Raw genomic sequence first — 57,671 nt, 5'->3', positions numbered from 1 at the left:
CCATTTTTTCCGCCGACAAATGAGTCAGCGTATCCGGCTTTTTTGCCACCGGCTGGCGACACAGTTCGCAGCACGCCTGCGGATGTTCATCGCTACTGGTCAGCCCGTGAACGGGCTGCGGCTGCTGCTGTTCATCGTCAACAAACAGGCAGCCCTGCTCGTCAATAAACTTGATGCGCAGATGGCGGCTTTCCAGTAACTCCCGGGCAGAGGGCGTCAGGCGACTGTCCGCAGGGAGATGGATCTCTGCGCCTTCGCTGAGCGTATGGTTCGCTCTTAGCCATGCTTCGGTGATGAAATCTTTCATAGGGATTGCCAGTTAGCCGGCCAGGCGACATACAGGAATTTCACGCTGGATGTCGTACCAAATTCGATGCTGGATCCTTTCGGGATAAACATCACGTCGCCCGCTTTGGCGATCATGGTTTCGCCTTCGTGGCGAACATGCAGCTCCCCTTCCAGCACCATGTCGATTTCGTCGTAGTTCAGGGTCCACGGGAAGAAGGCGTTGTCCCACTGCATGAAACCAGCGGCCATACTGCTGCCGTCGTCTCCGGTCACAAGATCAGTTAAGCCCACGCAGTGCGGTTCAGCGCCATCGAAACGACCAAACTTGACGCTGCTGCCATCAATCACTTTGATGCCGCCTTTGCCGGTCACCGATTTGAAGCTCGGCTGCATTGCCCCCTGCTCCAGCGACTGCTTTTCCTTCATCACTTTTTCCATCAGCTGCGCGACCAGGCTTTCGGTAAACTGGCCTTCCGGCAGCTGGGCAATGATGGTTTCGCGGATGCGCTGGCTTTCGGTTTTATCGGCTGACGCACTGGCGGGAACGGATGCCGTTACAGGCGTCGATTCATCGCACTCGGTGATGGTAAAACCCAGTAGATCCGCCACTTCGCGCGCTTCAGGGGTAATAATGCTGGCGCGCAGAACCACGGACATTGCCTGTTCGCCGCGCGCGTGTGCTTCACGAATATCATTCGCTGTGATGAGTTTTTTCACCTGCTTCCTCCTGTTCGGTGAGAGATGCCAGATAATCCACCAGTTGCTGCACGCTTTGCGGGTCATGGGTGTTTAGCGCGAAAATTGGCTCTTCAAAGCCAGTCTCAAGCAATAACTGTCGCGTTGCGGTGACGTCAGCATCCGGCATGTCCGTTTTACTGATGACGGCGATTTGCCGTTTACTGGCGCCAATATCCAGCAGCCCGGCCGGTAATCGGCTTTCTGGATCATTTGCGCCGTGGACATATATCAGCATGTCCACATCCTGTAGCGTGGTTATTAAGGCGTGATACCAACGGGGATGGCTAAAATATTCACCCGGAGTATCAATATCGCCATTATCATTAAATTCCACGGCCTGTGTTTTTCTGGCGAGGGTATAATCTCCCTGCAACGCATTAAATAACGTTGTTTTTCCTGCCCCGACGCTACCCACAAACGCAATTCGCTTCATGAATGCCTCGTATTAACTTTTGGTCATTTCACACAGCGTATAATTTAATAAACGCCCTAAACCGCTGACGGTTTGTGATAACGCTTCTTCGACTGCGCCCACAGAGCCATAAATCACCAATGCGCCGCTGAAGCGGTCGAGAAAACCGATGTGTACATCGGCAGCTTTTAATGCTAAATCACCGGCAATCATCGCTGTTTCGCCGGGAGTTAGCGTCATAATGCCAATTGCGCCAGCATCCGGAACGCCGATTTTCTTCGCCAGTTCTTCACCCGGATGCGCAATCAGATGCGCCAGCGTGACCTGTTTCCCGGGTACAAATTCCTGAATGATGCGTTCTTTGTCCATGAGTCGCCGCCTGTAAAAAACGTGCGTGTATCGTGACAATTTTTCGTCAGAGTAAATAACAAAATTCGGCAAACGCGTTTAAAAGGTGAGGTAGATCACTAAGAATGGAGAGATATTTACCGTGATAGATAAACTTTCATATGCAGAGTATGAATAAATATAAAGATATTACTTTATTTTTATGTCGGGTAATTTATTTGCTATTAGTAAAAGCAGTAAGACGTATTGATAATATAAAAATCGCTTACCCCGAATTACTCAGGGTAAGCGTGATAGTTAAGGAAGAATTACAGCGGTTGGGTTTGCGCTTCAACCACAGCGAGCGCCACCATGTTGACGATACGACGTACTGACGCGATCGGCGTTAACACGTGAACCGGTTTCGCTACGCCCATCAGCACCGGGCCGACGGTGACACCTTCCGAGCTGGAAACGCGCAGTAAGTTGTAACTAATACGAGCAGCTTCCATGTTCGGCATCACCAGAATATTAGCGGAACCTTTCAGGGTACTGTCCGGCATACGGTCGTTGCGAATCGCTTCTACCAGCGCCGCATCACCGTGCATTTCACCATCAATCATCAGCTCAGGCGCACGTTCCCTGACCAGCTCCAGCGCTTTACGCATTTTGCTCGACGACGGGCAGTCAGAAGAACCGAAGTTAGAGTGCGACAGTAAGGCAACGCGCGGCTCAATACCGAAACGACGGACAGTTTCTGCCGCCATCAGCGTGATCTCCGCCAGCTCTTCTGCGTCTGGGTCATCATTAACATAGGTATCAGCAATAAAGGTGTTACCACTCGGCAGCAACAGCGCGTTCATTGCGCCTGCGGTGTGAACGCCATCGCGATAACCAAAGACATTTTTCACTACGCTAAAGTGTTCGTGATAATCGCCCACCGTTCCGCAGATCATCGCATCGGCTTCACCACGCTGAACCATGATCGCACCGATCACCGTCGGGTTGCTGATCAGCGCACGTTGTGCCTGTTCCTGAGTGACGCCACGACGCTTCATGATCTGGAAGTATTCGCTCCAGTACTCTTTAAAGCGTGGATCGGATTCGTTATTGACGATCTCAAAATCAACGCCCGCTTTGATCTGCAAGCCCAGTTTCTGAATACGCATTTCGATCACGTTCGGACGGCCAATCAGGATCGGTTTTGCCAGTCCCAGGGTTACCAGTTCCTGCGTCGCATGCAGAACGCGCGCCTCTTCCCCTTCCGGCAGAACAACGCGCTTCGGCGCTTTGCGAGCCTGGGAGAATATCGGCTTCATAAACAGGTTGGTTTTGTAAACGAACTCGGTCAGCTTGTCGATGTAGACGTCAAAATCGGCAATCGGACGCGTCGCCACGCCGGACTCCATTGCCGCTTTGGCGACCGCAGGGGCGATCTTGACGATCAGACGCGGATCAAACGGTTTTGGAATGATGTATTCAGGGCCAAAGCTCAGATCCTGATCACCATACGCAGAAGCCACCACTTCGCTCTGTTCGGCATGGGCCAGTTCCGCAATCGCGCGGACTGCCGCCAGTTTCATCTCTTCATTGATAGCCGTTGCGCCAACATCCAGCGCGCCTCGGAAGATGAACGGGAAGCAAAGCACGTTGTTAACCTGGTTCGGATAGTCGGAACGACCGGTACAGATGATGGCATCCGGACGCACTTCTTTCGCCAGCGGCGGCAGAATTTCCGGTTCCGGGTTCGCCAACGCCAGGATCATCGGCGCGCGGGCCATTTTCTTCACCATTTCCTGAGTCAGCACTTTCGGGCCGGAACAACCAAGGAAAATATCCGCGCCTTCAATCACATCGTCGAGGGTACGTTTGCCGTCATCCACCACCGCGTAAGCCGCTTTGGTTTCCGCCATGTTCGGCTCACGACCCTGATAAATAACGCCTTTTGAGTCGCACACCACGATGTTATGTTTTTGCAGACCCAGCGCCACCAGCAGGTTCATACAGGCAATTGCCGCTGCGCCCGCACCAGAAACCACCATCCGTACGTCGGAGATATTTTTCTCTACTACGCGTAAGCCGTTGAGAATGGCGGCGGTGCTAATGATTGCCGTCCCGTGTTGGTCGTCATGGAATACCGGAATGTTCATCCGCTGGCGCAGTTTCTGTTCAATATAGAAACATTCTGGCGCTTTAATATCTTCGAGGTTGATACCGCCGAAGGTCGGTTCAAGTGCGGCGACCACTTCGATAAATTTGTCCGGGTCGAGTTCATCAACTTCGATGTCAAACACATCTATCCCGGCGAATTTCTTAAACAGAACGCCCTTACCTTCCATCACCGGTTTACCTGCCAGCGCGCCAATATTACCCAACCCCAGCACGGCAGTACCGTTAGAGATAACTGCCACCAGGTTACCGCGCGCGGTATATTTGTAGGCGTTTAACGGATCTTTTTCGATTTCAAGACAAGGCGCGGCGACACCCGGTGAATAGGCCAGCGCCAGATCGCGCTGCGTTGCCAGAGGTTTGGTCGGAGAAACCTGGATTTTTCCTGGTACAGGAAATTCATGGAAATCAAGTGCACTTTGTTTTAACTGCTCATCCATTTGGTTGTTCCTTTCACGTAACGTTCACAAAAATAGGTGTGGGCAACTGCCTCAGCCCACCACGTGGCGCACATTATTACCTTGCCGGAGCGTCGAGACTCTGAGCAAGCCCAAACTCTCCCCCATCAAATAATGTTTTGGTAATAATCCCATAACACCGATGTTACCTGCTTCATCCAGCAATACCATGCCTGTCTGCTATGCTTTTTTGATGCGTTTAGCGAAATTTCTCAGAAGTGTGAATTAACGCACTCATCTAACACTTTACTTTTCAAGGAGTATTTCCATGAACGAGTTAGACGGCATCAAACAGTTCACCACTGTCGTGGCAGACAGCGGTGATATTGAGTCCATTCGCCACTACCACCCCCAGGATGCCACCACCAATCCTTCGCTGTTACTCAAGGCTGCCGGTTTATCACAATATGAACATTTAATAGACGATGCTATTGCCTGGGGTAAAAAAAATGGCAAGACCCAGGAACAACAAGTCGTCGCGGCCTGCGACAAACTGGCAGTTAATTTCGGTACAGAAATTCTCAAAATCGTACCCGGTCGCGTGTCGACAGAAGTTGACGCACGCCTCTCTTTTGACAAAGAAAAGAGTATCGAAAAAGCGCGCCACCTGGTGGACTTGTACCAACAACAAGGCGTTGATAAATCACGAATTCTGATAAAACTAGCCTCAACCTGGGAAGGAATTCGCGCAGCAGAAGAACTGGAAAAAGAAGGCATTAACTGCAACCTGACGCTGCTGTTTTCCTTTGCTCAGGCACGGGCCTGTGCAGAAGCTGGCGTTTTTCTGATTTCACCGTTTGTAGGTCGTATTTATGACTGGTATCAGGCGCGCAAACCGATGGATCCGTATGTGGTAGAGGAAGATCCGGGTGTGAAATCTGTGCGCAACATCTACGACTACTATAAGCAGCATCACTACGAAACCATTGTGATGGGTGCCAGCTTCCGTCGTACCGAACAAATCCTCGCGTTAACCGGATGTGACCGTCTGACCATCGCGCCGAATTTGCTGAAAGAGTTGCAGGAAAAGGTTTCGCCAGTTGGTTCGCAAACTGATCCCGGCATCGCAATCCTTCCCTCGCCCCTCCCCGATGAGCGAAGCGGAGTTTCGTTGGGAGCACAATCAGGATCCGATGGCGGTAGAAAAACTGTCTGAAGGCATCCGCCTGTTCGCCGTTGATCAACGCAAACTGGAAGATCTTCTTGCCGCCAAATTCTAAAACCAGCCACGGAGTGTTTTATGTCCCGAAAAGACCTTGCCAATGCGATTCGCGCGCTCAGTATGGATGCGGTGCAAAAAGCCAATTCTGGTCATCCCGGCGCGCCGATGGGCATGGCCGATATTGCCGAAGTGCTGTGGAACGACTTTCTTAAACATAACCCCACCGATCCGACCTGGTATGACCGCGACCGCTTTATTCTTTCCAACGGTCACGCCTCGATGTTGCTCTACAGTTTGCTACATCTGACTGGTTATGACCTGCCGCTGGAAGAGCTGAAGAACTTCCGTCAGTTGCATTCGAAAACCCCAGGTCACCCGGAGATTGGCTATACGCCAGGTGTTGAAACCACCACCGGTCCACTTGGACAAGGTTTGGCGAACGCGGTTGGACTGGCGATAGCGGAGCGCACGCTGGCAGCGCAGTTTAACCAGCCAGATCATGAGATTGTCGATCACTTCACCTACGTGTTTATGGGCGACGGCTGTCTGATGGAAGGCATCTCTCATGAAGTCTGTTCGCTGGCAGGAACGCTGGGACTCGGCAAGCTGATCGGCTTTTACGATCACAACGGTATTTCGATTGATGGTGAAACCGAAGGCTGGTTTACCGACGATACGGCAAAACGGTTTGAAGCCTACCACTGGCATGTTGTCCACGAGATCGACGGCCACGATCCGCTGGCGGTTAAGGAAGCGATCCTTGAAGCACAAAGCGTGAAAGATAAACCATCGCTGATTATCTGCCGCACGGTGATTGGCTTTGGTTCGCCTAATAAAGCGGGTAAGGAAGAGGCGCATGGCGCTCCGCTGGGCGAAGAAGAAGTAGCGCTGGCACGGCAAAAACTGGGCTGGCATCATCCACCCTTTGAGATCCCCAAAGAGATTTATCACGCCTGGGATGCCCGCGAAAAAGGTGAAAAAGCCCAGCAGAGCTGGAATGAGAAGTTTGCCGCTTATAAAAAGGCCCATCCACAACTGGCTGAAGAGTTTACTCGCCGAATGAGCGGTGGTCTGCCGAAGGACTGGGAGAAAACGACTCAGAAATATATCAATGAGTTGCAGGCGAATCCGGCGAAAATCGCTACCCGTAAAGCGTCGCAAAATACGCTTAACGCCTACGGCCCTATGCTGCCGGAGCTGCTCGGTGGTTCGGCGGATCTGGCCCCAAGTAACCTGACCATCTGGAAAGGGTCTGTGTCGCTGAAGGAAGATCCCGCAGGGAATTATATTCACTACGGGGTACGCGAATTTGGTATGACTGCTATTGCCAACGGCATTGCACACCACGGTGGCTTTGTGCCGTATACCGCAACGTTTCTGATGTTTGTTGAATACGCCCGTAATGCCGCGCGGATGGCTGCACTGATGAAAGCGCGGCAGATTATGGTTTACACCCACGACTCGATTGGCCTGGGCGAAGATGGTCCGACGCACCAGGCGGTGGAGCAGCTGGCCAGTCTGCGCTTAACGCCGAATTTCAGCACCTGGCGACCGTGCGATCAGGTGGAAGCAGCGGTGGGCTGGAAGCTGGCGGTTGAGCGCCACAACGGGCCGACGGCGCTGATCCTCTCAAGGCAGAATCTGGCCCAAGTGGAACGTACACCGGATCAGGTAAAAGAGATTGCTCGTGGTGGTTATGTGTTGAAAGACAGCGGCGGCAAGCCAGATATCATTTTGATTGCCACAGGATCAGAGATGGAAATTACCCTGCAAGCGGCAGAGAAACTGGCGGGAGAAGGTCGCAATGTTCGCGTGGTTTCCCTGCCCTCAACCGATATTTTCGACGCCCAGGATGAGGAATATCGCGAGTCGGTGTTGCCTTCTAACGTTGCGGCCCGCGTGGCGGTAGAAGCGGGTATAGCCGATTACTGGTACAAATATGTTGGTTTGAAAGGGGCGATTGTCGGGATGACGGGTTACGGGGAGTCTGCTCCGGCGGATAAGCTGTTCCCGTTCTTTGGCTTTACCGCCGAGAATATTGTGGCAAAAGCCCATAAGGTGCTGGGAGTGAAAGGTGCCTGATGTTGATCGCCGGATGCGACGCTGACGCGTCTTATCCGGCCTACATGTCCACGCCATGATGTTTAACGGGTGATCCACAACGTGGGCCAGGCGTCTGGCCCATGCCAGTTATCGCAGGTCGGTTCTGCGGCGTAACGCACCAGGCGAAAACGCTGGCCATCAAAACGCCAGCGCGCCTGAATGCCACAATCGCTTAATCCGCGACCTTTCGCTAAGGTCACCAGTTCACGCGTTTTTTCATCGAATGTCGCGTTCATCAACTCCAGTTCATTCGTCTCCTGACCGTTGTTGAACGGCAAACGTAACCGTACCGGGCGCGAGGCCAGCGGCTTTTTACGCGACACAATCCATGCCAAATCAATGGTGTTATAAGCACCTGCCTCACAGCTAATCATCATCAGCGCTTTATCATCGGTCAGTGCTGTAACGCTCACCTCACGCCGCAATGGATCAAGCGAGCAGCGCAGACCATTCATCCGCCAGTTACCGTAATCCAGCAAATCGTTACGTTCTTCGAGTGAGAGTGGCGTCGGCGTTGGGTTAACCACCGCGACCTCTTTCAACGCAGGCGCGGGCGGTACGCTGAGCGGCGGCTCGTCCCCTTTCTTTATCCACGCGGTTTCACTGCCAACGCGCTTTTGCTGGGCATCAATAAACAACAACGCCGCTTTTAAGCCATTCAAAGAAATGGTCTGATCGCCATCGCGTAAGGTGATTGCCTTCCCTTCCTGAATCATCTGCAAAAACGCGGTGATGGTTGCCGTATCATCGGTTACTAATAACCATGGTGAAATCCGCCATTTGTCACCACTTAACGCCAACGGCTCACCATCTAACAGCAGCCGTGGCGCTATTTCCCCTTCCGACACATCCGGTGATTTCAACCCGCCGCGCTCAATACGTAAAACGGCGTCGGTATGCGCCCCGGCGCTGCGGCTCAGGGTCATCACCAGTCCATTATGATCGCCAGTATTGCGCGCCACGCAGAAGTTTTGGTTATTACAGGTGACCTGCCAGTCGGAAAACGCCCGTTGCGCTGGTGCCGCCCACGCCAAAGACGTCGGCAACAAAGCGAAAAAAAAGAGAAGGAAAATGCGATAGCGCATGGACGGTACGACCCCAGAAGTTCAAACAAACAGCACAAGTCGTATCTTCGTTGCGCAGGTAGCGCGGCTCAATCGGATTTATCGGATTGAGCCAATAATAAACTACGAAATATTATTGTTATTTTTCAGTCCATTAAATGTGACGTTTGCAAATAGTTAAGCAATAACACCGTCTTACCGTCTCGTATCTCACCGGTTTTGATCATCTCCAGCGCCTGGCTGAACGGCAGCTCGAGCACTTCAATATCTTCATCTTCGACACCGCCACCGGCGTTAGCGCGCTGATTGTCACTGTATTCGGCGATAAAAAAGTGGATTAGCTCAGTCACACCGCCTGGCGACATATACAGTTCAAATAATTTGCGCACTTCGCCCACTTCATAACCCGTCTCTTCAATCGCTTCTTTGCGAATGCACACTTCCGGTTCGTCGTTATCCAGCAACCCGGCGCAGGTTTCAATCAGCTGCCCGCTTTCATTGCCATTAACCCAGGTAGCGACGCGGAACTGACGAATCAGAACTACAGTCTTTTTCTTCGCGTTGTACAGGAGGATCGTCGCACCATTACCGCGATCGTACACTTCACGTTTATGGCGGATAACTTCGCCATCTTTGCGGGTAAGATCGTAGGTAATGTTGTGCAGGGTGAAATAGTTATCGGAGAGAATTTTGTCTTTAACGAGGGTGATTTGTTGCGTCATACCGACTCCACAGCGCGAAATGAACAATTATCTTACGCTGTGAAGTCGGGTTTGTCTGCGCAGGCTATCAGTGAGATTTGACTGATTTTACGCCCAGCCAGTCAATGATCCCCTGTGCCGCATGACGTCCTTCTGCCATTGCGGTAACCACCAGATCCGCACCACGCACGGCATCGCCACCGGCGAAGATTTTCGGATTGGTGGTCTGGTAACGGTACTGGCTTTCAACGTCCGCCACGATGCGGCCCCATTTATCCACCGTTACACCGTGCGACTCCAGCCACGGCATCCCGTGCGGGTTGAAGCCAAACGCCATGATCACCGCGTCGGCCGGCATCACAAATTCACTGCCCTCAATCGGTACAGGTCGCCGACGCCCTTGTGCATCCGCTTCGCCAAGACGCGTGCGCAGGAAACGAATCCCGCAGACATGACCTTGTTCATTCAGCTCAATCGCCACTGGCTGAACATTAAACTCGAAGTTCGCCCCCTCTTCGCGGGCGTTCTTCACCTCTTTCTTCGAGCCTGGCATGTTGGCTTCATCACGACGGTAGGCACAGGTGACGTTGCTCGCGCCGTGGCGCAGCGCAGTACGCACACAATCCATCGCGGTATCCCCACCGCCCAGTACTACCACATTCATCCCTGCGGTATTAATAAATGGCTCTTCCGGTAGCTCTTCAAGTCCCATCACCTGTTTAGTGTTGGCAATGAGGAACGGCAGCGCATCATAAACGCCCGGCGCATCTTCATTGGGTAAACCCGCTTTCATGGAACGGTAAGTGCCTACGCCAACGAAGACCGCGTCGTATTGTTCCAAAAGCGAATCCAAAGAGACATCTTTACCCACTTCACAATTGAGTTCGAAGTGAATCCCCATCGCGCTGAAGATTTCCCGACGGCGTGCCAGCAGGGATTTATCCAGTTTGAAAGAAGGAATGCCGAAAGTGAGCAAGCCACCGATTTCGGGATGGCGATCGTACACCGTCACCGCCACGCCATTGCGGGTCAGAACATCCGCACAGGCCAGTCCTGCCGGACCCGCACCGATAATCGCCACCCGCTTGTCCACTTTGGTGACATGGCTTAAGTCAGGACGCCAACCTTTCGCCAGCGCCTGATCTGAAATATAGCGTTCAATGTTGCCGATAGTTACTGCACCGTGCTCATCGCGAATAGTACAGGCACCTTCGCACAAGCGGTCTTGCGGACAAACACGCCCGGTAATTTCCGGCAGGGTGTTGGTCTGGTGAGAAAGCTCGACGGCAGCATCAATGTTTCCGGTTTTCACCAGTTCAATCCACTGCGGAATATGGTTATGCAGCGGGCAGGTCCATTCACAAACGCTGTGCTCGCCGCACTTAAGGCAGCGCGAGGCTTCCCGTTGTGCCTGGTCGGCACGGAATGGCAGATAAATTTCATCAAAACCGGTTTTGCGCGCTTCAATCGCCAGTTTATCCGGCTCACCACGCGCGGGCGTTGTCTGCATTTGCTCGACTTTACTCATTACCGGCATTTCTTGTGCCGCGGTACTGGCATGCCACGGTTGATGTTCCTGCCGCGCGGTGCGCAGGCGGCGGGATTTCGCCATGCCGGAGAGTGCAGCGTCAGTGACCAGTTGCAGCGCGTCCGCCGGGCAATTCTCTACACAGGCAGGACCGTTTTCGCGCCCTGCACACAGGTCGCATTTATGCGCGGTGGCTTTAACTTTGCCCGCCGCGACGGGCGTCAGGACGATTTGCATCGTACCAAATGGACAGGCCACCACGCAGGATTTACAGCCAATACACTTTTGCTGATTGACCTGAATGCTGTCATCAACGTGGCTGATCGCGCCATTAGGGCAGCTACGGGCGCAGGGCGCATCTTCACAATGGTGACAGGTCACTGCGCTACGTTGCTGCTGATGTTTAATAACCGTAATTCGGGGGTGAAAATGGTGCTGACTCAACACGTGTTGCTCATCATTGTGAGCCATCACACAGGCCACTTCACAAGCATGGCACCCCAGGCATTGCTGACTGTTGGCCATAATAAAACGATTCATAACGACCTTCTTTTTTGGTTGTAAAAACCTTATTCTTTATATGAGTGTTGTTATTACCCGACTTACAGGGGAATCGGCAATGTTCATGTGCCCAGAAAAAGTAACTATTTCGCTATAAACTGTGGCAGATCAAATAATCCCATTGCTTATCAAATTGAGTTTCAGCGTTCTGGAACATTAATTATTTTATGTGGAGAAGACGCGTGTGATTGTTAAACGACCCGTCTCGGCCAGTCTGGCCCGGGCCTTTTTTTACATTGTGCTGCTGTCGATTCTTTCCACGGGTATCGCTCTGCTAACTCTGGCGAGCAGTTTGCGCGACGCTGAGGCTATCAATATTGCCGGCTCGCTGCGTATGCAGAGTTACCGCCTGGGCTACGACTTGCAAAGTGGCAGTCCACAACTCAATGCACATCGCCAGCTGTTCCAGCAGGCACTGCATTCACCGGTATTAACCAATCTCAACGTCTGGTATGTGCCAGAGGCAGTAAAAACCCGCTATGCGCATCTGAATGCCAACTGGCTGGAGATGAATAATCGGCTCAGCAAGGGTGATTTGCCGTGGTATCAGGCCAATATCAATAATTATGTCAATCAGATAGACCTGTTCGTGCTGGCTTTGCAACACTACGCTGAACGAAAAATGCTGCTGGTGGTGGCGATTTCGCTGGCTGGCGGTATTGGCATTTTCACGCTGGTCTTTTTTACTTTGCGCCGCATACGCCATCAGGTGGTAGCCCCGCTGAATCAGCTGGTTACCGCCAGTCAGCGTATTGAACACGGACAGTTCGACTCGCCACCGCTGGATACCAGCCTGCCGAATGAGCTTGGCCTGCTTGCAAAAACCTTTAACCAGATGTCGAGCGAGCTGCATAAGTTGTACCGCTCGCTGGAAGCGTCAGTAGAAGAAAAAACTCGCGATCTCCACGAGGCCAAGCGTCGCCTGGAGGTGTTGTATCAGTGTTCGCAGGCACTGAACACCAGCCAGATTGATGTGCATTGTTTCCGCCATATTTTGCAGATTGTTCGCGACAATGAAGCGGCTGAATATCTGGAGCTGAACGTTGGGGATAACTGGCGGATTAGCGAAGGGAAGCCAAACCCTGAGCTGCCAATGCAGATTTTACCGGTCACCATGCAAGAGACGGTTTACGGCGAGCTGCACTGGCAAAATAGCCACGTGTCATCATCAGAACCGCTACTTAACAGCGTTTCATCGATGCTGGGACGCGGTTTGTACTTTAATCAGGCGCAGAAGCATTTTCAGCAGTTACTGTTGATGGAAGAACGTGCGACCATCGCCCGCGAACTGCACGACTCGCTGGCCCAGGTGCTTTCTTACTTACGTATCCAGTTGACGTTACTGAAGCGTTCGATACCCGAAGATAACGCCACTGCACAAAGTATCATGGCCGATTTCTCCCAGGCGCTGAATGATGCTTATCGGCAGTTACGCGAGCTGTTAACCACTTTCCGACTGACGCTACAGCAGGCGGATCTCCCCTCTGCACTGCGTGAAATGCTGGATACATTACAAAACCAAACCAGCGCCAAACTGACGCTCGACTGCCGTCTGCCAACCCTGGCGCTGGATGCGCAGATGCAGGTGCATTTGTTGCAAATTATTCGCGAAGCGGTGCTGAACGCCATGAAGCACGCCAACGCCAGCGAAATTGCCGTTAGCTGCGTCACCGCGCCGGATGGCAATCACACAGTTTATATTCGCGACAACGGTATTGGCATCGGTGAACCAGAGGAACCCGAAGGCCATTATGGTCTGAATATCATGCGCGAGCGCGCGGAAAGATTGGGTGGGACGCTGACTTTTTCGCAACCTTCCGGCGGCGGCACGTTAGTGAGTATTAGCTTTCGCACTGCGGAGAGCGAGGAAAGCCAGCAGATATGATGCTGCCTACTGTTCATTAAATACTGGCATTTTAGGTTCAGTATAAAAGGGCATGATAATTTACATTATCTCCTTTTTTTCTCCACGATTGGCTCGTACCTTGCCGCTACAGTGAAGCAAGGCATGCCCATAACGATACGCAGAACTACGAGGTCCTCTTTTAATGGCGAATTTCTTTATTGATCGCCCCATTTTTGCCTGGGTGCTGGCAATTCTGTTGTGTCTGACAGGAACCCTGGCCATTTTCTCATTGCCCGTTGAACAGTATCCGGATCTCGCGCCACCGAATGTGCGAGTGACCGCTAACTATCCTGGCGCGTCAGCCCAGACGCTGGAAAACACCGTGACCCAGGTTATCGAGCAGAATATGACAGGCCTCGATAACCTGATGTATATGTCATCACAAAGCAGCGGTACTGGACAGGCGTCAGTAACGCTCAGTTTTAAAGCTGGCACGGATCCGGACGAAGCAGTGCAACAGGTGCAGAACCAGTTGCAGTCGGCCATGCGTAAACTACCGCAGGCGGTGCAAAATCAGGGCGTGACAGTGCGTAAAACCGGCGATACCAACATTCTGACCATTGCCTTCGTCTCAACCGATGGTTCGATGGATAAACAGGATATTGCCGATTACGTTGCCAGTAATATTCAGGACCCGTTAAGCCGCGTGAACGGCGTTGGTGATATCGACGCTTACGGTTCGCAATATTCGATGCGTATCTGGCTGGATCCGGCAAAACTGAACAGTTTCCAGATGACCGCCAAAGATGTCACTGACGCCATTGAGTCGCAGAACGCACAGATTGCGGTTGGGCAGCTTGGCGGTACGCCGTCGGTCGATAACCAGGCACTCAACGCCACCATTAACGCCCAATCACTGTTGCAAACGCCAGAACAGTTCCGTGATATCACTCTGCGAGTGAATCAGGACGGTTCGGAAGTGAAACTGGGTGATGTCGCCACCGTCGAAATGGGAGCGGAGAAATACGATTATCTTAGCCGTTTCAACGGTAAACCAGCCTCGGGGCTGGGGGTAAAACTGGCCTCCGGTGCGAACGAAATGGCAACGGCAGAACTGGTGATCAACCGTCTGGATGAACTGGCGCAGTATTTCCCGCCCGGACTGGAGTACAAGGTGGCGTATGAAACCACCTCGTTTGTTAAGGCCTCCATTGAAGACGTAGTGAAAACTCTGTTAGAAGCTATCGCGCTGGTTTTCCTCGTCATGTATCTGTTCCTGCAAAACTTCCGCGCTACGCTGATTCCAACTATCGCCGTGCCGGTAGTGTTGATGGGAACCTTCTCGGTGCTTTATGCCTTCGGCTATAGCGTCAACACCTTAACCATGTTCGCGATGGTGCTGGCTATAGGCCTGTTGGTGGATGACGCCATCGTGGTGGTGGAAAACGTCGAACGTATTATGAGTGAGGAAGGACTCACTCCTCGCGAAGCCACACGTAAATCGATGGGGCAAATCCAGGGCGCACTGGTCGGGATTGCAATGGTGCTTTCTGCTGTATTTGTGCCAATGGCCTTCTTTGGCGGCACCACCGGGGCTATCTATCGCCAGTTCTCTATAACCATTGTTGCGGCAATGGTGCTGTCGGTTCTGGTGGCGATGATCCTGACTCCGGCATTGTGCGCCACGCTACTTAAGCCACTGAAAAAAGGTGAGCATCACGGGCAGAAAGGCTTTTTTGCCTGGTTTAACCAGATGTTCAACCGCAACGCCGAACGCTACGAAAAAGGGGTGGCGAAAATTCTCCACCGCAGCCTGCGCTGGATTTTGATTTACGTTCTGCTGTTAGGCGGCATGGTGTTCCTGTTTCTGCGTCTGCCGACGTCGTTTCTGCCTCTGGAAGACCGTGGCATGTTTACCACCTCGGTACAGTTACCCAGCGGTTCGACTCAGCAACAGACCCTGAAAGTGGTGGAACAGATCGAGAAGTATTACTTCACCCATGAGAAAGACAACATCATGTCGGTGTTTGCCACTGTCGGTTCTGGCCCAGGAGGGAACGGGCAAAACGTGGCACGAATGTTTGTCCGCCTGAAAGACTGGAGCGAACGCGACAGTAAAACAGGCACCTCGTTTGCCATTATCGAACGTGCAACAAAAGAATTTAATAAAATCAAAGAAGCTCGCGTTATCGCCAGTAGCCCGCCTGCTATCAGCGGTCTTGGCAGCTCCGCTGGATTTGATATGGAGTTGCAGGACCACGCCGGGGCTGGTCACGATGCGCTGATGGCCGCGCGTAATCAGCTGCTGGCGCTCGCGGCGGAAAACCCAGAACTTACTCGTGTGCGCCATAACGGTCTGGACGACAGCCCGCAATTGCAGATTGATATCGACCAGCGCAAAGCGCAGGCGCTGGGCGTTGCCATTGACGATATTAACGACACGCTGCAAACCGCGTGGGGCTCGAGCTATGTGAATGACTTTATGGATCGCGGTCGCGTGAAGAAAGTCTATGTGCAGGCTGCCGCGCCGTATCGCATGCTGCCAGATGACATTAACCTGTGGTATGTGCGTAACAAAGACGGCGGCATGGTGCCTTTCTCCGCCTTCGCGACCTCTCGCTGGGAAACAGGCTCGCCGCGTCTGGAACGCTATAACGGCTATTCTGCGGTAGAGATTGTCGGGGAAGCCGCCCCGGGCGTCAGTACGGGTACCGCGATGGATATTATGGAATCGTTGGTGAAGCAGTTGCCGAACGGCTTTGGACTGGAGTGGACAGCGATGTCGTACCAGGAACGACTTTCCGGTGCGCAAGCTCCGGCGCTGTATGCCATTTCATTGCTGGTGGTATTCCTGTGTCTGGCTGCACTTTATGAAAGTTGGTCAGTACCGTTCTCGGTAATGCTGGTTGTACCGCTGGGGGTTATCGGCGCACTGCTGGCAACCTGGATGCGTGGGCTGGAAAACGATGTGTACTTTCAGGTTGGCCTGCTAACAGTCATTGGTTTGTCGGCGAAAAACGCCATCCTGATTGTTGAGTTTGCCAACGAGATGAATCAAAAAGGCCACGACCTGTTTGAAGCGACGCTCTACGCCTGCCGTCAGCGTTTACGTCCGATTCTGATGACATCGCTGGCGTTTATCTTCGGCGTATTGCCAATGGCGATCAGCAGTGGTGCCGGTTCCGGTGGTCAACACGCAGTCGGTACTGGCGTAATGGGCGGGATGATTTCTGCCACCATTCTGGCGATTTACTTCGTGCCGCTATTCTTTGTGCTGGTGCGTCGTCGCTTCCCACTGAAGCCTCGACCAGAATAAGCAATAAAAAAGGCGACATACGTATGTGTCGCCTTTTTCAACTCTCTGATAAAGAACCTGACGTCAGGTTCTTTCATTTCCTGTTCTGGAAATTACTTACGAAGCATAACTTCGATAAAGTCTTTCCAGTTCCCCAGTTCACGTTCAATCATAACAACCTCTCTTATAATTATGGGTATTCTACGGAAACAATATACCGTGGTGAAGCTAATTTATTCGATTGCTGTGATTACTACCTCCGGGGCAAAGCCTACGTTAATACTATGGCCCTGTGACAGGGATTTTTATGTGATGAACAGCAACATTTCGACATATTCATACGGATTCTAATACTGAATTAATTCTGTTTAAAATACAAAAATATACCAAGAGGAACATTCTTAATAATGGCATTAAAATTGTTCACAACCATTTAATAATTGTTAAGTTAAATACCTTAATAATGTTATATTGCCTGATAATCATTTACGGGAAATATGTATCAACCGCCAAATGATTAGTTATTCTTAATAATCGCAAAAGGATTCATTATGGTTACCCTTTACGGTATCAAAAATTGTGACACCATTAAAAAAGCACGCCGTTGGCTGGAAACCAATAACATCGACTTTCGCTTTCACGATTACCGTGTTGATGGCCTGAACAGTGAATTGTTGAACTCTTTTATCAATGAATTAGGCTGGCAAGCGTTACTTAACACCCGTGGCACCACCTGGCGCAAGCTGGACGAAGCCACCCGCAACAATATCACCGATGCGGCCTCCGCTATGGCATTAATGACTGAAATGCCTGCAATCATCAAACGCCCATTGCTCTGTGCGCCAGGGAAGCCTATGCTGCTGGGTTTCAGTGAATCCAGTTATCAGCAATTTTTCCATGAGGTGTAGTCTATGTCGTGTCCGGTTATTGAGCTGACACAGCAGCTTATTCGCCGCCCATCCTTAAGTCCTGATGATGCAGGATGTCAGGCAATCATGATCGACCGTCTGCAGGCAATCGGTTTTACCATTGAACGCATGGATTTTGCGGATACGCAGAATTTTTGGGCGTGGCGTGGACAAGGAGAAACCCTGGCCTTTGCCGGACATACTGACGTAGTCCCCCCTGGCGATGCCGACCGTTGGATCAACCCACCATTTGAGCCAACTATTCGCGATGGCATGTTGTTCGGGCGCGGCGCGGCTGATATGAAAGGCTCGCTGGCGGCAATGGTAGTGGCAGCAGAACGTTTTGTCGCGCAACATCCCAACCATAAAGGCCGACTGGCGTTTCTGATCACCTCAGACGAAGAAGCCAGCGCCCACAATGGCACGGTCAAAGTCGTCGAAGCTTTAATGGCGCGTAATGAACGGCTGGATTACTGCCTGGTCGGTGAGCCGTCGAGTATCGAAGTGGTTGGCGATGTAGTGAAAAATGGCCGTCGCGGATCGTTAACCTGCAACCTCACCATTCATGGCGTGCAAGGACATGTGGCCTACCCGCATCTGGCTGATAATCCAGTACATCGCGCAGCACCTTTCCTTAATGAATTAGTGGCTATTGAGTGGGATCAGGGCAATGAATTCTTCCCGGCGACCAGTATGCAGATTGCCAATATTCAGGCGGGAACCGGCAGTAACAACGTTATTCCGGGTGAACTGTTTGTGCAGTTTAACTTCCGCTTCAGTACCGAACTGACTGATGAGATGATCAAAGCACAGGTGCTTGCCTTGCTGGAGAAATATCAACTGCGCTACACCGTCGACTGGTGGCTTTCCGGGCAGCCATTTTTGACCGCGCGCGGTAAACTGGTGGATGCAGTCGTTAACGCGGTTGAGCACTATAATGAAATTAAACCGCAGCTACTGACCACAGGCGGAACGTCCGACGGGCGCTTTATTGCTCGCATGGGGGCGCAGGTGGTGGAACTCGGGCCGGTCAATGCTACCATTCATAAAATTAATGAATGTGTGAATGCTGCCGACCTGCAGCTACTTGCCCGTATGTATCAACGTATCATGGAACAGCTCGTCGCCTGATGAGTCGTTCTGTAAGAGGAAATAAGCATGGACTGGCTGGCTAAATATTGGTGGATTCTGGTGATTGTCTTTTTGGTGGGCGTCCTGCTGAACGTGATTAAAGATCTCAAGCGCGTCGACCATAAGAAATTTCTCGCCAACAAGCCGGAGCTTCCCCCGCATCGTGATTTCAACGATAAGTGGGACGATGACGACGACTGGCCGAAAAAGGATCAACCGAAGAAGTAAGCTGAGGGGCCGGATAAGGCGTTAACGCCGCATCCGGCAACGGAGAACAATGCCTGATGCGACGCTCACGCGTCTTATCAGGCCTACGCAGCTGTTATTACATCATTTCAATTACATCATCATCGCCAGGCTTACCGCCACTTAGCGCTTCGTCGAAATAATGTTTCGGAATGGTATAACGCAAGTGATCCAGGGCAAATTGCATACTGCGATTGTCGATCGCATGGCCTAAATCCTCCACGATATCCAGCGTCACATCACCACCGGCACTGATTAACGCTTCCTGCGCCGCAACCGCATGCGCCAAATCGATAACCGGATCTTCACCACCATGAATCAAGTGAATTGTCGTGGCCGTAGACGCGGTTTCCGGCAGGCTGGCATAGCGTCCGTTAAAAGCAATGACGCGTGAGGCAAGGCCAGGCTCGGCTTTAATACTCTCCAGCGCCATAATCGCGCCTTGTGAGAAACCGATTAGCGCCGTGGCGTTAGCCCCTACACCGCTCTGTTTCTGCCAGTAGCGCACCGTCTCAATAAACGTCGGCATGATGGCATCCACACGCGCCTGGCGGTTTTCTTCCGTTATGCCCTGCACCGAAAACCACTGACGCCCTGCCGGATTACCGCTCGGCTCCGCGCCACCGACACTCACTACCAGCGCATCCGGGAACAGCGGTGCAAACCAACTGCCGATCTCCCCCATCGCTACCGGGTTATCGCCGACACCGTGAAAAAGCAGCAACAACTGTTGCGCAGGTTTATCCGGGCTTTGAACAACAAAATGGTCATGTTTCATGGCGAACTCCTTAACTAATGTCATTAATTTTACGCCGCTGACTCACAATGACCATGGGATAAAATTGAAGGAGTCAGTGAAAAAATTGCCATTGCGTTATGCGATCGCGCAGGCGCTCAGTGCGGGCATCATCAAGTGCGAATAGCGCCTGTGCCGCCTCTTCACGCTGACGAGCCAACAACGCCTTACGCCCCGAAAGTTTAAGTGTGGTACATAACTGCGCGTCGCTGACGTTTTTCTCCAGGCGCCCACGCAGCGCTGGTAATGTCAGTTCGCTGATTTGCAGCAGACGCATTAAACAGCCTAATGACGTTAAAAGCGGACGATGAGCGAAAGCAAAACCAGCCAGTTCCAGCCAGTCGCCGTCAGTAACCACGATATCGTTAAGCGGATCGACTGGAATAGTTTCGCCATTCCACTGCGCGATAATTTGCGCATCGCGGCGTAAACGAAAATGCTCACGTTCTGCCAGTTGTTTACCCGCTTCGCTAATCGGTAACAACGCCATCGCCGTATAGCAACCGCTGCTGGCTTCGCGATGATTGCCCATCCGCACCAGCACAAAACCACAGCGTTGCCAGAAACGCCATAATTCCTCGGTGTAGCCAAAGCTTACCGAAAGGTAGTCGAGGCCAGGCGTATATTGCAAAGCGCTGGCAATGAGCTGTTGCCCAACGCCTTCGCGCTGACGCGCCGGATGGACTGCAATCCGGCTGACCCGCCGTCCGCGCAATGTCGCCGCCTGTGGATTGCTGCCGTGCGCCGCCAGCGATTGGGCCACCAGATTACCCCGCGGGCGACGAAAACCCGCCCATACCGCCTGACTGAGTTTTTGAGATAATCCGCCCTCATCCACCAGCCACAGCGCCCCGGCAATCTCGTTGTCGCCAGCCGCCTGTAAAAAATGTTGCCCTGGTGCATCCATCATCCGGCGTAAATCCAGCGGCGAGGTCCGGTAGTGCGCACCAGACAATAGCTGATATACCTTTAACGGCGTTTCTGGTTCGCTTCGCCATAACGTCTGTTCAAAAGCAGAAATGACGATGTCACCTTGTGGTTCGTGAGTGAAGTTTTCGTCGTCAAAAACCAGTGCCTCACTAACCATTTTTTCCAGCGGGCATCCCTGCGCCCAGCGGATCGGCTGTTGCAGTTCAAAACGGTGTAAATGCGGAAAGCGGGCGCAAAATTTCAGCAAAAAACCACGTCCGGTGCCTTCATAGCCCTGTACCGTTGTAGTTAACAAAGTGCGTGAGAAACGCGATACCAGTTGATGCAACAACGGCGCAGGAATGGCTGCAGCTTCGTCAACCACCAGCCAGTCAGCTTTTTCATCACTGGCTAATAAGGCATCTGGCGCCACAAAGCGATACTTCTCGCCCGCAAACTGCGCCAGCACATCCGTTGCAGCCTTCGCAGGTGCTGTAACAATCGCACTGCCAGAGATACGGGAAATGAGTTGCCCCGCCAGCGCCGACTTACCGCGCCCGCGCGCAGCAGTTACCGCAGCCACGCCCGGCGGCATGGTCAGCAGTTGCTGTAATATGTGCTGTTGTTCTGGTTGCGGCTCGCCAGTAGCAGGACGCCAGTCTGAATAAGGAGCAAAATGCGCCAACCTGAACGGCTGATTTTGTCGCCAGAGGATAGCGTTGTTATCCGCCGCAAGTACGCGTTTGAGATGTTGGACAAAATGCGGAGTCGCAATAGGACCAGGGCAATCACTCCAGCGCAGCGAATCGACATCAGGATGGTTTTCCCATTCTTCCCACGCAGGGAGCAACAACACCAGCCAGCTTCCCGCTTTCAGCGTTCCGCTAAGTGCCGCAAAAGCGGCGGCATCAAAACCCTGGCGGGCGTCGAATACCGCATGCTGGAACTCGCGCCCAAGTAAAGTTTGTAGCGCTGATGGCGGACAGTGGTTTTCAGAAGCTGGCTGCGGCGAAACCCACAGCCAGTCGCCCGGTAATGCGTCACGCAACTTAAGCGCATACTCACCGCACCAGCTTCCTTCGCCGCTTAACACTAACAAGCGGCGAATCCCTTCGCGTTTCATTTGCGCTGTTAATGTGTGAAGCGCAGTCAGTTCAGCCATCCCTGCCCCGGAAGTTAAATGCTTTTACCAAAAGTATTGCATTGTGCCGGATCGCCGCTGTCGAAACCACGTTTAAACCAGCTGTAGCGTTGCTGAGATGTACCATGGGTAAAGCTGTCTGGCACCACCTGCCCCTGACTTTGCTGTTGTAAACGGTCATCGCCGATGGCCTGCGCCGCGTTCAGCGCCTCTTCCAGATCGCCGGTTTCCAGAACGCCTTGCTGCTGCATGCTATGCCCCCAGACACCGGCAAAGCAGTCGGCCTGGAGTTCCATACGCACAGACAAGCGGTTGACTTCCGCTTGCGTCGCGTTTTGTTGCAGTTGACGGACTTTCGGCTCGATGCCTAACAGTTTCTGCACGTGATGACCGACTTCATGGGCGATAACGTACCCTTGAGCAAAATCACCATCCGCGCCCAGTTTGTCTTTCATGTCATCATAGAAGGAGAGATCGATATAGACTGTGCCATCCGCCGGGCAATAAAACGGTCCCATAATGGACTGCCCCGCCCCGCAACCGGTGCGAGTCATTCCACGGTACATGACCAGCTTCGGTTGCTGGTAGGTCTTACCCATCTTCTCGAATTGCTGTCCCCAGGTGTCTTCCGTGGTTGCCAGAATCACCGAAGTGAATTTTGCCGCTTCGTCTTCATTTGGGCTAATTGAACGCGTTGATTGCTGTTGGGAAACGGGCTGCCCGGTCATCAATCCAGTTAAATCAACACCATAGTAGCCAGCGACCAACACAACCACCAGTAAAATTAACCCACCTTTACCGGTTGGTAGGCGAAAACCGGGACCGCCCATTGACGGACCACCGGAGCTGTTTCGCCTGTCTTCAACATTGTCACTTTCACGACGCCCTTGCCAGCGCATAGATACCTCAACAATATATTCATTATAGGAATGATCGTAGGTGGTTCAGGGGAAGATTACCACAGGAAAGCAAGAGGAAATGATGGAGGAATGAGCGTTCAATGCACATCTTACGAGAGCGGTTGTCTTGCCGTGCCAGCAGCACGGCAAGATGATGAACAGAAAAATCAGTCCAGCTGTACACCCAGGCGGCGGGCGACGGCTTCATAGGCTTCGATCAGGCCACCGAGGCTCTGGCGGAAACGGTCTTTGTCCATTTTCTCCAGCGTTTCTTTGTCCCACAGGCGGCTACCGTCCGGGGAGAACTCATCACCCAGTACCACTTCGCCTTTGTACAGACCAAACTCCAGCTTGAAATCGACCAGAATCAGACCGGCATCGTCGAACAGTTTTTTCAGCACGTCGTTCGCTTTGTAGGTCAGCTCTTTCATACGCGCCAGGTTCTCTTTGCTTACCCAGCCAAAGGTTTCGCAGTAAGATTCGTTGACCATCGGATCGTGCATGGCGTCGTTTTTCAGGAACAAATCGAACAGCGGCGGGTTCAGCTCAATACCTTCTTCGATTCCAAGACGTTTCACCAGAGAGCCAGCAGCACGGTTACGCACGACACACTCAACCGGCACCATATCCAGTTTTTTCACCAGACATTCGGTATCAGAGAGCAGACGCTCCATTTGAGTCGGGATACCCGCTTCAGCCAGTTTGCTCATAATGAAGTAGTTGAACTTGTTGTTCACCATACCTTTGCGATCAAACTGCTCAATGCGCGCGCCATCCCCTGCTGACGTATCATTGCGGAATTCGAGCACCAACAGGTCCGGGTTTTCCGTGCTGTATACGGTTTTCGCTTTACCACGATACAACTCAGCTTGCTTTTGCATCTTTATCACTCCTGGGTGTGAATTAACGTTTTAAAATCTTTTGCTGTCTGGTGTGCCTGTCGTTTTGTCGGCTGTACCGTGAACACCTTAACCGACCTACGCCGACAAACAAATTTCGTGCGAATTAACGCTAAAATCGCGTTTTTCTGCTGACGCACACGTTTGCGTATCATATCAGAAAAAAGGGCCGGATGACTCCAGCCCTGTATTTTTACTTGCTAAACGCAGCCTGGAAGACAGATACCAGTGCGTCGTTTTGGCTTTGTGTCAGCGTATGACCTTTTGGATCAATAAACTGTAAGCTGCTGCGGTTATCTAAATCACCGACCTGCAGTTTGTAGTCGCCGGATGCCAGTTCAGGATCACGGGCGCCCAGTTCCTGCCAGTCGCTGTCAGACAGTGGCTTGTAAGTTACGGCCATGCTGCCCTGTGAACGAGTGCTGTCGGTCACTTTCATGCCCACTTTTTCCAGCGCAGCAGGCAGACGTTGCCATACTACGTTGAACGGACCACGCACGACCAGCATCGGTAAACCAGTGTCGTCAGCGCCGCTTTGTACATCCATTGTTGTGGAAGCACGGTTTTGCGCCGCATTAGCCGCGTCAGTGACGGATTTATCCAGGCCAGCGGAAATGACGTTCATCATCTCAGCACTGTAACGCTGCATAGACGCCGCATCTGCAACCGGCTTGCCAGCCTGCTCCAGGTTCAGCAATTTCACCGTTACCGCCTGCTGATAACCCTGCGGTTTAACAGAGATTTGATAACGACCACGATACTGCTCGTCTTCGTCCAGACGGTTCCATTGTACCCAATCGGTGGTCAGCGTCTGACCGGCATCATCGCGTTGGGTAATGGTATAGTTTTTCGCCTGCAGCACGCTAACGACCTGCGGCCACAGAGTATTGCCACGACCATTTTCCACCAACAGCGAAGCTGTATCGCCCGTGAACTGGGTACGCGCGCCTGAAACCAGCGCCAGCGGCTGGGCTGGTGGACGAATATCTAACGCTTTGCCAACTGCGCCACTACCGTTAGTTACCGGAATCGCATAGTCGCCGGAGGTCACCGGCAAAATCATTCCTGCCGGGGCGTGAAGTTCTGCAAGCGGTGCCGCTTCCAGGTAGGCTTCATCGCCGCTCACCTGACGCTTATAACGTGAGTCCGAACTACAGGCTGCGAGTAAAAGAACAAGCGAAACACCCGCAACCTTCGCCAGGCGCGACTTTTGTACAGAGTAAGCCATCAAATCTCCCTAAACTTTACAGCAAACCGGCATGCTTAAGCGCCGCTCTGACCGTCTCACGACCACTGTCGGTGATTGGCGTCATTGGCAGGCGCAGCGTATCGGTCGCCACAAGACCCAGTTCCTTACATGCCCATTTCACAGGGATTGGATTGGGTTCGACAAATAGTTTGTTGTGTAATGGCATCAGACGCTGATTAATAACGCGTGCCTCGGCAAAATGCCCTTCTGCCGCCAGTTTGCACATCTGGGCCATATCTCGCGCTGCGACGTTAGCCGTAACGGAAATTACGCCATGACCGCCTAACTGCATGAAGTCCAGCGCGCTCGCATCATCGCCGCTCAGCAGAACAAAATCGTCTGAAACCAGCTCTTTGATCTGGTTTACCCGCGTTAAGTTCCCTGTTGCTTCTTTGATTCCGACAATATTTTTTACTTTCGCCAGACGGCCCACCGTTTCTGGTAGCAGATCGCAACCAGTACGGGACGGCACATTATACAGAATTTGCGGCAGGTCAGTATGTTCAGCGATGGCTTTGAAATGCTGATACAGACCTTCTTGCGATGGGCGGTTGTAATAAGGGGTTACCGTCAGGCAGCCAACAATACCGCTGTCGTTGAAGCGCTGCGTCAGGTTAATGGCTTCTGTGGTGGCGTTAGCACCGGTCCCGGCAATCACCGGAATGCGCCCATCAGCCAGCTCCAGCGTCATCATCACGACATCGACATGCTCGTCATGGTTCAGAGTGGCGGACTCACCAGTAGTACCAACAGAAACGATCGCCGAAGTACCGCTGGCGACATGATAATCAATCAGTTTTTTTAAGCTAGCCCGACAGACATTACCTTTTTCATCCATCGGAGTAACAATCGCGACAATACTTCCCGTGAACATGGGCCATCCTCTGTGCAAACAAGTGTCTCAATGGTACGTTTGGTATGGCATTAAAAGCAAGCAAACAGAACCGTTCTGATTGTTGTATGCATGTTTTTTTTATGCTTTCCTTAGGAACATCTCACCCCCTTAAAGGAATAACCAGTTTGACACTGTCATCGCAACATTATCTGGTGATCACTGCGCTGGGTGCCGATCGCCCAGGAATTGTGAATACCATCACCCGTCATGTCAGTAGTTGCGGCTGTAATATCGAAGACAGTCGCCTGGCGATGTTGGGAGAAGAGTTCACGTTTATCATGCTGCTTTCCGGTTCATGGAACGCCATCACCTTGATTGAATCAACGTTACCGTTGAAAGGCGCCGAGCTGGATCTTTTAATCGTGATGAAACGAACGACCGCTCGCCCACGTCCACCGATGCCCGCATCTGTCTGGGTTCAGGTCGATGTGGCGGACTCCCCGCATTTAATTGAGCGCTTCACAGCACTTTTCGACGCGCACCATATGAACATTGCAGAACTGGTGTCACGCACGCAACCTGCTGAAAATGAAAGGGCTGCGCAGCTACATATTCAGATCACCGCCCACAGCCCGGCGTCTGCGGACTCAGCAAATATTGAGCAAGCGTTCAAAGCACTATGTACAGAACTCAATGCGCAAGGCAGTATTAACGTCGTCAACTATTCCCAACATGATGAACAGGATGGAGTTAATTAATGAATCCACTGAAAGCCGGTGACATCGCACCGAAATTTAGCTTGCCGGACCAAGACGGAGAACAAGTTAATTTGACCGACTTCCAGGGACAGCGTGTTCTGGTTTATTTCTACCCGAAAGCCATGACCCCCGGCTGTACCGTACAGGCCTGCGGCTTACGCGATAACATGGAAGAGTTAAAAAAAGCGGGCGTTGATGTGCTCGGTATCAGCACCGATAAACCTGAAAAACTTTCCCGTTTCGCAGATAAAGAACTGCTTAACTTTACGCTTCTGTCCGATGAAGACCACCAGGTATGCGAAAAATTCGGCGTCTGGGGCGAGAAGTCTTTCATGGGCAAAACCTACGATGGCATTCACCGTATCAGCTTCCTGATCGATGCCAACGGCAAAATCGAACACGTATTTGACGATTTCAAAACCAGCAATCACCACGACGTAGTGCTTAACTGGCTAAAAGAACACGCCTGATTACTTTGCTCCATTCCGTGCTGGCTGCGCTTGCGGCCAGCACATTTCACATCCGGTGATGTAAATCACGCCCTGCGACACTCGTTTCAAAGCCCTTTTCGCTGAAGATTACTCTTGCGGGATTTGACCATCCGGCCAGGCATGGATTACTGCTTTGATTAGCGTTGCCAGTGGGATAGCGAAGAATACGCCCCAGAATCCCCACAGCCCGCCGAAAATCACCACCGATAAAATAATCACCAGCGGATGCAGGTTCACGGCTTCAGAGAACAACACCGGTACGAGTAAGTTACCGTCCAGCGCCTGGATAATCAGATACACCGCGAAGCAGCTCCAGAACTCGGTGCCAGCGCCAAACTGGAATAGCGCCACGCCGACCACCGGAATGGTCACCACAAATGCGCCAATGTACGGAATAAGCACCGAGAAACCGACCAGCACCGCCAGCAGCAGCGAATAGTTCAGCCCGAAGAGTAAGAACCCCAGCCAGGTGGCGATCCCCACCACGATCATCTCCAGCACTTTGCCGCGGATATAGTTGGTGATTTGTTGATTCATCTCCTTCCACACCTGTCCTGCCAGTCCACGGTTACGCGGCAGCACCCGGCGAACGGCGTTCAGCATCTGCTCTTTGTCTTTCAGCAGGAAGAAGACCATCAATGGCACCAGCACCAGATAGACGGCAATGGTCAGCAAACCGACCAACGAGGCGAGGGAGATTTTCACCACTGAATCGCCCATGGTAAGCATCCGGCTACGCATATTGTCAGCCATCGCATCAATAATGCCCGCGTCCATCAACGCCGGATAGCGTCGCGGCAACGTGGCGGCAAAATCAGAAAGCTTATTGAGCATGCCCGGCATATCGCGGATTAAATAAATCCCCTGTTGCCAGGCGATAGGCATGACCACAAATGCCATCAGTAGCAGGATGCCAACAAACAGGACCAGCACAATCGACGTCGCCCAACGGCGGGAACAGCCAATAGATTGTAGGCGCACAGTGGGCCATTCCAGCAAATAGGCCAGCACAATAGCCACCAGCAACGGCGCGAGTAATCCACTAAAGAAAAAGATAATGCCAAAACCGGCAACTAAAATAACCAGCAAGGCAATCGCTTCCGGGTCGCTAAAACGGCGGCGATACCATTGCATCAACATTTCGAGCATAAAGACCTTCCCTGAACCTCAAGAGGGGGATTGCGATCCGCAATTGTATCGAAATGTCACAAAAAAGACTTCGCTTTTTATGACGGATTAAGGAAACTGAAAAGTCATTTGAGTGGGCTAATCTTCGTCGTTACACTCAAAGGCGGCGCGGTGGGAACGATATTTCACAGTATCGGTCAAATGACTATCTCCAGAAATACAGGACAGAGGTTATGTTCAGGCAGTTGAAAAAAAACCTGGTTGCTACCCTCATTGCTGCTGTGACCCTCGGTCAGGTAGCCCCGGCGTTTGCCGATAGCGCAGACACCTTGCCGGATATGGGAACCTCCGCAGGAAGCACGCTTTCCATTGGTCAGGAAATGCAAATGGGCGACTATTATGTTCGCCAGTTACGCGGCAGCGCGCCGTTAATTAATGATCCGCTACTAACGCAATACATTAACTCGCTGGGGATGCGTCTGGTTTCGCATGCCAATTCAGTTAAGACGCCATTCCATTTCTTTCTGATCAATAACGACGAAATTAACGCCTTTGCTTTCTTTGGCGGCAACGTAGTGCTGCATTCTGCCCTGTTCCGTTATTCCGATAACGAAAGCCAACTGGCTTCGGTTATGGCGCATGAAATCTCCCACGTCACCCAGCGCCACCTGGCGCGAGCGATGGAAGATCAGCAACGTAGCGCACCACTCACCTGGGTCGGGGCGTTAGGTTCTATTTTACTGGCGATGGCCAGCCCGCAGGCGGGAATGGCAGCGCTGACCGGTACGCTGGCGGGAACACGCCAGGGGATGATCAGCTTCACCCAGCAAAACGAACAGGAAGCTGACCGCATTGGGATTCAGGTGCTGCAACGCTCGGGGTTCGATCCGCAGGCGATGCCGACCTTCCTCGAAAAATTGCTCGATCAGGCGCGTTACTCTTCGCGTCCGCCGGAAATTTTGCTGACTCACCCGTTGCCGGAAAGCCGTCTGGCTGATGCTCGTAACCGTGCTAATCAGATGCGCCCGATGGTGGTGCAATCGTCAGAAGATTTCTATCTGGCGAAAGCGCGTACTCTAGGGATGTACAATTCCGGACGTAATCAGCTCACCAGCGACTTACTGGATGAATGGGCGAAAGGCAATGTTCGTCAGCAACGGGCGGCACAGTATGGCCGTGCTTTACAGGCTATGGGAGCCAATAAATTCGATGAAGCACGGAAAACGCTTCAGCCATTATTGGCGGCAGAACCGGCTAATGCATGGTTTCTCGATCTGGCAACCGATATTGACCTTGGGCAACACAAAGCCAATGACGCGATCAATAGGCTGAAAAATGCCCGCGATTTACGCACCAGTCCGGTGTTACAGCTCAACCTGGCAAACGCGTATCTGCAAGGCGGTCAACCGCAGGAAGCGGCCAATATTCTGAATCGCTATACTTTTAATAATAAAGATGACAGCAATGGCTGGGATTTGCTGGCACAGGCGGAGGCCGCGCTTAATAACCGCGATCAGGAACTGGCTGCGCGAGCAGAAGGTTATGCGCTCGCCGGGCGACTCGACCAGGCCATTTCCTTGTTGAGTAGCGCCAGTTCGCAGGTGAAATTAGGCAGCCTACAACAAGCGCGTTACGATGCGCGCATCGACCAGTTGCGCCAGTTGCAGGAACGCTTTAAGCCTTATACCAAGATGTAATTCGCATTAAAGGAAGAACAATGACCAAACAGGTAAAAATCTACCACAACCCACGCTGCTCAAAGAGCCGTGAAACGCTGAACCTGCTGAAAGAAAATGGTGTGGAGCCGGAAGTGGTGCTCTATCTTGAGACACCCGCCGATGCGGCAACGCTACGTAATTTGCTGAAAATGTTGGGTATGAATAGCGCCCGTGAACTGATGCGCCAGAAAGAGGATCTTTATAAAGAGCTGAATCTTGCAGACAGTTCGCTTAGCGAAGAAGTGCTGATTCAGGCGATGGTGGATAATCCGAAGCTGATGGAACGCCCGATTGTGGTCGTGAATGGCAAAGCGCGGATTGGTCGCCCACCGGAGCAAGTGCTGGAAATCGTTGGTTAAGATGTCCCCCTTCGGTAGCTAAGGTATATTGCCGGATGCGACGCTTGCCACGTCTTATCCGGCCTACAAATACAATGAACTTGCTTCGAGTAGGTCGGATAAGGCGCTCGCACCGCATCCGACAATAAACGTCCTGTCTACAGCTTCAGGATCTCTTTCACAAACGGAATGGTCAACTTACGTTGTGCCGTAATCGATGCGCGATCCAGCTGATCCAACGTCATAAATAGCGTGCGCATCTCTCTGTCGAGCCGCTTCAGCAAGAAACGTCCCACATCTTCCGGCAGTTCAAAACCACGCAAACGGGCGCGTAACTGTAATGCCTGCAATTTGTCTTCATCAGAGAGTGGCTGCAGCTTGTAGATCTGCCCCCAGTCGAGACGTGACGCAAGATCCGGTAACCCCAGATTCAACTGACGAGGTGGACGATCACCAGTGATCAGCAACCGTGTTTTACCTGACTCCAGAATCCGATTGTAGAGATCGAAAATCGCCATCTCCCACAACTCATCGCCAGCAATACATTCAATATTGTCGATGCAAACCAGCGACAGTTGTTCCATACCATCGAGCACTTCCGGAACAAACCAGGTGCGTTTATCCAGCGGGACATAACCTACCGCATCGCCACGCTGCGACAATTCCGCGCAAGCCGCGTGCAGCAGATGGCTGCGCCCCGCGCCTTCGCGTGCCCAGAGATAGATGTAACCGCTATGTTCCTGACGCAGCACGTTTTTCATCGCGGCCAGTAAAGAGGAGTTATCCCCCGGCCAGAAACTTGCAAAGGTTTCGTCGTCAGGAAGATAAAGTGGCAAAGAGAGCTGTGCCGGTGTGTTCAGAGATACCTCAACCAGGGATTTCACAAAATCACGAGAAGTTTACCACAGAATTCCATCATGTTTGAACCGGGCAGCATTACTGCCCGGTCGCTACATTATTTTTCTGTTATATCGGCGTCTTCTGCATCCAACACCACTTCTTCCGGACGGAGCACGCTAATCAATTTAAAGATCAGGCTTAAGCCAATGCCGACGATGGTCGCCAACGCCATACCTTTCAGCTCTGCCGCACCGATGTTTACCTTCGCGCCGCTGACGCCGATGATCAGGATCACGGAAGTCAGGATCAAGTTCTGTGCTTTGTTGTAGTCCACTTTCGATTCAATAAGTACGCGAATACCAGAAGCGCCGATGACACCGTAAAGCAGCAGCGAAACGCCGCCCATCACCGGCAGTGGGATCATCTGGATAGCAGCAGCCAGTTTACCAACACAGGAGAGCAGAATGGCGAAGATCGCCGCACCACCGATTACCCAGGTACTGTAGACGCGGGTGATCGCCATAACGCCGATGTTTTCCCCGTAGGTAGTGTTTGGCGTGGAACCAAAGAACCCGGAGATAACGGTCGACAGGCCGTTAGCGAACATGGAACGGTGCAGGCCAGGATCGCGCAGCAGATCTTTTTTCACGATGTTAGCCGTTACCACCAGATGCCCCACGTGTTCGGCAATAACCACCAGCGCCGCAGGCAGAATGGTCAAAATGGCAAACCACTCAAAGCGCGGCGTGTAAAAGGTCGGCAGAGCAAACCAGTGAGCATTAATAATCGGCGTGGTATCGACAATACCCATTGCGAAGGAGAGCGCGTACCCCACCAACACGCCAATCAAAATCGGGATAATCGCCAGGAAACCGCGGAACAGAACGGAACCTAAAACCGTAACCGCAAGGGTAGTAATGGAGATAATGATGGTTTTGGAATCAGGCGTTTGCCCTTCAGCCGGGAGTAAGCCAGCCATGCCAGCGGCCACGCCCGCCAGCTCCAGACCGATGACAGCAACGATTGCCCCCATTGCCGCTGGAGGAAACAGCACATCCAGCCAGCCAGTCCCTGCTTTCTTCACAATAAAAGAAACCAGACAGAACAGCACGCCGCACATAATAAAGCCGCCCAGCGCGACTTCATAACCCAACGGCAACAGCAATAACACCGGAGAAATAAAGGCAAAGCTCGAACCCAGATAAGCCGGGATTTTCCCTTTACAGATGAAGAGATACAGCAGCGTTCCGATACCGTTAAATAACAGTACGGTCGCCGGGTTGATATGAAATAAGACGGGCACCAGGACGGTTGCACCAAACATGGCGAACAAATGTTGTAAACTAAGCGGGATTGTCTGTAAAAGTGGCGGTCTTTCACTCACCCCGATAGCACGGCGCGTCATAGTATTATCCTCTGTATATTATGTGTTATAGGCGCTTTACTCAAAAAAAAGCCGACTCTTAAAGTCGGCTTTAATTATTTTTTATTCGTTATTTCGTACCAAAGATTTTATCACCAGCATCGCCGAGGCCCGGGATAATGTATCCGTGCTCATTCAGCCCCTGGTCAATCGATGCGGTATACAGCTCGACGTCCGGATGTGCTTTTTCCAGCGCAGCGATACCTTCTGGCGCAGCCACCAGCACCAGCACTTTAATGCTGCTGCAGCCCGCTTTTTTCAGCAGGTCGATGGTCGCAATAACGGAACCACCGGTTGCCAGCATTGGGTCAACGATCAGCGCCATACGCTCATCGATGTTAGAAACCAGTTTCTGGAAGTACGGTACCGGCTCCAGTGTTTCTTCATCACGGTACATACCGACTACGCTGATGCGCGCGCTCGGAACGTTTTCCAGAACACCGTCCATCATCCCCAGACCCGCACGCAGAATTGGCACCACGGTAATTTTCTTACCTTTGATCTGGTCGATTTCTACCGGGCCGTTCCAACCTTCAATAGTGACTTTTTCCGTTTCGAGGTCGGCGGTCGCTTCGTAAGTCAGCAGGCTACCCACTTCGGAAGCGAGTTCGCGAAAGCGCTTGGTGCTGATATCTTGCTCACGCATCAGTCCCAGCTTGTGTTTGACGAGTGGGTGTTTGACTTCCACGATCTTCATACTCTTTCTCCTTTGAGGGCAGCCACAAAAAAAATCGACGGATTATACCGCCTTTTTTTAAGGCGGCAATATAATTTTCGTTGACTTTAGGCAAATCAACAACTGTTTGATAAAAAAATCATTTCACATTCAAATGGTTATTTATTTCCATTATCTCACAATACAATCATTCAATACGTTTATTTATGCGCTACTACCCTGCCTGGTAGGCAGAAAAAGGTTGTGTAAAGCAGTCTCGCAAACGTTTGCTTTCCCTGTTAGAATTGCGCCGAATTTTATTTTTCTACCGCAAGTAACGCGTGGGGACCCAAGCAGTGACCGATAAAACCTCTCTTAGCTACAAAGATGCCGGTGTTGACATTGACGCGGGTAATGCTCTGGTTGGAAGAATCAAAGGCGTAGTGAAGAAAACGCGTCGTCCGGAAGTCATGGGCGGTCTGGGCGGCTTCGGTGCGCTGTGTGCATTGCCGCAAAAATATCGAGAACCCGTACTGGTTTCCGGCACTGACGGTGTAGGCACCAAGCTGCGTCTGGCGATGGACTTAAAACGTCACGACACCATTGGTATTGATCTGGTCGCCATGTGCGTTAATGACCTGGTGGTGCAAGGCGCAGAACCGCTGTTTTTCCTCGACTATTACGCAACCGGAAAACTGGATGTTGATACCGCTTCAGCGGTGATTAGCGGCATCGCGGAAGGTTGCCTGCAATCGGGCTGTTCACTGGTGGGTGGCGAAACGGCAGAAATGCCGGGGATGTATCACGGCGAAGATTACGATGTCGCTGGCTTCTGCGTTGGCGTGGTAGAAAAATCAGAAATCATCGACGGTTCTAAAGTCAGCGACGGCGATGTGCTCATTGCGCTCGGCTCCAGCGGCCCGCACTCGAACGGTTACTCGCTGGTACGCAAAATTCTCGAAGTCAGCGGTTGCGACCCGCAAACTACAGAGCTGGACGGAAAACCTTTAGCCGATCATCTGCTGGCGCCAACCCGTATTTATGTGAAGTCAGTGCTGGAATTGATTGAAAAGGTTGATGTTCACGCCATTGCGCACCTGACCGGTGGCGGTTTCTGGGAAAACATTCCGCGCGTATTGCCAGATAATACCCAGGCAGTGATTGATGAATCTTCCTGGCAGTGGCCGGAAGTGTTCAACTGGTTGCAAACAGCAGGTAACGTCAGCCGCCATGAAATGTATCGTACCTTCAACTGCGGCGTCGGGATGGTTATCGCCCTGCCTGCTCCGGAAGTGGACAAAGCTCTCGCCCTGCTCAATGCCAACGGTGAAAACGCGTGGAAAATCGGTATCATCAAAGCTTCTGATTCCGAACAACGCGTGGTTATCGAATAATGAATATTGTGGTGCTTATTTCCGGCAACGGAAGTAATTTGCAGGCAATTATTGATGCCTGTAAAACCAACAAAATTAAAGGCACCCTACGGGCAGTTTTCAGCAATAAGGCCGACGCGTTCGGCCTTGAGCGCGCCCGCAAAGCAGGTATCGCAACGCATACGCTTATTGCCAGCCAATTTGACAGTCGGGAAGACTATGATCGGGAGTTGATGCACGAAATCGACGTGTACGCACCCGATGTAGTCGTTCTGGCCGGTTTTATGCGCATTCTCAGCCCAGCGTTTGTTTCCCACTACGCCGGGCGTTTGCTGAACATTCACCCTTCCCTGCTACCGAAATATCCCGGCTTGCATACCCATCGTCAGGCGCTGGAAAATGGCGATGAAGAACACGGTACATCAGTGCATTTCGTCACCGATGAGCTGGACGGCGGCCCGGTGATTTTGCAGGCTAAAGTTCCGGTTTTTGCTGGTGATATGGAAGATGAAATCACCGCTCGCGTGCAAACTCAGGAACATGCTATTTACCCGTTGGTCATTAGCTGGTTTGTTGATGGTCGTCTGAAGATGCATGAAAACGCCGCGTGGCTGGATGATCAGCGTCTTCCACCGCAGGGCTACGCCGCCGACGACGAGTAATCTTCCGCATATTTAAAGCGCCAGCGCTACTGCTGGCGCTTCTCATTTATCCTGTAAATCGCAGGCTTCAGCAGTTTTTTTCCCCCTTTTCTGGCATAGTTGGACATCTGCCAACATTGCTCGCCATAATATCCAGGCAGTGTCCCGTGAATAAAACGGAGTAAAAGTGGTAATGGGTCAGGAAAAGCTATACATCGAGAAAGAGCTCAGTTGGTTATCGTTCAATGAACGCGTGCTTCAGGAAGCGGCGGACAAATCTAACCCGCTGATTGAAAGGATGCGTTTTCTTGGGATCTATTCCAATAACCTTGATGAGTTCTATAAAGTTCGCTTCGCTGAACTGAAGCGACGTATCATTATTAGCGAAGAACAAGGTTCTAACTCTCATTCCCGCCATTTGCTGGGCAAAATTCAATCCCGCGTCCTGAAAGCCGATCAGGAATTCGACGGCCTTTACAATGAACTGCTACTGGAGATGGCGCGTAACCAGATTTTCCTGATTAATGAACGCCAGCTCTCCGTTAATCAACAAAACTGGCTGCGTCATTATTTTAAGCAGTATCTGCGCCAGCACATTACGCCGATTTTAATCAATCCTGACACTGACTTAGTGCAGTTTCTGAAAGATGATTATACCTATCTGGCGGTGGAGATTATTCGTGGCGATACCATCCGTTACGCGCTGCTGGAGATCCCATCGGATAAAGTTCCGCGCTTTGTGAATTTGCCGCCGGAAGCACCGCGTCGACGCAAACCAATGATTTTATTGGATAACATTCTGCGTTACTGCCTTGATGATATCTTCAAAGGCTTCTTTGATTATGACGCGCTGAATGCTTATTCGATGAAGATGACCCGCGACGCCGAATACGATTTAGTACACGAGATGGAAGCCAGCCTGATGGAGCTGATGTCTTCCAGTCTGAAGCAGCGTCTAACCGCAGAACCCGTACGTTTCGTTTATCAGCGTGATATGCCTAACGCGCTGGTTGAAGTGTTGCGTGAAAAACTGACTATTTCCCGTTACGACTCTATCGTCCCTGGCGGCCGTTACCACAATTTTAAAGACTTTATTAATTTCCCTAATGTCGGCAAAGCGAATCTGGTTAACAAACCACTGCCGCGTTTACGCCATATCTGGTTTGATAAAGCCCAGTTCCGCAACGGTTTTGATGCCATTCGCGAACGCGATGTTCTGCTCTATTACCCTTATCACACCTTTGAGCACGTACTGGAACTGTTGCGTCAGGCCTCGTTCGATCCGAGCGTGCTGGCGATTAAAATCAACATTTACCGTGTGGCAAAAGATTCACGCATCATCGACTCGATGATCCACGCTGCGCACAACGGCAAGAAAGTGACCGTGGTGGTTGAGCTACAGGCACGTTTTGACGAAGAAGCTAACATTCATTGGGCGAAGCGACTAACCGAAGCTGGCGTGCACGTTATCTTCTCTGCGCCGGGGCTGAAAATTCACGCCAAACTGTTCCTGATTTCACGTAAAGAAAACGGTGAAGTCGTGCGTTACGCGCATATCGGGACCGGGAACTTTAACGAAAAAACCGCACGTCTTTATACCGACTATTCGCTGCTGACCGCCGATGCGCGCATCACCAACGAAGTGCGGCGGGTGTTCAACTTTATTGAAAACCCATACCGTCCGGTGACATTTGATTATTTAATGGTGTCGCCGCAAAACTCCCGCCGTCTGTTGTATGAAATGGTGGATCGCGAGATCGCCAACGCACAACAAGGACTGCCCAGCGGTATTACTCTGAAACTGAATAACCTGGTCGATAAAGGACTGGTCGATCGTCTGTATGCGGCATCCAGTTCCGGCGTGCCGGTAAATCTGCTGGTACGCGGGATGTGTTCGCTGATCCCCAATCTGGAAGGCATTAGCGACAATATTCGTGCTATCAGCATTGTTGACCGTTACCTTGAACATGATCGGGTATATATTTTTGAAAATGGTGGCGATAAAAAGGTTTACCTTTCTTCCGCCGACTGGATGACGCGCAACATTGATTATCGTATTGAAGTGGCTACGCCGCTGCTCGACCCGCGCCTGAAGCAGCGGGTACTGGATATCGTAGATATTCTGTTCAGCGATACGGTGAAAGCACGTTATATCGATAAAGAACTCAGTAATCGCTACGTTCCCCGCGGTAATCGCCGGAAAGTTCGGGCGCAGTTGGCGATCTACGACTACATAAAATCACTCGAACAACCAGAATAACCTATGCCAATACACGACAAATCCCCTCGCCCGCAGGAGTTTGCTGCGGTCGATCTTGGTTCAAACAGTTTCCACATGGTTATTGCCCGCGTGGTGGATGGCGCCATGCAGATTATTGGCCGCCTGAAACAACGGGTACACCTGGCAGATGGTCTGGGGCCAGATAATATGTTGAGTGAGGAGGCGATGACGCGCGGTTTAAGCTGTCTGTCGCTGTTTGCCGAACGCTTGCAAGGTTTCTCTCCCTCTAGTGTTTGCATTGTCGGGACACATACACTGCGCCAGGCGCTGAACGCTACTGATTTTCTGAAACGCGCCGAAAAGGTTATTCCCTATCCGATTGAAATTATTTCCGGCAACGAAGAAGCTCGTCTGATTTTTATGGGTGTGGAACATACCCAGCCGGAAAAAGGTCGCAAACTGGTTATTGATATTGGCGGCGGCTCAACGGAGTTGGTAATTGGAGAAAATTTCGAACCGATTCTCGTCGAAAGCCGCCGGATGGGTTGCGTTAGCTTTGCCCAGCTTTATTTTCCGGGTGGGGTCATCAATAAAGAGAATTTTCAGCGTGCACGCATGGCGGCTGCACAAAAACTGGAAACATTAACCTGGCAATTCCGTATTCAGGGCTGGAACGTTGCAATGGGAGCTTCCGGCACGATTAAAGCCGCCCATGAAGTGTTGCTGGAAATGGGCGAGAAAGACGGCATCATTACACCAGAGCGCCTCGATAAACTGGTGAAAGAAGTATTGCGTCATCGTAATTTCTCGGCGTTAAGTTTGCCGGGTCTGTCGGAAGAACGGAAAACGGTTTTTGTTCCTGGTCTGGCTATTTTGTGTGGTGTATTTGATGCCTTAGCCATTCGTGAACTGCGGCTTTCTGACGGGGCGCTGCGTGAAGGCGTTTTGTATGAAATGGAAGGACGTTTCCGCCATCAGGATGTGCGTAGCCGCACCGCCAGCAGCCTGGCCAACCAGTATCACATTGACAGTGAACAGGCCCGACGGGTGCTCGACACAACTATGCAAATGTACGAACAATGGCGGGAACAGCAACCGAAGCTGGCGCATCCACAACTGGAAGCATTACTACGCTGGGCCGCCATGCTGCATGAAGTCGGACTAAGCATTAATCATAGCGGCCTTCATCGCCATTCTGCGTATATCCTGCAAAACAGCGACTTGCCAGGATTTAATCAGGAACAACAACTGATGATGGCGACGCTGGTGCGTTATCATCGTAAAGCGATTAAGCTCGACGATCTGCCGCGCTTTACGCTGTTTAAGAAAAAACAGTTCCTGCCGTTAATTCAACTGTTGCGCCTTGGCGTATTACTTAACAACCAACGTCAGGCAACCACGACACCGCCGACATTGACTCTGATTACTGATGACAGCCACTGGACACTACGTTTTCCACATGACTGGTTTAGCCAAAACGCGCTAGTATTGCTTGATCTGGAAAAGGAGCAAGAATACTGGGAAGGCGTGAGTGGCTGGCGGTTAAAAATTGAAGAAGAAAGCACGCCGGAAATCACGGCTTAATATAAAATGAAAACGGGCCAACCTGTTGCGTTGGCCCACATGAATTACGCGCTTTCTAGAACCGGTTCTCTTTCAGCCGTAATCGCAATTAACGGCTGCGGTTCACCAATCAAAAAGCCTTGCAGGTAATCAATACCCAAAGAGTGTACGGCTTTGCGAATCTCTTCATTTTCAACATACTCCGCAACCACTTGCATTTTCTTCATTCGTGCCAGATGACAAATCGATGCCACTATCTGGTAATCCAGGCTATTCGAGGCAATATTACGGATGAAGCTGCCATCAATTTTTAATAAATTGGCATTCACATTTTTTAGCCGTGCATAGCTTGCGTATCCGGTACCGAAATCATCAATTGCAATCTGGCATCCTAACTCCTGCAGATGTTGTAACGTGTTCTGTGCCTGCTTAACATTGGTAAGGGCATTACTTTCGGTGACTTCAAAGATAAGCTGCCACGCCTCTATTTGGTATTTCGCCAATAACTTACTAATTTTAACAGGAAAGCGAGCCTGACAAACTGAAGTTGGCGACAAATTAATCGCAAATCGTTGGGCGGGCATTTTCTCTTTATTTTCCGCCATAAATTGCAATGTATGTTCGATGACCCACATGTCGATACTGGACGATAAGCCAAATTCATGCGCAACCGGCAAGAAGTTATCAGGATTGATGAGTTCATCATTCTCCCCTCTCATACGCAGCAAAATTTCATGATAGACATCGCCGCGCACTCCAATAATTGGCTGGGCCATAAGGCAAAAATCGTCGTGCTCAAGCGCCTGCTGTAGCCGATTCATCATTGCCACTTTGTCTTTTAATTCTCGTTGCAGATACATTGCTCCGCGACGCTGCATATTTTCCGGGGCATTAGTCACTATAGAGAGTTCAGCAACCGTACTTAGCTCACCTAACAGCAAATAAATATGATTCACTGGCGAACGGACATAGCAATAGCTGACACCAATCTGTGGTTGCAATGGCATATCATCCCAAAAGAAACGAAACTGCTTAAGATGGTTATCCAATGCGATAATGCGCTCCTGGTGAGACTCTGTATTCAGTCGCAGCGCGAGATCATTGCCAGAAAGCTGATAAACGTCTTCTCCGGGTTCCAGTAAAGGTGCCAGCCAATGTGAAATCTTTTGTTTGTATTGGATACGTAGCATGATGCCATAGTTCTTTACCAGCATTTCCATACCGGGAATGCGTAAAAAACATAGCGCGGACCAGGGCGCATCACGCAGCGCGCGATTCAAAGCGCGAACATTCGGCAGATGAACAACCGGATCCACGTAAGCCAGCCGCTGAATGCGTCTGGTCACCGCTCGTTGACGCGTTGCCAAAACTGCCATGTAATTGACGATAAAAGAAAATACCAGATAGCTGGAGGAGGTTATGGTTAGTTGAGTGGTATACCCATGATAAAGGGGAATATAATTCTGGTAGCTATGGATACTGATCATCAGCACTATTGCCCAGAGCAACGAGATCAGCTTGTAGCCATAACGCATCGCTCCCCACATCATCAGCGGCAGCAATAACGACAAGGTATAGTTGGTGCTGAAAATTGTGCTTTTTTCATTTAAAGGCATACATAGCAGAAATAACAATGCGCCCAGAGCAAGCAACCACAGCGCGAACTCTTTTTTTGTAACTTTACTGTCAATCTGTTGTTTTAATTGAGAGTAATAACTTCGCAAATAAAATGGATTTCGTACAGAACGAATGATGAAGTAGCAAAGCGGGACGCCTATCAGATTACCCACCAGCAAGGCCTGGTAATTGATTAAGGTTCCCAGATTAAAGGGCATGACGCCAACCAGATTTGTTCTGCTCGCCAGTAAACCTACAAACGCAGCAAACTGGAAGAGCACCAGAAACAATGTTGCAGGGAAAACAATCTGCCAAAAAATGCGCTGGGAAATTAAGCGGGTATCACCATGTGAAACGTTGTTACGCCGGGGCGTAAACACCTTATAGCCCCCCCAACAAAGAATAATAATGATAATGAAATTAACCGTTAACGAGATCGTTTCATAAAAACCAAGCTCGGCATACTTACGAACAAAAATCCCTAAAGCAATACCTGGTAATGCTGCCCAGCTAAAAAACATCATCATGCTGATCATCAGCGCAAGCGGCAGATAAAAGAGAAAAACTTCACCAGAAGAAATATGTGCGAAAGTATTTATATGGGCGAAAACAGGCAAGATTATAGACGGCAGGATCAGCGGAAGCCCCCACCATTTATCACGTATATTTATATAAGTTGCATTCAATTTCATAGATGCTCAGCAGAACCCCCTACATCCTGAAAGGGTGTATTCAGACAGGCATCCCACCTGACTTCGATGGATGATTATTCATCGCTATTAAGGAGCATTGATTTTAAGTGTCATATGAAAGTTCCAATTGATATATATCAAACAAAATTACCCTAATTAATGAATTATTACGTTTATAATGTTAGCTCGTCATTATTACATCATTGTTGTAAATAATTAAATTAACTTCCATAACATTAAAACATGTATCAGCTAACGCTTTTTTACATATTGAACAATTGACCATTGCGTCTGGGTATGCCTTAATGTAAGTACCGTCCATGGTATGGACATACCTTGAGGAACCCTTTGTGAGTCAGCCAACCAGTATGCGAAAACGACACCGATTTAACAGTCGCATGACTCGTATCGTATTGCTTATCAGCTTTCTCTTCTTCTTTGGCCGCTTTATCTACTCGTCCGTTGGCGCCTGGCAGCATCATCAGAGCAAAAAAGAAGCTCAGCAATCCACACTCTCTATCGAATCCCCGGTACAACGTTAGCGATTACCTTCGTCACCTTTACTGAACAAGACGGCTCAATGCTGTCAGACACGGTTGCTCTTTGTTGTTATCAAAGCGGCAGGCATTTATTTATCTAAATTTTTACCTCTTTGTCCTGATTTCGAATCATTCTGCAATAAGATGCAATGTATATTAGACATAATATATATGTTTTTATTATGCGTTAATGCAGATTTATTTATTCGGTGAATTTAAATAAATTTAATCTATTCCTCCATAGTCTATACATTTACTTTCCTCTTTCGATGATCTTAAATGTCTTGTTTTTCGTAAAGTCTATAACAAGGAATAGTGATGAAATTTAAAAAATGTCTTCTGCCTGTGGCAATTTTAGCGTCATCCATGTTGGCAGGATGCCAATCAAATGCTGACGATCATGCCGCCGATGTTTATCAAACTGATCAACTGAATACCAAACAAGAAACCAAAACCGTTAATATCATTTCCATTCTACCTGCGAAAGTAGCGGTAGATAATTCAGAAAATAAAAGAGCAGCACAGACGTTTGGCGCACTGATTGGGGCTGTCGCTGGCGGTGTGATTGGACATAACGTAGGGTCTGGCAGCAATTCAGGTACTACTGCGGGTGCAGTTGGCGGCGGTGCTGTAGGTGCGGCTGCAGGTTCTATGGTGAATGATAAGACGTTAGTGGAAGGGGTTTCGTTAACCTATAAAGAAGGGACCAAGGTGTATACCTCTACTCAAGTGGGTAAAGAGTGTCAGTTCACAACGGGTTTAGCCGTTGTCATTACCACTACGTATAACGAAACTCGCATTCAGCCAAACACAAAATGTCCTGAAAAAAGATAGCAATCAGGAGGACTCATGAAGAAAGTTTTTCTTTGCGCCATTTTAGCCGCTGTTAGTAGCTCGGCTTTCGCCTCTTCATTACAGGATCAGCTTTCAGCTGTCGCTGAAGCTGAACAGCAAGGTAAAAATGAAGAGCAAAGACAGCATGACGAATGGGTAGCAGAGCGCAACAGGGAAATTCAGCAAGAGAAACAACGGCGTGCAAACGCTCAGGCCGCCGCCAATAAAAGAGCGGCGGCAGCAGCAGCGGATAAGAAAGCTCGCCAGGATAAACTCGACGCCGAAGTCACTGCGGATAAAAAACGCGATCAAAGTTATGAAGATGAGCTGCGCAGTTTAGAGATTCAGAAACAAAAACTGGCGCTGGCGAAAGAAGAAGCCCGCGTTAAGCGCGAGAACGAATTTATCGATCAGGAGCTGAAGCACAAAGCCGCGCAAACTGATGTCGTGCAATCTGAAGCTGACGCTAACAGGAATGTGACAGAAGGTGGTCGCGATTTGATGAAAAGCGTGGGTAAAGCAGAAGAGAATAAATCGGACAGTTGGTTTAATTAATCGATGTCAGTCACTTCAAGCCTATGATTCGTGGGGATTATAGGCTTTTTTATATTGCTGACTTTAGTCATCAATATAAAAAACCCTCTGTAGCAACAGAGGGTTTTGTTCATTCATAGTGCAGGAATTAAATCATTCCCACTCAATAGTCGCTGGCGGCTTGCCGCTGATGTCATACACCACGCGGGAAATACCGTTCACTTCATTGATAATGCGGTTGGAAACGCGGCCGAGGAAGTCGTACGGCAGGTGCGCCCAGTGTGCGGTCATAAAGTCGATGGTTTCAACAGCACGCAGAGAGACAACCCAGTCATACTTACGACCATCGCCCATTACGCCAACGGAACGTACCGGCAGGAACACAGTGAACGCCTGGCTGACTTTGTCGTACAAATCCGCTTTACGCAGTTCTTCAATGAAGATGGCGTCAGCACGGCGCAGCAGGTCACAGTACTCTTTTTTCACTTCGCCCAGTACACGAACGCCGAGGCCCGGTCCCGGGAACGGGTGACGGTAGAGCATGTCGTACGGTAGGCCCAGCTCCAGACCAATCTTACGCACTTCGTCTTTGAACAGCTCTTTCAGCGGTTCAACCAGGCCCATCTTCATCTCTTTCGGCAAGCCACCCACGTTGTGGTGAGATTTGATGACATGTGCTTTACCGGTTGCAGACGCGGCAGATTCGATAACGTCAGGGTAGATAGTGCCCTGCGCCAGCCACTTCACGTCTTCCAGTTTCAGCGCTTCCTCATCGAATACTTCAACGAAAACGCGACCGATGATTTTACGTTTTGCTTCTGGATCGTTTTCGCCAGCCAGCGCTGACAGGAAGCGATCTTCTGCCGGAACGTGAACAATATTCAGACCAAAGTGATCGCCAAACATATCCAGAACCTGCTCTGCTTCATTGAGACGCAGCAGGCCGTTGTCGACGAATACGCAAGTCAGGTTTTTACCGATAGCGCGGTGCAGCAGCATTGCGGTTACGGAGGAATCCACGCCACCAGAAAGGCCGAGGATGACTTTATCGTCGCCCACCTGCTCGCGGATGCGGGCTACGGCGTCGTCGATAATTTTTGCCGGAGTCCACAGGGCTTCACACTGACAGATATCCAGTACAAAACGCTCCAGCATACGCATACCCTGGCGGGTGTGAGTCACTTCCGGATGGAACTGTACGCCATAGAAGCGTTTTTCTTCGTTAGCCATAATGGCAAACGGGCAGCTTTCGGTGCTGGCTACGGTGACGAAGTCGGACGGGATAGCGGTAACTTTATCGCCGTGGCTCATCCAGACATCGAGCAGCGGTTTACCGTCTGCGGTCAGCGCATCTTCGATACCGCGAACCAGTGCGCTGTCGTTTACGACTTCAACCTGCGCGTAGCCAAATTCACGTTCGTTAGAGGCCTCAACGTGACCGCCCAGCTGCATTGCCATGGTCTGCATGCCATAGCAAACGCCGAATACCGGTACGCCTGCTTCAAAGACATACTGCGGCGCACGCGGGCTGTTTTCTTCGGTGGTACTTTCCGGGCCGCCGGAAAGAATAATGCCGCTTGGATTGAAGTCACGAATTTGTGCTTCTGTCACATCCCACGCCCACAGTTCGCAGTAAACGCCCAGCTCACGCACGCGGCGCGCAACCAGTTGAGTATACTGGGAACCGAAGTCCAGAATGAGGATGCGATGCTTATGAATGTTTTCCGTCATTGACGCTTATTCCGAGGCAAGTGAAACAGATAATATAAATCGCCCGACATGAAGTCGGGCGAAGAGAATCAGGAGCCCAGACGGTAGTTCGGGGACTCTTTGGTGATGGTCACGTCGTGAACGTGGCTTTCCTGAATACCCGCACCGCTGATACGTACAAACTCCGCTTTAGTACGCAGTTCGTCGATAGTACCACAGCCGGTCAGGCCCATACAGGAGCGCAGGCCGCCCATCTGCTGGTGAATGATCTCTTTCAGACGACCTTTGTAGGCTACGCGACCTTCGATACCTTCCGGAACCAGTTTGTCGGCAGCGTTGTCGCTCTGGAAGTAACGGTCAGAAGAACCTTTGGACATCGCGCCCAGGGAACCCATACCACGGTAAGATTTGTAAGAACGGCCCTGGTAGAGTTCGATTTCACCTGGGGATTCTTCAGTACCAGCCAGCATGGAGCCGACCATCACCGCGCTTGCACCTGCGGCGATGGCTTTCGCGATATCGCCGGAGAAGCGAATACCACCGTCAGCAATAACCGGAATACCGGTGCCTTCCAGCGCTTCAACTGCGTCAGCAACGGCAGTGATCTGCGGAACACCGACGCCAGTAACAATACGGGTAGTACAAATTGAGCCTGGGCCGATACCCACTTTAACCGCGCTGCAACCAGCTTCTGCCAGAGCGCGTGCACCTGCAGCTGTTGCCACGTTGCCGCCGATGATTTGCAGATCCGGATATTTAGCACGGGTTTCACGGATACGCTGCAGAACGCCTTCAGAGTGACCGTGAGAGGAGTCGATCAGCAGAACGTCAACGCCTGCGGCAACCAGCGCATCAACACGCTCTTCGTTACCCGCACCTGCGCCAACCGCAGCACCAACACGCAGACGACCTTGTTCGTCTTTACAGGCGTTCGGTTTACGTTCTGCTTTTTGGAAATCTTTCACGGTGATCATGCCGATCAGGTGGAATTCATCATCAACCACCAGCGCCTTTTCAACGCGCTTTTCGTGCATTTTTGCCAGCACCACTTCACGGGCTTCACCTTCACGCACCGTTACCAGACGCTCTTTCGGCGTCATGTAAACGCTAACCGGCTGGCTCAGGTCGGTCACAAAACGCACGTCACGACCAGTGATGATACCGACCAGTTCGTTTTCTTCGGTAACAACCGGGTAGCCAGCAAAGCCGTTACGCTCGGTCAGTTCTTTCACTTCACGCAGGGTGGTTGTCGGCAGCACGGTCTGCGGATCAGTTACCACGCCAGATTCGTGTTTTTTCACACGGCGAACTTCTTCAGCCTGGCGTTCAATGGACATGTTTTTGTGGATAAAGCCGATACCGCCTTCCTGAGCCAGAGCAATAGCCAGGCGCGCTTCCGTTACAGTATCCATTGCTGCGGAAAGCATAGGGATATTCAAACGAATCGTTTTCGTCAGCTGGGTGCTGAGGTCAGCAGTATTCGGCAGAACGGTAGAATGAGCAGGAACGAGGAGAACGTCGTCAAACGTCAGAGCTTCTTTAGCGATACGTAGCATGGGCAATATCTCGACCAGAGTGGTTAATAAATATTGCCGCGGCATTATACAGAGCGTAACCGATTGCATCTACCCCTTTTTGCAAATAATGCTTGCGCTCCCCGGTCAGCACGTTACTATCGATTGAATAACCTGCTGATTTAGAATTTGATCTCGCTCACATGTTACCATCTCAATCCCCCGCAATTTTTACGGTTAGTCGCCTGAATCAGACCGTCCGTTTGCTGCTTGAGCAGGAGATGGGGCAAGTGTGGATCAGCGGCGAAATTTCTAATTTCACGCAACCGGCTTCCGGTCATTGGTACTTTACGCTTAAAGACGATACCGCCCAGGTACGCTGCGCGATGTTCCGCAACAGCAACCGCCGGGTGACCTTTCGCCCGCAGCACGGGCAACAAGTTTTAGTTCGCGCCAATATTACGCTCTACGAGCCGCGCGGCGACTACCAGATTATCGTCGAAAGTATGCAGCCAGCCGGTGAAGGGCTGCTGCAACAGAAGTACGAACAGCTTAAAGCAAAGTTGCAGGCTGAAGGGTTATTCGATCAGCAACTTAAAAAACCACTCCCCTCCCCTGCGCATTGCGTTGGTGTGATCACCTCAAAAACCGGTGCTGCGCTACATGATATTTTGCATGTGTTAAAACGCCGCGATCCGTCTCTGCCGGTGATCATCTACCCCACTGCCGTTCAGGGCGATGATGCGCCGGGGCAAATTGTTCGCGCCATTGAAATGGCGAATCAGCGCAACGAGTGTGACGTATTGATCGTCGGGCGCGGCGGCGGTTCGCTGGAAGATTTATGGAGTTTTAACGACGAACGTGTAGTGCGGGCGATTTTTGCAAGTCGCATTCCGGTCGTCAGCGCCGTCGGGCATGAAACCGATGTGACGATTGCCGACTTTGTTGCTGATCTACGTGCGCCAACGCCGTCGGCTGCCGCCGAAGTGGTGAGCCGCAATCAACAAGAGTTACTGCGCCAGGTGCAATCGGCCCGTCAACGGCTGGAGATGGCGATGGATTATTATCTCGCCAACCGCACGCGTCGCTTTACGCAGATTCATCACCGATTACAGCAACAGCATCCGCAATTGAGGCTGGCACGTCAGTTGACCACGCTCGAACGTCTGCAAAAACGGATGAGCTTTGCGCTGGAAAACCAGCTTAAACGAGCCGGACAACAGCAGCAGCGGTTAACACAGCGGCTGAATCAGCAAAATCCACAGCCGAAGATTCATCGCGCGCAAACGCGTATTCAGCAACTGGAATATCGTCTGGCTGAAACCCTGCGCACACAGCTTAGCGCCACGCGTGAACGTTTCGGTAATGCGGTGACGCATCTGGAAGCGGTTAGCCCACTGTCAACGCTGGCACGCGGTTATAGCGTCACCAGCGCCGCAGATGGCGCGGTGTTAAAGCAGATCAAACAGGTGAAAGCGGGCGATACGCTGACCACGCGTTTAAATGATGGCATTGTAGTAAGCGTTGTGAGCGACGTGACGAAAACCCGCAAGCCACGCAAAAAAACGGCTAATCCGTAAGACCCCGTAGGCCGGATAAGATGCGTAAGCATCGCATCCGGCGCGGGCTCCCGGCACATACCTGATGCGGCGTAAACACCTTATCCGGCCGACTCACTAACGCCATACCCGCATGATCGTCACTGGAAACAGGTAGCAAACCCCGGTGTTTTACTCGCCTCAATACCGCAATCCTGGGTACCATTTTGTTCAAACATGCCACAATACAACATCCCGGCTCGATCGGTTGAAAAATATGGGAAGTCTTTAGGAGATGAGGGCCACCCTAACGAATTAAAACTGTCAGATAACGCGCCTAGCTCGTTATATGTCGGCGCACTGTTCATACTACCGCACTGTTTCTGAATATCCCATTTTACTGAATCCACAACATGAGCCAGCCCCCACGTTTCGTTATTGATATTAGGTGTTCCAGCGGCCTGTGCACCTGTAGGTAACTCAGTCAACAGCAATGGTCGATGTAATGCTTTACCTTTCACCACTACTGTGTCTGCCATATGCCCCCAGAAGTGTGCCGAGGAAACATTCGGGCTGGTTAATACGGTGAAAATAGTGTCCATCGTTGCTGTCAATGTTGGGTACTCAGCCAGTGTTACCGTTAGTGGTGTTTTATAGCCTGGCGTATTATCCTGGCGAACCGTAAAACTTGCCGTGCCGTCTGCACCCGTCACGCCACTGATCTTGTCCCCACTGGCAGCTAACAGGGTAGCCGCTCCTGATGATGACTGGATGGTAATATCATCCATTGCCGCCACGTCACCATACAACGTCGCCCCCGCATTACGCGGCGCGGCATCACCGCGTTTCAGGGTAAAGGCCACGTTCGGCACCGGTTTCCCGGCGCTGTCTTTCACCGTGACCATCACCGGCATGGATTCCCCTTTCTTCACCTTCGCCGCCTGAGTGGTTGCGTCAAACGCCGTTGAGGTCAGCGTGACAGCAGACACCGAGGCGTTAGGGTTCAGCAGGCACATCTGGTACGCCCGGTTTCTATTATTCGGATCAAGCTTACCTGTATACAAATCCACCGCATCACATCTTTCGGAACCATCAATGCCGCGAATCTCGCACGTATCATCAACTACCCACCAGAGATAACTCCCCGATAATACCGGCCAGCCTGTCTGCGCCTGCATTGTTCCGTTGGGATAACGGTTGTAGAGCGAGATGGCTTGATCGCTAGTCGGCCAGCGCGCTGCCTCACACTGCGCGATGCCACTCGTTTGTCTCTCCTGAACAGTAGGAGTGCCCCAGTTTTCATTGACGACTTCTTTAGTGGTAACACTCGACGCATTCGATAACTCCGCCTTTATTTTAGGCCGCACAAAGACTGTGCCATCTGCTGCCGTCACCGTTTCCGGCATATGCCCCCACATATTCGCTACGCTAACGTCCGGGCTGGTGATAACCGTGAAAATAGCGTCCAGTGTGGCATTAGGCTTCGCGCTACTACCTAAAGCCGTTGCGCTCATCGGCGTTCTCAGTCCCGTTGAGTTGTCCTGGTGCAGATTCAGCGTTACCTTACCTTGCGCATCGGTCTGGATGACTAAATAGTTTGCATTCTTCTGACCATTCATGGCGGCGCTCTGCATGGTTTGCGCTGGGTTGAACGTATCGGCAACCAAATCGTTCGAATTTACCGTCTCACCGATTTTGGTTCCGGAACGGTTGTAGCTGTCAGAACGCAATATCCCCACCGACTCAAATGCCGCAGGCGAGCCATCCGCACGAGTGACAGTGACCGTGAGCGGCAACGGCGAACCTTTATGCGCTTTCCCGGCAGGCAGCGCGCTATCCCAGTTTTCCTCCGCCGTGGTCAGGGTGATGTTGCCAATCGGTTCCGCGTTTTCCAGGCAGGTCTGGAAGTTGAGCTCTGAAGAATCCGAAGCTGTCTGCCCAGTGTCTCCCACCTTGAGGTTAATATACTGATAATTAGCCTTAGCTGTGCCTGTACTGGAGGCTACGCTTCGCGACCAGAAGAAAGGTTTTGGCGGTGTTGACTTGTCGAGCGGCCAGCCACGCAACGTTTCAATCGTTCCTAAAGGGTACGCCTCATATAACGATTGCAGATCGCTAATTAACGGCAGCTTGTCTTTACAGCCGCCCTGCGCACCACTCAGCGCATTGCCGTTGCTCAGTCGCTGCCAGTTCTCATTGTTGACAATAAGTCCATTGGAAGAACCGGCTTCCTCTCTTAACAATGGGCGATGAAAGACCTTGCCATTTTTCGCCGTTAAGGTGTCCGGCATATGACCCCAGAAGTTCGCTTTCGGCGTATCCGGGCTGGCTATGTTAGTGAAGATCACGCTTAACGCATCAGATTTTCTCCCGCTGCCATCATCAATTTCCGCGGTCAGTGGAATGCGCCCGCCCAGCCCCTGATAGCTTTGGTATACGATAAACGTTACCGTACCGTCGGCCCCGGTCATGCTGTAATATTTCTCACCATCGTCGAAATAGCCGTTGGAGCTATTGTTGCTATCCTGAACATAAATCAGTTTTGTCTGGTTGGTGATCTTTCCCTGGTTAGTGGTGTTCTGCGTGCGAGGCACTGTGGTTCCGTGATTTAACGTAAACGGCACATCCCCAATCGGCTGGCCCTGATCATCGCGGGTGGTTACCGTCAGGGTGATAGTATCTCCAGTAGTGCTGTAATCGGTTCGAACTTTTACCGCATCAATACCGTCATATTTCGCGGTTTGCGCTGATGTCAGTTCAATCGTGTTCACTTTTGGATTTGCCGTGGTCTGGCAGGTCAGGTAGCCCATGCCAGTTGACGCCGTACCGGTACTGGCGGCGTTACTGATATTCACAAACAGATATTTACGATCGCCAACGCTGTTTTTATCCGGGGTACTGGAGTCATATGTTCTTAACACCGGCCAGCCGTCAACCGCATGCCCCCCCCACGCACCGGAGAGTGTGACCAACGCATCCTGAGTCGGAATATAGTCTGCGCCACAACCATCATTATTGGTCTTTGCAGCCTGTGCCTCGGTAAACAACGCCCACACTTCGTTATCCTCTTCAGGAGATTTACGCGTGGCGGCGGGGTTGCCAGTCAATTCGGCAAACAGCAGTGGGCGTTTGAAGGTCAGCCCTCCCGCCTCCAGCGTTTCCGGCATGTGGCCCCACATTTTGGCTTTTGCGCTATCCGGGCTGGTGACGACGGTAAAAATGGTATCCAGCGATGCATTTTTTGTCGGATCGGAATAAAGCGCGGCGGTGAGTGCCGTTTTGGTACCGTGGGTATCCGGGCGCGTGATGTTGAGTATTTTGCTGCCATCGCTGTCTGTCAGGGCGGTATACGCCGTGGCGGTATCATTGAGCGCCATTTCATCAGGCAGACCCGCGTCAACCACTACCGACGAGACAATCCCATCGTCATTGCCTGCCGTATGGCGTTCGCCAGAACGAGTGTAGCCATCGCCGCGTTTCAGGGTAAACGGCATATCAGGCATTGGATTTCCCGCGGAATCTTTTACCGTCACTTTCACCTGCAACGTCTCTCCCTTTTTCAGCTTCGCCGCGTTAAGTGAACCGTTCCACTGCGCCTGATTTACCGCTTCCAGCGTAATGTTACTCGCCAGCGGATTGGCTGCTGTAAGGCAGCTCATATAGATCTCTGTGGGATGACTGTTATTTTCGACGGTACCATTATTCAGCCAGACCATAGCCAGATGCGGCACTTTATCGGCAGGTGTACTGCTCCAGTACGCTTCACGCTGGGTTGGCCAACCGTGAACCGTCTGGATAGTATTATTGTCGTTAGCGGCATAAAGCGTATTGAGCTGTTCTTTGCGCGGCACTTTGTTGGCTCCGCAACCGCCCGCCGCCGTGTTTTCAATATCCGCCTGCGCCACGCGTACCCAGGTTTCGTTATTTTCTTCCAGTTGACTGGTTTCACCACTGACTTCATTAATCAGTTTCGGGCGTTCAAAAGTCAGCGCCCCAACGGTGATGGTGTTATCCATGTGACCCCACATTTTCGCACCGGTTACATCCGGGCTGGTCGGTACGGTAAAGGTCACGTAGTAGTTGACAGTGTTCGGCAATGCGGAATTGGTCGGCGTGACAATGAGCTTAGTTCTTAAGCCAACCCCCTGCGGCTGCTCGATAACGACGGTCGCTGCGCCCTGCGCGTCCGTGGTGCCGGAGTAGACCATCGAAGGCTGTGAGGTACCATATTCCGTGCCGTTCAGGGTAATCGCACCGTTGCTGGGATCGGTAAAATCTGTTGCCTGCTCTTCCCTGTTCAGGCCGATATCTTTGGTGATGGTAAAGTCAGCATAAGGGATCGGCGCATTATTTTGCCCATTGACGGCACGCACCGTCATGGTGATTTTTTCGCCTACTTTCGCTCTTGCCTGTTTCGAGGTTGGTGAAAGATCTTTGTCTGTTTCCACCACCACCCGCGCGATTAATTCGTTGGCCGAACAGGAGAGATAGTTGGGTTTAAAGCCAGCATAGGTATCCACTACGCCCGTTCCCAGGTCTACAGACGAATGCGATTCGGCTTGTTGGGCGGCGGTAAGATAATCATAGTTTGCCGTCGGCCAGCCATGTTCAGTGCCGAGCGTATTCCCCTGATTACCCGCAAATAAACTCTCCAGAGAACTTTGCGACGGAACATGCCCCACGCCGCATTCCGCCTGCATGCTGGTATTCTGGTCAAACAGAGCCCAGTCTTCGTTGTTTTCACGCATTAATCCTACTTCATGCGTCGTTTCGTCCGCCAGACGCGGGCGTTTATAGAGATTCCCCTCCGCCATAATCCCGCGGCCCATATGGCCCCACATGCGGGCATATTCGCTATCCGGGCTGGTGACCACGGTGAAGATGACGTCTTTGGCATCCGAGGCGTTATAGTTACTGCGCATCGCCGCCGTGATGTGGGTTTTCACACCAACGCCGCCTGGCTGACTTAATGTCAGCGTGGCCTGGCCATTAGCGTCTGTAATCCCTTCGTAATTATGCGCATCAACTTGTTGCAGGTTGGTGCCGCCACTGATTTGAACCGGGTGCGCCTCCCAGGCGGGATCGGATTGATTTTTACGGTTAACGCCGTCGTCCAGATGCAAAGAAAAGTAGTAATACGCTAACGGCTGATCGTTATTTTTGTTATCAGTGATAGTCAGACGCATGATGGCGTCTTCCCCAACCTGCGCTTTCATCGCCTGCGCCGTATCATCAAAACTTGCCGGCGTGAGTACGAGTTTCGGTTCGACATCCGGGGCTTCTTTATCGACGCAGCTGACCAGGAATTTCGTCGCATCTGGTTTTTGCGCCTCGCCACGGTTAGAAACGTCAGCCGCATGGTGCATCCCGCTCGTCCCCGCCAGCGAAGACCAGTAATAGTTGCCCTGCATTGGCCATCCCGCCACTTCCTGAATCGAGGTGGGAATGACCGTTGCCAGCGCGCCGAACTGACGCATACCTGGCAGAATGTCACAGTGATTATCGGCCCCACTCCAGACAAACGTGGACCAGGTTTCATTGTGATCGTCTACGGTGCCATCTTCATTGCTGACTTCAGCCGCCAGTTTGGGTCGGCTGAAGGTGTACTGCAGTGCTTTCAGCGTATCCGGCATGTGGCCCCACATACTGGCAACCGCAACGTCCGGGCTGGTCAGTACGGTAAAGATCACTGCCGTTTCGCTGGTTTGTGTAATACCTGGCAGGCTGACAACCAGCGGTGTTTTTACACCTGGTCCGGCAGGTTGCGTAACGGTGACGGTCGCGGTGCCGTTGGCATCGGTTGTACCGCGGAACTCCGTTGCGGTGGTGGTTAGTTCCGTACTCTCGATGCTCACCGGGTTGGTGTTGTTGACGACATTCTGGCGATTTATCGCGTCTTTCCGTTTGATAACAAAGGGAATATTTCCTGTCGGGCTACCCTCGCAGTTTTTGGTGGTCACTGTTAAGTTTATCGTACTGCCGACGGTGGTTTTTGCTGCCTTTAGCGTGTCGTCATAACCGCTGACGCTTGCACTCACTAAATCACCCTGGGCAGCAGCGATGTTAAGCGTCACCTGTTTTTCATTGAGCAAAACCGCACCCTGATTTGGCACGCCGGTCAGGGTAAAAAGATTCAGCGTCGGGAGCGTTTCTTTAGGGTCAAACTGTGGAATGGCCACCAGCTTATGCCCCGCCAGGTTTTGCGCGCAGAAGGTGCGATCGGGGCGAGGCTGCGGGTCGAGCGGCACATCAGATGTGGCGGCTTCCGCCCATACCAGCGAAACGTCAGGCAGCGTTTGGTTTTGCCAGCGCAGCAGCGGCGGAGTGCTGAACATGTCGCCTTCGGTATCGCCCGGGTTAATTAAAATCATACTGGTTGCGCTGGCATCCACGCTGAAGTTCCCCGGCGTGGCCGTACTGGCGACATTGTGCTCTTTGGTGGGATCAAGCTGGACGCTGCCCTGATAAACGGGCACGCTGGCGCTGTCTGCTATGGGAGGAGTACCGTTAATAGCATCGGTTGAAGCATCTGATTGTTGCCACTGCCCGCCTTTTAAGGCCGCCGCTGCAGGCGCAATCAGAGATAGCATTAAAACCGCCGTTATCGCTTTTATCAGTTTCAAAGTCCCACCCATGATTGAAACCTGCCCGTTTAAAGTTTCGTTTTCACCTCAACCCACTTTGCTTAACGCTGGCTAAGCAAAGTGCGCGGAAAAACACCATTCCCTTACGGGAATGGTGCTGGAAACGATTATTTTCTCTGGTAGTCGATAGATAAGCCGTAGCCCTGGACACCATCGTTGCCGAGGACAACGCCACTTCCGGCAAAATCGAACGCGGTTTTCGCTTCGGCATTGGTAACAGGGATAACCAGGTCGTTGTTGTTATAAGTCGGATTAACAAGACCACCGGCTGTGCCCAACTGGAGGCTGGTTCCGGTAAAGCGCCAGCGATAGTTGTACTGGCTGGTAACCTCTTCGCCTGCATCATAAGTACTGTTGTTGTTTTTATCTTTCCACAACATGACTTGATAGGTGGTATTAGTTTTGAGTTTCGTCGCTTTACCCAATAGATTCGTATTGATGTCTTTTTCGTGAATTACGACATGAACTGCATCATCGAACACCGGACCTTCAGGAATATCATCGCTGTCAGAACCACCGCCTGCATTGGTGGAGAGGTCAAGCATCACAACTTGGTCCGCAACGTTCGGATCACCGGTTGTCGTGGTTGGCGTGATCTTCAAGCCTATGTATCGATCAGCATCCGCAGCCGCGATGGTATATGTATCGCTCCCTACGGTACCAATCTCTTTAGGATTCGCTCCTGACTGGTCGCTATAACTCATCCACTGGAGGGTTGCTTTAGTCGCTGTGTTATTGTCATCAAGGTCCCCTTGGGTATCACCAATCGCCCAGCTGGCTGTCAGTGTGTCACCCACATGAAACTGCTTATCACCGTCCGTTGTGACCGTGCGGCTGCCACGGTCAATAGCAATAACGACATGTGATTTATCAGCGTCGCTCGTTGCTGATGCGCTACGAGTGATCCACGGCACGGTCCCCTGAATGGTGCCGGTACTTTGTGATTCTGACTGCCACTGACCCGCCCTGAGATTACCCTGCCCTTCAGCCATCGCGGCAGGCACTGCACAGTATCCCGCTAAAGCCAGCGCCAGCGCGACTTTCGTCATCGGCCGCGTTAAATGATTGTTCATTCAATTCTCTCCTTGATTAATATCCAGCACGCCGATCTAATGCTTGCTGTAAACCACACGTAATCCATACCCCTGCACGCCATCTTCTTTTTGGGCGCCAAATTTCTGTACGGCCTCTTCGTTAGTGGCAGGGATGACAATATCTTCATTACTGGTATTCGATTGCGCTCCGGTGTAGCCATTGACGCTGTGCCCGGTAAACTCCCACTGGTAGTCGTATTGCGCCATTTCCTCTTCCGTCAGTTTTTCCGACTGCTGGAAAACGCCATCGTTGTTGGCATCGCGCCACAAGACAAAGCGATAGGCATTATCAACAGGCAAATGCTCTTTCTCATTGCCGATAAGATTGACAGGGTTAGTTGCAGATACACGGTAGATAAAGGCATTAACATCATTACCCCCCGCGCCGAGGAAAGTCACATCTACATAGTTACTGTCGTCATACGGCGCGGCTCTCGCTTTCCAGCGGAAAGTACCGGGTAACGTACTGGAGAGCGTAACGGTGCCTTTTTCTTTATCCTGCTTAGCGATAAAGACGCAGGGATTCTCGGTTGAACAGGGTTTATTGGTGAGCGTAACTTTTTTATCCTGCGCATCGTAAAGCTGCGGCGAAAGGTTATCTTCTGGCAGAGCATTGCCGTTGCGGTCAGTGTCATCACCAAAGCTATCGGTGACGTCGAGATCCATCACCACACCATCGACGCCGTCTGCCTGGGCGCTGGCTTCATGGCTGTGATTGTTCTCATCCGGCACATCTGCGATGTTATTGACGATCAGCTCAATTTTACGATCCTGCTGCACGGTGATTTCCACCACACCGGAGTTTTGCCGGTTGCCCTTTTCATCTTCCAGCGCCAGACGCACGCGCCAGGTATTGAGTTTTTCCTGTTCGGCGGGATCGGAGCTGTACTGCCAGGCTGGCAGCACCAGATCCCAGTGGTTGTTGTTACCTTCAGTGATGGTATTCGCTTTAACAACAGGCATGACCAGCGTGCGGGAAGCGTTATTTTTCGCCTGCCACGAGGCGGCGACAATTTTGTAATGGTGGTTGATCAGCGCGTTGATGGTCCATTTACATTTTTCCAGGCCAACCGCTTCCTCTGGCGTGTCTTTAATCACGCATTCCGGGTGCTCATTGGTGGCGTCTGCTTTAAGCCACAAGGTGACATCAAGTGGGTCTTTTTCTTTGTATTCCAGCACGATAAAGTTATTACGTTCGACAAAGTCATGGCGACTGCCCATCAGCGAGTGAGCGACTTTGACGTTATCGCTATTCAGTTGATCTTTTAGCGGAACACCGAACTGATAGTTAATCGTGGCGTTAACACTAAGATCACTGTTATCTCCAGTACCTGCTTTATAGTCCGTCCCGACCGTCAGTAACGGAACGGGTTGATAGTTCACGCCGAGCGTCACTGCATAGGGATCTTTTTCTAAATTATCGGTGCCGAAGAGCGCCACTTCGTCACCATAATATTGCTCGAAAACAATTTTGCCCCCCAGCTGCGGATAAGAAGGTAACCAGGCTTCCGCCCGGACATCCCAGCCACGTACGGGTCGTTCTAAATAGAAATCAAAATCTTTTGAATCTTTCCAGTCTGAAAGCGGATGATAATAGTTACCAGAAAATTTTAAATAATCCGTCCAGGCTTCTGTTCCTAAGCCTAAACGGCGATGTCCGCGGGTGAAATCATAATCATAAAATATATTTCCCCCCAGAAGCCATTTATCAAAATTATGTCTTACGCCTAAACCTATATTACCTATCGTGCGCTCTTCTTTTCGTTGCGCAGAAAACTGACTGAAATAGACCGTGCTCTGATTATCATACCAGGGGACAAAATAGTCGATTGAACTGCCGTCCAGATCGCCATCCTGACCGATGGAAAGGTTAGAGCGAACTTTACCATAAGGAGAAAGCGCACCTTCGATATAAGACTGTGCGGATGATGTGATTTGCCCTTGCAGATAGCTTCTCGCCTGGGATTCAAGCGCTTCTGGAGTCAGGTTCTCGAAGCCCTGCTGGGCGGACTCAGTAACGTAATTGGCACCACGTTCCTTGACGGATTTGCCTTTGTTACTTTGTTCTTCTTGTTGAGCAGCTTCGCTTGCCAGATCAGGTAATGAAGATTCGCTTTGCTTAATATTTATCTCCGGAGCTG

Annotated in this window: 44 protein-coding genes and 1 pseudogene (1 of these 45 cut by a window edge); 19 read left to right on the top strand and 26 right to left on the bottom strand. The window is 51.4% G+C overall.

What is annotated here, in order from left to right; translation table 11 throughout:
* From eutT to maeB, 5 genes are all read right to left on the bottom strand, one after another.
* Nucleotides 1-307: the 5' end (the start) of an ethanolamine utilization cob(I)yrinic acid a,c-diamide adenosyltransferase EutT gene (gene eutT / locus FEK47_RS10195; RefSeq protein ID WP_135486912.1), read on the bottom strand. 497 nt of this gene lie to the left of the window's left edge; only the first 307 of its 804 coding nucleotides appear in the window; its start codon is at nucleotides 305-307; its stop codon lies beyond the left edge, outside the window.
* Nucleotides 304-1,005: an ethanolamine utilization acetate kinase EutQ gene (gene eutQ, locus FEK47_RS10190; protein WP_130216810.1), complete on the bottom strand. Its 702-nt coding sequence runs from the start codon at nucleotides 1,003-1,005 to the stop codon at nucleotides 304-306. The genes eutT and eutQ overlap by 4 nt, the downstream gene beginning before the upstream one ends.
* On the bottom strand, nucleotides 980-1,459 hold the full coding sequence (gene eutP / locus FEK47_RS10185) for an ethanolamine utilization acetate kinase EutP (protein WP_135486913.1): 480 nt from the start codon (nucleotides 1,457-1,459) through the stop codon (nucleotides 980-982). Before eutP ends, eutQ begins: the two co-directional genes overlap by 26 nt.
* Before the next feature lie 12 nt (nucleotides 1,460-1,471).
* A complete protein-coding gene (gene eutS, locus FEK47_RS10180; protein ID WP_000356956.1) occupies nucleotides 1,472-1,807 on the bottom strand; it encodes an ethanolamine utilization microcompartment protein EutS in 336 nt (111 codons plus the stop codon).
* A 287-nt stretch (nucleotides 1,808-2,094) separates the two neighbouring features.
* Entirely contained in the window at nucleotides 2,095-4,374 is a 2,280-nt protein-coding gene (gene maeB, locus FEK47_RS10175; RefSeq protein WP_130216808.1) for an NADP-dependent oxaloacetate-decarboxylating malate dehydrogenase, read from the bottom strand.
* Between the two features lie 286 nt (nucleotides 4,375-4,660).
* Between maeB and tal the strand changes: the two are divergent.
* Both tal and tkt read left to right on the top strand, forming a co-directional pair.
* Nucleotides 4,661-5,612 (top strand): annotated as a pseudogene (tal, locus tag FEK47_RS10170) (transaldolase).
* Nucleotides 5,613-5,632: 20 nt separating this feature from the next.
* The gene (gene tkt, locus FEK47_RS10165) at nucleotides 5,633-7,636 is read left to right on the top strand and encodes a transketolase (protein WP_135486914.1); all 2,004 of its coding nucleotides are present in this window, start codon (nucleotides 5,633-5,635) and stop codon (nucleotides 7,634-7,636) included.
* Nucleotides 7,637-7,698: 62 nt separating this feature from the next.
* Here tkt and FEK47_RS10160 read toward each other — a convergent pair whose 3' ends face one another.
* From FEK47_RS10160 to aegA, 3 genes are all read right to left on the bottom strand, one after another.
* Nucleotides 7,699-8,742 carry a DUF1176 domain-containing protein gene (locus FEK47_RS10160; RefSeq protein ID WP_135407519.1) on the bottom strand — a complete coding sequence of 348 codons (1,044 nt, stop codon included), beginning with the start codon at nucleotides 8,740-8,742 and terminating at the stop codon, nucleotides 7,699-7,701.
* Between the two features lie 125 nt (nucleotides 8,743-8,867).
* Complete coding sequence (gene nudK / locus FEK47_RS10155; protein ID WP_130216800.1) at nucleotides 8,868-9,443, bottom strand: GDP-mannose pyrophosphatase NudK; 576 nt, start codon at nucleotides 9,441-9,443, stop codon at nucleotides 8,868-8,870.
* Between the two features lie 67 nt (nucleotides 9,444-9,510).
* Nucleotides 9,511-11,490 (bottom strand): formate-dependent uric acid utilization protein AegA, encoded by a 1,980-nt coding sequence (aegA, locus tag FEK47_RS10150; RefSeq protein ID WP_135486915.1) that lies wholly within the window; start codon nucleotides 11,488-11,490, stop codon nucleotides 9,511-9,513.
* Between the two features lie 205 nt (nucleotides 11,491-11,695).
* Here aegA and narQ point away from each other — a divergent pair, with 205 nt between their 5' ends.
* A complete protein-coding gene (gene narQ / locus FEK47_RS10145; protein WP_138183176.1) occupies nucleotides 11,696-13,396 on the top strand; it encodes a nitrate/nitrite two-component system sensor histidine kinase NarQ in 1,701 nt (566 codons plus the stop codon).
* Nucleotides 13,397-13,559: 163 nt separating this feature from the next.
* Complete coding sequence (gene acrD / locus FEK47_RS10140) at nucleotides 13,560-16,673, top strand: multidrug efflux RND transporter permease AcrD (protein ID WP_064526280.1); 3,114 nt, start codon at nucleotides 13,560-13,562, stop codon at nucleotides 16,671-16,673.
* Nucleotides 16,674-16,765: 92 nt separating this feature from the next.
* Here acrD and ypfM read toward each other — a convergent pair whose 3' ends face one another.
* Nucleotides 16,766-16,825, bottom strand: coding sequence for a protein YpfM (gene ypfM / locus FEK47_RS10135; RefSeq protein WP_001386977.1), 60 nt, complete (start codon nucleotides 16,823-16,825; stop codon nucleotides 16,766-16,768).
* A 378-nt stretch (nucleotides 16,826-17,203) separates the two neighbouring features.
* Here ypfM and FEK47_RS10130 point away from each other — a divergent pair, with 378 nt between their 5' ends.
* From FEK47_RS10130 to FEK47_RS10120, 3 genes are read left to right on the top strand one after another with little or no spacing between them, the layout of a single operon-like run.
* Nucleotides 17,204-17,560, top strand: coding sequence for an ArsC family reductase (locus FEK47_RS10130; RefSeq protein ID WP_130207437.1), 357 nt, complete (start codon nucleotides 17,204-17,206; stop codon nucleotides 17,558-17,560).
* Between the two features lie 3 nt (nucleotides 17,561-17,563).
* Nucleotides 17,564-18,691 carry a succinyl-diaminopimelate desuccinylase gene (dapE, locus tag FEK47_RS10125; RefSeq protein ID WP_130214573.1) on the top strand — a complete coding sequence of 376 codons (1,128 nt, stop codon included), beginning with the start codon at nucleotides 17,564-17,566 and terminating at the stop codon, nucleotides 18,689-18,691.
* Nucleotides 18,692-18,718: 27 nt separating this feature from the next.
* Nucleotides 18,719-18,919, top strand: a complete 201-nt coding sequence (locus tag FEK47_RS10120; protein ID WP_000383836.1) for a YpfN family protein — start codon at nucleotides 18,719-18,721, stop codon at nucleotides 18,917-18,919.
* A gap of 97 nt (nucleotides 18,920-19,016) precedes the next feature.
* Here FEK47_RS10120 and ypfH read toward each other — a convergent pair whose 3' ends face one another.
* The 6 genes from ypfH to dapA form a co-directional block, all read right to left on the bottom strand.
* Nucleotides 19,017-19,715 carry an esterase gene (gene ypfH, locus FEK47_RS10115; protein ID WP_130222011.1) on the bottom strand — a complete coding sequence of 233 codons (699 nt, stop codon included), beginning with the start codon at nucleotides 19,713-19,715 and terminating at the stop codon, nucleotides 19,017-19,019.
* Nucleotides 19,716-19,788: 73 nt separating this feature from the next.
* Complete coding sequence (gene tmcA / locus FEK47_RS10110) at nucleotides 19,789-21,804, bottom strand: tRNA cytosine(34) acetyltransferase TmcA (protein WP_135486916.1); 2,016 nt, start codon at nucleotides 21,802-21,804, stop codon at nucleotides 19,789-19,791.
* A gap of 14 nt (nucleotides 21,805-21,818) precedes the next feature.
* Nucleotides 21,819-22,682: a neutral zinc metallopeptidase gene (locus tag FEK47_RS10105; protein ID WP_130214579.1), complete on the bottom strand. Its 864-nt coding sequence runs from the start codon at nucleotides 22,680-22,682 to the stop codon at nucleotides 21,819-21,821.
* A 167-nt stretch (nucleotides 22,683-22,849) separates the two neighbouring features.
* Complete coding sequence (gene purC, locus FEK47_RS10100) at nucleotides 22,850-23,563, bottom strand: phosphoribosylaminoimidazolesuccinocarboxamide synthase (RefSeq protein ID WP_001295467.1); 714 nt, start codon at nucleotides 23,561-23,563, stop codon at nucleotides 22,850-22,852.
* Nucleotides 23,564-23,774: 211 nt separating this feature from the next.
* Nucleotides 23,775-24,809 carry an outer membrane protein assembly factor BamC gene (gene bamC, locus FEK47_RS10095; RefSeq protein ID WP_130207447.1) on the bottom strand — a complete coding sequence of 345 codons (1,035 nt, stop codon included), beginning with the start codon at nucleotides 24,807-24,809 and terminating at the stop codon, nucleotides 23,775-23,777.
* Between the two features lie 16 nt (nucleotides 24,810-24,825).
* Nucleotides 24,826-25,704, bottom strand: coding sequence for a 4-hydroxy-tetrahydrodipicolinate synthase (dapA, locus tag FEK47_RS10090; RefSeq protein ID WP_130214581.1), 879 nt, complete (start codon nucleotides 25,702-25,704; stop codon nucleotides 24,826-24,828).
* Nucleotides 25,705-25,850: 146 nt separating this feature from the next.
* Here dapA and FEK47_RS10085 point away from each other — a divergent pair, with 146 nt between their 5' ends.
* Both FEK47_RS10085 and bcp read left to right on the top strand, forming a co-directional pair.
* Nucleotides 25,851-26,423, top strand: a complete 573-nt coding sequence (locus FEK47_RS10085) for a glycine cleavage system transcriptional repressor (protein ID WP_130207451.1) — start codon at nucleotides 25,851-25,853, stop codon at nucleotides 26,421-26,423.
* On the top strand, nucleotides 26,423-26,893 hold the full coding sequence (bcp, locus tag FEK47_RS10080; RefSeq protein WP_135486917.1) for a thioredoxin-dependent thiol peroxidase: 471 nt from the start codon (nucleotides 26,423-26,425) through the stop codon (nucleotides 26,891-26,893). The genes FEK47_RS10085 and bcp overlap by 1 nt, the downstream gene beginning before the upstream one ends.
* A 108-nt stretch (nucleotides 26,894-27,001) precedes the next feature.
* Here bcp and FEK47_RS10075 read toward each other — a convergent pair whose 3' ends face one another.
* On the bottom strand, nucleotides 27,002-28,063 hold the full coding sequence (locus FEK47_RS10075) for an AI-2E family transporter (protein ID WP_130214583.1): 1,062 nt from the start codon (nucleotides 28,061-28,063) through the stop codon (nucleotides 27,002-27,004).
* A 212-nt stretch (nucleotides 28,064-28,275) separates the two neighbouring features.
* Here FEK47_RS10075 and bepA point away from each other — a divergent pair, with 212 nt between their 5' ends.
* Together bepA and arsC are read left to right on the top strand one after the other, a co-directional pair.
* A complete protein-coding gene (gene bepA, locus FEK47_RS10070; protein WP_130237900.1) occupies nucleotides 28,276-29,739 on the top strand; it encodes a beta-barrel assembly-enhancing protease in 1,464 nt (487 codons plus the stop codon).
* Between the two features lie 20 nt (nucleotides 29,740-29,759).
* Nucleotides 29,760-30,119 carry an arsenate reductase (glutaredoxin) gene (gene arsC, locus FEK47_RS10065; protein WP_130222014.1) on the top strand — a complete coding sequence of 120 codons (360 nt, stop codon included), beginning with the start codon at nucleotides 29,760-29,762 and terminating at the stop codon, nucleotides 30,117-30,119.
* A 137-nt stretch (nucleotides 30,120-30,256) separates the two neighbouring features.
* On the opposite strand, the gene FEK47_RS10060 is transcribed toward arsC, so the two are convergent.
* From FEK47_RS10060 to upp, 3 genes are all read right to left on the bottom strand, one after another.
* Complete coding sequence (locus tag FEK47_RS10060) at nucleotides 30,257-30,958, bottom strand: DnaA inactivator Hda (protein WP_074399451.1); 702 nt, start codon at nucleotides 30,956-30,958, stop codon at nucleotides 30,257-30,259.
* A 95-nt stretch (nucleotides 30,959-31,053) separates the two neighbouring features.
* Nucleotides 31,054-32,343 (bottom strand): uracil permease, encoded by a 1,290-nt coding sequence (gene uraA / locus FEK47_RS10055; protein ID WP_135404531.1) that lies wholly within the window; start codon nucleotides 32,341-32,343, stop codon nucleotides 31,054-31,056.
* 88 nt (nucleotides 32,344-32,431) lie between these two features.
* Nucleotides 32,432-33,058, bottom strand: coding sequence for a uracil phosphoribosyltransferase (upp, locus tag FEK47_RS10050; RefSeq protein ID WP_130207463.1), 627 nt, complete (start codon nucleotides 33,056-33,058; stop codon nucleotides 32,432-32,434).
* A gap of 314 nt (nucleotides 33,059-33,372) precedes the next feature.
* On the opposite strand from upp, the gene purM reads away from it, so the two are divergent.
* From purM to ppx, 4 genes are all read left to right on the top strand, one after another.
* Nucleotides 33,373-34,410 carry a phosphoribosylformylglycinamidine cyclo-ligase gene (gene purM / locus FEK47_RS10045; protein WP_135486918.1) on the top strand — a complete coding sequence of 346 codons (1,038 nt, stop codon included), beginning with the start codon at nucleotides 33,373-33,375 and terminating at the stop codon, nucleotides 34,408-34,410.
* Nucleotides 34,410-35,051 (top strand): phosphoribosylglycinamide formyltransferase, encoded by a 642-nt coding sequence (gene purN, locus FEK47_RS10040; RefSeq protein ID WP_130222015.1) that lies wholly within the window; start codon nucleotides 34,410-34,412, stop codon nucleotides 35,049-35,051. Before purM ends, purN begins: the two co-directional genes overlap by 1 nt.
* Before the next feature lie 172 nt (nucleotides 35,052-35,223).
* On the top strand, nucleotides 35,224-37,290 hold the full coding sequence (gene ppk1, locus FEK47_RS10035; protein WP_130207473.1) for a polyphosphate kinase 1: 2,067 nt from the start codon (nucleotides 35,224-35,226) through the stop codon (nucleotides 37,288-37,290).
* A 3-nt stretch (nucleotides 37,291-37,293) separates the two neighbouring features.
* Nucleotides 37,294-38,835, top strand: a complete 1,542-nt coding sequence (gene ppx, locus FEK47_RS10030) for an exopolyphosphatase (RefSeq protein ID WP_135486919.1) — start codon at nucleotides 37,294-37,296, stop codon at nucleotides 38,833-38,835.
* Nucleotides 38,836-38,879: 44 nt separating this feature from the next.
* On the opposite strand, the gene FEK47_RS10025 is transcribed toward ppx, so the two are convergent.
* Nucleotides 38,880-41,123, bottom strand: coding sequence for a sensor domain-containing phosphodiesterase (locus FEK47_RS10025; protein ID WP_135486920.1), 2,244 nt, complete (start codon nucleotides 41,121-41,123; stop codon nucleotides 38,880-38,882).
* A 181-nt stretch (nucleotides 41,124-41,304) separates the two neighbouring features.
* Complete coding sequence (locus FEK47_RS25410; protein WP_240727761.1) at nucleotides 41,305-41,445, bottom strand: hypothetical protein; 141 nt, start codon at nucleotides 41,443-41,445, stop codon at nucleotides 41,305-41,307.
* A gap of 28 nt (nucleotides 41,446-41,473) precedes the next feature.
* Here FEK47_RS25410 and FEK47_RS10020 point away from each other — a divergent pair, with 28 nt between their 5' ends.
* The 3 genes from FEK47_RS10020 (at nucleotide 41,474) to FEK47_RS10010 (ending at nucleotide 43,051) form a co-directional block, all read left to right on the top strand.
* Nucleotides 41,474-41,665 carry a YfgG family protein gene (locus FEK47_RS10020; protein ID WP_165382789.1) on the top strand — a complete coding sequence of 64 codons (192 nt, stop codon included), beginning with the start codon at nucleotides 41,474-41,476 and terminating at the stop codon, nucleotides 41,663-41,665.
* 312 nt (nucleotides 41,666-41,977) lie between these two features.
* Nucleotides 41,978-42,496 carry a glycine zipper 2TM domain-containing protein gene (locus FEK47_RS10015; protein WP_165383134.1) on the top strand — a complete coding sequence of 173 codons (519 nt, stop codon included), beginning with the start codon at nucleotides 41,978-41,980 and terminating at the stop codon, nucleotides 42,494-42,496.
* Between the two features lie 15 nt (nucleotides 42,497-42,511).
* The gene (locus FEK47_RS10010) at nucleotides 42,512-43,051 is read left to right on the top strand and encodes a DUF5384 family protein (protein WP_130214597.1); all 540 of its coding nucleotides are present in this window, start codon (nucleotides 42,512-42,514) and stop codon (nucleotides 43,049-43,051) included.
* A gap of 132 nt (nucleotides 43,052-43,183) precedes the next feature.
* Here FEK47_RS10010 and guaA read toward each other — a convergent pair whose 3' ends face one another.
* Nucleotides 43,184-44,761, bottom strand: coding sequence for a glutamine-hydrolyzing GMP synthase (gene guaA, locus FEK47_RS10005; protein WP_130222020.1), 1,578 nt, complete (start codon nucleotides 44,759-44,761; stop codon nucleotides 43,184-43,186).
* A gap of 68 nt (nucleotides 44,762-44,829) precedes the next feature.
* Nucleotides 44,830-46,296, bottom strand: a complete 1,467-nt coding sequence (guaB, locus tag FEK47_RS10000) for an IMP dehydrogenase (protein ID WP_001296289.1) — start codon at nucleotides 46,294-46,296, stop codon at nucleotides 44,830-44,832.
* A 161-nt stretch (nucleotides 46,297-46,457) separates the two neighbouring features.
* Between guaB and xseA the strand changes: the two genes are divergently transcribed.
* A complete protein-coding gene (xseA, locus tag FEK47_RS09995) occupies nucleotides 46,458-47,834 on the top strand; it encodes an exodeoxyribonuclease VII large subunit (protein ID WP_135486921.1) in 1,377 nt (458 codons plus the stop codon).
* Nucleotides 47,835-47,953: 119 nt separating this feature from the next.
* Here the strand turns inward: xseA and FEK47_RS09990 are convergent, their stop codons facing one another.
* The 3 genes from FEK47_RS09990 to sinH all read right to left on the bottom strand — a co-directional run.
* A complete protein-coding gene (locus FEK47_RS09990) occupies nucleotides 47,954-54,427 on the bottom strand; it encodes a DUF823 domain-containing adhesin (protein WP_135486922.1) in 6,474 nt (2,157 codons plus the stop codon).
* A 116-nt stretch (nucleotides 54,428-54,543) separates the two neighbouring features.
* Entirely contained in the window at nucleotides 54,544-55,509 is a 966-nt protein-coding gene (locus FEK47_RS09985; protein ID WP_135486923.1) for a SinI family autotransporter-associated protein, read from the bottom strand.
* 36 nt (nucleotides 55,510-55,545) lie between these two features.
* Nucleotides 55,546-57,671, bottom strand: a 2,126-nt coding sequence (sinH, locus tag FEK47_RS09980) for an intimin-like inverse autotransporter SinH (RefSeq protein ID WP_240730973.1), incomplete at its 5' end; no start/stop codon positions are given.

This window comes from Escherichia sp. E3659, assembly GCF_005781135.1.
Lineage (GTDB): Bacteria > Pseudomonadota > Gammaproteobacteria > Enterobacterales > Enterobacteriaceae > Escherichia.
Note: the sequence above shows the minus strand (reverse complement) of the source record. Positions and strands in the feature narration are given on the sequence as shown.

Excerpts from the sequence above, each read along its gene's own strand:
- bamC (WP_130207447.1), bottom strand. The coding sequence starts at position 24,809 with ATGGCTTACTCTGTACAAAAGTCGCGCCTGGCGAAGGTTGCGGGTGTT.
- aegA (WP_135486915.1), bottom strand. The coding sequence starts at position 11,490 with ATGAATCGTTTTATTATGGCCAACAGTCAGCAATGCCTGGGGTGCCAT.
- arsC (WP_130222014.1), top strand. The coding sequence starts at position 29,760 with ATGACCAAACAGGTAAAAATCTACCACAACCCACGCTGCTCAAAGAGC.
- acrD (WP_064526280.1), top strand. The coding sequence starts at position 13,560 with ATGGCGAATTTCTTTATTGATCGCCCCATTTTTGCCTGGGTGCTGGCA.
- FEK47_RS10130 (WP_130207437.1), top strand. The coding sequence starts at position 17,204 with ATGGTTACCCTTTACGGTATCAAAAATTGTGACACCATTAAAAAAGCA.
- dapE (WP_130214573.1), top strand. The coding sequence starts at position 17,564 with ATGTCGTGTCCGGTTATTGAGCTGACACAGCAGCTTATTCGCCGCCCA.
- purN (WP_130222015.1), top strand. The coding sequence starts at position 34,410 with ATGAATATTGTGGTGCTTATTTCCGGCAACGGAAGTAATTTGCAGGCA.
- ypfH (WP_130222011.1), bottom strand. The coding sequence starts at position 19,715 with ATGAAACATGACCATTTTGTTGTTCAAAGCCCGGATAAACCTGCGCAA.
- nudK (WP_130216800.1), bottom strand. The coding sequence starts at position 9,443 with ATGACGCAACAAATCACCCTCGTTAAAGACAAAATTCTCTCCGATAAC.
- tkt (WP_135486914.1), top strand. The coding sequence starts at position 5,633 with ATGTCCCGAAAAGACCTTGCCAATGCGATTCGCGCGCTCAGTATGGAT.
- dapA (WP_130214581.1), bottom strand. The coding sequence starts at position 25,704 with ATGTTCACGGGAAGTATTGTCGCGATTGTTACTCCGATGGATGAAAAA.
- FEK47_RS10075 (WP_130214583.1), bottom strand. The coding sequence starts at position 28,063 with ATGCTCGAAATGTTGATGCAATGGTATCGCCGCCGTTTTAGCGACCCG.
- eutS (WP_000356956.1), bottom strand. The coding sequence starts at position 1,807 with ATGGACAAAGAACGCATCATTCAGGAATTTGTACCCGGGAAACAGGTC.
- FEK47_RS10105 (WP_130214579.1), bottom strand. The coding sequence starts at position 22,682 with ATGCGCTGGCAAGGGCGTCGTGAAAGTGACAATGTTGAAGACAGGCGA.
- FEK47_RS10120 (WP_000383836.1), top strand. The coding sequence starts at position 18,719 with ATGGACTGGCTGGCTAAATATTGGTGGATTCTGGTGATTGTCTTTTTG.
- uraA (WP_135404531.1), bottom strand. The coding sequence starts at position 32,343 with ATGACGCGCCGTGCTATCGGGGTGAGTGAAAGACCGCCACTTTTACAG.
- maeB (WP_130216808.1), bottom strand. The coding sequence starts at position 4,374 with ATGGATGAGCAGTTAAAACAAAGTGCACTTGATTTCCATGAATTTCCT.
- FEK47_RS25410 (WP_240727761.1), bottom strand. The coding sequence starts at position 41,445 with ATGGACGGTACTTACATTAAGGCATACCCAGACGCAATGGTCAATTGT.
- FEK47_RS09985 (WP_135486923.1), bottom strand. The coding sequence starts at position 55,509 with ATGAACAATCATTTAACGCGGCCGATGACGAAAGTCGCGCTGGCGCTG.
- eutP (WP_135486913.1), bottom strand. The coding sequence starts at position 1,459 with ATGAAGCGAATTGCGTTTGTGGGTAGCGTCGGGGCAGGAAAAACAACG.
- ppx (WP_135486919.1), top strand. The coding sequence starts at position 37,294 with ATGCCAATACACGACAAATCCCCTCGCCCGCAGGAGTTTGCTGCGGTC.
- bcp (WP_135486917.1), top strand. The coding sequence starts at position 26,423 with ATGAATCCACTGAAAGCCGGTGACATCGCACCGAAATTTAGCTTGCCG.
- xseA (WP_135486921.1), top strand. The coding sequence starts at position 46,458 with ATGTTACCATCTCAATCCCCCGCAATTTTTACGGTTAGTCGCCTGAAT.
- guaB (WP_001296289.1), bottom strand. The coding sequence starts at position 46,296 with ATGCTACGTATCGCTAAAGAAGCTCTGACGTTTGACGACGTTCTCCTC.
- ppk1 (WP_130207473.1), top strand. The coding sequence starts at position 35,224 with ATGGGTCAGGAAAAGCTATACATCGAGAAAGAGCTCAGTTGGTTATCG.
- purC (WP_001295467.1), bottom strand. The coding sequence starts at position 23,563 with ATGCAAAAGCAAGCTGAGTTGTATCGTGGTAAAGCGAAAACCGTATAC.
- FEK47_RS10025 (WP_135486920.1), bottom strand. The coding sequence starts at position 41,123 with ATGAAATTGAATGCAACTTATATAAATATACGTGATAAATGGTGGGGG.
- guaA (WP_130222020.1), bottom strand. The coding sequence starts at position 44,761 with ATGACGGAAAACATTCATAAGCATCGCATCCTCATTCTGGACTTCGGT.
- upp (WP_130207463.1), bottom strand. The coding sequence starts at position 33,058 with ATGAAGATCGTGGAAGTCAAACACCCACTCGTCAAACACAAGCTGGGA.
- FEK47_RS09990 (WP_135486922.1), bottom strand. The coding sequence starts at position 54,427 with ATGGGTGGGACTTTGAAACTGATAAAAGCGATAACGGCGGTTTTAATG.
- FEK47_RS10160 (WP_135407519.1), bottom strand. The coding sequence starts at position 8,742 with ATGCGCTATCGCATTTTCCTTCTCTTTTTTTTCGCTTTGTTGCCGACG.
- tmcA (WP_135486916.1), bottom strand. The coding sequence starts at position 21,804 with ATGGCTGAACTGACTGCGCTTCACACATTAACAGCGCAAATGAAACGC.
- FEK47_RS10010 (WP_130214597.1), top strand. The coding sequence starts at position 42,512 with ATGAAGAAAGTTTTTCTTTGCGCCATTTTAGCCGCTGTTAGTAGCTCG.
- bepA (WP_130237900.1), top strand. The coding sequence starts at position 28,276 with ATGTTCAGGCAGTTGAAAAAAAACCTGGTTGCTACCCTCATTGCTGCT.